We start from the raw sequence: 56413 nt of genomic DNA, 5'->3' as shown, positions 1-56413 counted from the left end.
AAACTAGCTCCCACAGATTCAACTTTTTCGGCAATTTCTAAACTCGATAAACCATCACATCCCTTTGTCATCACCGCTGACAACAAATGAGCTAACCCTGCTTTTTCTCGCTGTTCATGACAACTACCAGCGCGAATAAAAATCCGTCCCGCAATAATATCAGCAGCTTGATTTTCTGATACTAACAAAACAATGCCATTACTTAATACGGTGCGATGAATCAGAGAGCGACTATTAATAGTTTGCATTTTCAGTTAATAATTAACAAGGTTTGAGCATGGTGACCGCATAATTAGCTGATGAAAGATACTGTTGAGCTAATTTTTGCAGTTCTTGAGGATTGAAAGACTGGATTTCTTGAGGATAGGTAACAGCTAATTCAGCGTTAGCAATAGTATGATAATAACCATAAAAATTAGTTAGCTGATTTGGTGTTTCCGTAGAAAAGGCATAATCATTACATAAAAACCTTTGAATACGATTTAGTTCTGACGTGCTAATTTCTTGATCTTGTAATTCTTGTAAATGATCACAAATCAAATCCTCAACTCGTTCTAGATATTCTGATTCTAACCAAGCCGTAATTGTCAATAAACTTGATTCTTGTTGGAGAGAAAAATTACAGCAAATCTCTTGAACAAGTTGCTTTTCTTCCCGCAAATCAGATACTAACCGAGAAATTCTCCCTTCTCCTAGCAGGACTGATAATAATTCTAAACCATGAACAGCCCGAATTTCTTCTACTCCCGGTACTTTCCAAGCCATCATTAACCGCGCTTGTTCTAGTCTGGGTAAGATTAACTCATGACGACGAATTCCGTTAATTAGCGGTGCTGGAACTTTGGTAAATTGGGGACAATTATCCCGTTGCGGAAAATCTGCAAACGAACGGTTAACCAATTCCCTCGCGGCTTTTTCACCAATTCCTCCCACCACAACCACAGTCATATTTTCTGGTTGATAGTAACTGCGATAAAAGCAGCGCATAGCTTCCGGGGAATGCTGCATTAATTCTTCCTCAGTTCCCAGTACAGAACGTCCATAAGGGTGGCGTTGGTAAACATTTTTCACAAGAGATTGAAAACCAACCCAATCGGGATCATCATTGTAACTACGGATTTCTTCTAACACCACATCCCGTTCTCTGATAAATTCATCGTCAGGAATGGCTGCATTCAGGAGTAATTCCCCTAAATGGGGAAGAGTATGCTCTAGGTGATTAGCAGCGGTTGTAATGGAATAATGGGCGTAATCGTGGCTTGTTGCGGCATTACTCACCCCGCCAATTTTTTCGATGTGATAATCAAATTCTCCAGGAAGCAGGTTTGATGTCCCTTTGAAAATCATGTGTTCTAGAAAATGTGCCATTCCAAACCAAGGTTCTGGTTCTAGGTTAGTTCCCGCACGCACCCAAACGTCAGCTACCACTACGGGTGTAGTGGATATCTCTTGGTGAATGAGTGTTAAACCATTATCTAGTTTGACAACAGAACCGGGAAACACATTGTTAGTTAGTTGTTTTGACAATTTTTATAGTTTCAAGCACAATATAATTTTGTCATTCTAACCTTGTATTTGCTAAAAAATAAAGTTAAGTCATACAGATTTAGTAAATCACCAAGTTTTACGGATAAACAATGCTTACACTCATCCCAGTCTCAAATTGTATGGCTGCAAAAATAACCAATACGTCCAACCAGCCAAATGAATAGCTACAATAATCCAATAAACTGACTGATAGGAAGACTTTTTACTCTTATGGTGAAGTGTATTCTGAGCAATAAAACCACCAATCCATCCACCGATTAACTCCCAGAAATGTAAAGTTTGTTCAGGAGTACGCCAATTTCCATCAGTTGCTTGTTTTTTATCATGTGCATAAAACCAATAAGTAATTAATCCTGTCATTGGATAAATAGCTATCGGTAAAGGATTTCTATAAATCATTGACAGCTTGACTGTTCCCCAAATAGGTAAAATTGATAAAACAAGTAAACCAATCATCCACCCTAGAAATTTCTCCTGAATAGAGGCGTTAATAGCCGTGAGTTTGCCTTTTTCATCAGTTGTTAGTTGGTATTTAATAATATCTCCTTCTTGAGGGCGTTTGCGCTTATTTCTTAAACTGGAGATATGCAAGAAAACTTTCTTTTCTGTATCATCTAATTGAATAAATCCAAATCCGCGATCATCTTTCCAGATCGTTAATTTCCCTTTGTGCATTTAAAAATTTTTGAGGTTATTTAACTTGATTGTGGTTTAATTAATTTTATACATTATTTTTGTGTATAATAAACTAAAAATATTAAATGTTTTTATGAAGACACGCCCAGGAATTTTATTACTTACTTTAGTCATCCCTGGTTTATTGGTAGTATTGATATCCCTTTATTATTTTGGTACTGATTATGACGCACTAATAAAAGCTGAAAATTATTTAGAAAAATTGGTAAAAGAGGAAAAGCCTAATGAAAGAACTTTACAATTTGCATATCATCGAGCTTTAGCCCATCGAATTAATGTTTTTGCTGATGCTACTTGGGGATTATTGGGAGGTGTGATTACAGCAGTGGGAATACATGGTTTAGTGATGTTGAAGGAGAAAGATTAAAACACTTCCTCCTATTAATTTAAACGGCTAAATTTTCCGTTTTCCAAGTTGCCAAATCTGCCAAGGATCTATCCCGATAACGTCCGTATTTTTCCGGTTTACTCTTAATTTTCACACCCAAATCTGGCACAATGCCAAAATTAGGAGCCATCGGTTGAAAATGCTTTGGTGCGGCGGATCTGATAAACTCAAATAAAGCCCCCATCATCGTTGTCACGGGCAAAATTAGGGGTTCTTTTCCTAAAGCTAATCTAGCAGCATTTGTTCCCGCTAACCAACCTCCAGCAGATGCAGCAGTATAACCTTCTGTTCCTATTAATTGTCCCGCAGCCAATAACGTTGGACGTTCTTTAAATTGCAAACTTGCAGACATCAACTGTGGTGCATTTAAAAAAGTATTGCGGTGCATGACTCCTAATCTGACAAACTCGGCTTTTTCTAAACCGGGAATCATTTGAAATACTCTTTTTTGTTCACCCCAACGTAAATTAGTTTGAAAACCTACCATATTCCAAAGTTGACCGGCTTTATCTTCTTGTCGTAATTGAATTACCGCATAATTACGTTCTCCATTGCGAGGATCAGATAAACCCACTGGTTTGAGCGGTCCATAACGCATGGTATCTTCTCCCCGTCTTGCCATTTCTTCAATTGGTAAACAAGCTTCAAAAAATTTCGCTGTTTCTTTTTCAAAGTCTTTTAATTCTGTTTGTTCCGCTTGACAAAGTGCTTCTCGAAATTGTAAATACTGCTCTTTATTCATCGGACAATTTAGATAAGCTGCCTCACCTTTGTCATAGCGAGAAGCCATAAAAGCAATATCTTTATTGATAGAATCTCCCGTAATAATGGGACTCGCAGCATCAAAAAAGTTGAGATATTCCATCCCCGTAAATCGCTGTAAATCTGCGCCTAAATCGGGACTGGTTAAAGGACCAGAAGCTAAAACAACAATACCTTCAGGAATTGCGGTAACTTCCCCGCGACGGAAATCAATTAAAGGGTGATTTGCTAAGGTTTGGGTTAGATCTTCCCCAAATTGTCCTCTGTCTACCGCTAAAGCCCCACCAGCGGGGACTGCGTGTTCATCTGCTTTGGAAATGACAATAGAACCGAGTTGGCGTAATTCTTCGTGTAAGAGACCGGCAGCGCGATCGCTCGCCATAGCCCCGAAAGAGTTACTACAGACCAATTCTGCCAAATTTTCGGTATGATGGGCAGGACTGAAGCGTTTAGGGCGCATCTCGTGGAGAATCACAGGCACGCCAGCTTGGGCTATTTGCCATGCTGCTTCTGTTCCCGCGAGTCCGCCGCCAATTACTTGTATCGGTTCTTGTGTCATAGCCGTTTTTTATACTATCAATCATTAGGAGAATGCCAACCACTTATTACCCACCGTTTACGAGCAAATATAATCACTGGGTTGTTCATGCGTAGCCTAATTATTGTAGCGCGACCTATAGCAGTTATACCTTCCACTCTTGTACCGTCAGGACTCCAGGTAAAATGTTCTGACCATTTCTGTTTGCGAGGGTGAAAAAGTGATTTTGTTTCGCCAGTTAAGTAGGTTAGCATTGAAAATCGTCGTTATGGCAAGGCAAGAGGCACTCATGCAAGAGGCAAGAGTGAAGAGGGTTTGGGCGATTTTACCTTTCTTTACACAGATTGGTTTTATTGTGTTCACCTAAGTAAGTAGGTGAACAGAAAAATTTAAAGGTATATAACGGTATGTAAAGTTGTCTCAATGCGAGATTCTGATTGGGTTTCAGCCATTTTACAAAACGCAATACCCCTCATTTTTATTTTGTTTACCTACTTAGACAAACGTTTAGGTCTTCATTATACTAAAAAAGTTCCCAGTAACCCAAAAGCTAACAGTAAATTTGGCAAAATGCGACATAAATAATCTATTTGTTCACAGGTAAAGGTAAATCCCTTGATTGTTTCCTGACTATAAATTTGATCTATTAATGCTCCTGTGTTTACCTGTTCTAATTGTTTACTAGCTTCTTGAAATCTAGCTTCTAATGTTTGGATAATTTTCCGTTGTCCCCCCGCTGATATTGTTTTGATTAATCTTTGGACTTCGTTAGTCAATTATTAAATGGAGATAAAGAGATATGCGAAGAAAAATAGTAAATAGAGATGGGATAACAACCAGCAAGAGAGTGATGAGAATCAAGTAAAGTGGTATTGGTGGCATAAAGATGACCTTTGGTAGTGCAAGAAGTTTGTGAGAATTGGGTAATTTAACGTAAAACCTGTAGCCCGCCTGGGAATGAATTCCCAGTCTAATAGCAAAAGTCATCTTCAGATGACTAAAAATCCCCAGTTTATACTTGAGAAGGTAATAACTTGCGTTTTTACATCATAGCGAAGCGCTCCGTAGGAATCGCTGTCCTCAATTTCATTCACTTAGCATAGAAGAGCGATCGCTCAACAACTAGCTGTACAAACGGTCTTAGGAACAGCTACACTGTTACAAGAAACAAAAATCCACCCAGCGGAACTCAAGGATAGAGTTACCAGTCCCGGTGGTACAACTATTGCCGGTGTCAGCGCCTTAGAAAAAGCCGGTTTTCGTTCTGCTGTCATTGAAGCCGTCAAAGCCTCAAAAGAACGCGCTCAGGAATTGGGGAAAGGGTGATAAGTGAGGTTGTTGATCCAATCTACCAGTAAAATCATAACTCACATTTACTGTTCATATACTTCGCTGCGATGAGCGATAGCCACAACAAATACCTGCACCACTTCATCCTCTATCGAATAGATTACCCTGTAGTCGCCGATTCGGTAGCGATAGTACCCTGCATAATCTCCCTTGAGGGCTTTGATGTTAGGGTGCGACTGGGGGGTTTGCTCTAACTGCTGTAAACATCGGGCAATTTTCTTTGCTAGGGCTTTATCAGCATTAACATAAACCTTTTGGGCATCGGGATGGAGAACAACTTCATACATCAGAGCGAAGGGTTCTCCAGTTTGTGTAATGGGTTTTAGGAGTTGTTTGATTTTGCTTAACTCGTTCTAGCAATCCAGGAATTGCTAAAAGTTCTTGGGTTGCAGCTTCGCTTTCAGCATTTGCTAAGTAAGCCGCAAAATCAGCAAGCACTTGTAATCTTTCTGGTGATAGTTGTTTGAGTAAGTCATTAAGCTGATTTTGTAACTCTGTCACGGATACTAAAATCTCTGATGATCTATCTGACCCTGGGGAATTATCCATAGTATTCATTTGCTTGCTTCCCAATTTTAAGGCCTAGTGTTTATTATAAGGCAACCAGTCTCATAGGCAAGAGCTTCATGTATATCTGCTTCTTCAAGGTATGGGTAAACCTTGAGGATATCATTTGCACTGTGTCCAGATGCCATTAAGCAAACGATAGTACCAACTGTAACACGCATTCCCCGGATGCAGGGTTTGCCGCCCATTACTTCTGGGTTGCGGGTAATTCTGGTGAGGTTTTGCATAGCTGATTAGATTGGGAAACCAGAAATGGCTGCGTTAATATTTTCCATTATCACTCTTTTTTACTGAATTTCCCAAGGCTGCAATTGAAAGCAAAAAGTTTTTACTAGTTTTTTGGGATTGTTTTTGAGTTGCTTTATAGCGCAGGTAATCAACAAAATTGATGAGTTCAGTGAGTGAATCTTCTGGCAATGTCTTAATTGACTCAATAATCTGCTCTCGGTTTTTGGTTAAAGTATCCATATATTGATTTAAAGGAATGCGGCTTACTTCAAACACACTATTCTATTTTGACTGAAATTGCTAAATTAGCTGTTAGAAAATGTTGTAGTTCTTGGATCTGTTGATCACATTTGTTGATATCAAACTTATAAGGAAAAAGTGTGATCACGAATAATCTTCCTTTTTGCGGTCAATAATATCAATTATCAAAAAACCCTGATCTGTTTTTTTAAATAGTAGCCGTACTGTGGGATCTACTTTGACTACCCACGTATCTGTATCCTCAAGTTTATCAGACTTTAATCGCTGTGATTTATCAACATCTAGCTGCTTTATTACTTTAGAAACCCTATTTTTCTGACTTGATGGCATGGTTTCATAAGCCATCAAAGCTTTTTCTCTAAATTGCACAGTCATATTTATATCTCCATAAACTAGCAGCAGGGGAAGAAATCAAAGGTTTACCCCTATATCATAGCCTTATTTAATCGCTTCATTAACGTACCCTAAAATATAGTGCGATAGCGAAACGCTCCGTAGGAATCGCTATCCTCAATTTCATTAAATTGGTCTGGGAGAACGATCGCTAAACAACTAGCTGTACAGACAATCTTAGTAACATCAACACTATCTATTAGCAAGCCGTCAAATTGTGATTTAATTCACAAGAAGTAACTTATAACTTGGCAGTTCGGTAAACTGATCATAGAACTTGGTCTTTATATCTAAAATTTCTCTTTCCATCTCAAGAAAATATTCTCCATTTTTTTCAGTTTCTAGCATTTCTCTTAAACGTGATCCCAATCTACCTGAGTGAGTAGATGATAAAAGTGATGCTTTCTCCATAGATTCTCTAGCATCGTGACAATAGTGAGGATAGTAAAAGCGTGATTGATTGTCTCCACTAATACTCAGTTGCTTAGACATTCTTTTCCAAAATTCACCATACTCAACTGAGATCAAAATCTCACCCCAAAATCTCAATACAGTTAATAACTTGATGTCGCATAGTTCTGCTCCAGCAACACTGATAAGCGATTCAATCTCCTCAATTGTACGAGTTGTTGTAACTGTTTGACGAGAACCTGAAATCTCGGACTGCGTAGCTCCAAGAGAAATTAAGTCATGAACTAATTCTTCCCTGTGTGATGGCGTATTTCCATTGATATCAGGGTACTCTTCCCGTAAAATCTTTCGAGCTATCTTGGTAGCTTCTATATCTGTAAGACCATCAATCGCCATATCATAAACTTTAGTAAATTCGAGCGAAAGGAATCTTCGCTGAAGAAGTATTTGAAGAAAATCCTTTTGAGATATAAACTCAATTCCTTGAAAAACTTTGTGACTTCTAAATAAAGCAATCAGTTTCTCTTCTTCGTTGTCAAGATTGGTAATCATTAGTGTTCTCTATTAAACGTTAAAGGATTATAATTAGAATTTGTCAGCCATAATACTGATTTCCGTTCGCCAATTTCTCACATCAGAAAATTCCTGTCCAATACTCCATAACATTGCTACTTCCCTAGAGACTGATTTTCCCAGAATAGAAGTTTCACTCTGTACTTCGATTTGAGGGGCTTTTATAGCAAGTTGTCCATGAAAGAACAGGCTTACAAAAAAGTGTTCATCAACATTATATACAGAAATTGAAGGCATTGCATTATAAAGCTTAATCTGCAAATATTTTCTGTTTTCCTCGTCTACTCTCTCAGCAATGTCACTTAATACATCAAGACAATGTTCTACACCTGATCTAACTTGGTTTTCTTGAAATTTAGAAGTACCAAACCTGTGTAATGCTTCACTACGTAATGTTGCAATACCCGAATTAGGGTACAGCATCAGAATCTGCACAGTGTTTTTTTTACTTAAAGCATCTACTAAGGCATCAGCTAAAAAATCAAGATTTGGAATCCATGTATTCAAAATAGTAACTTTTTTTGATCTACCAATGAGCTTCTCAAAATCTTTATCATATAAGCTTTGATGAACAGCTACTATTCCAGCATAATGAGCTTCTTTCAGCAACTGAGACATAGTTTCTATATCAAATTTGGATAGAATTTCTTCAATCTTGAGCAAATGCCCAATTTTAGTAGTTGGTTCACGTAACTTCTTAACTACATCCTCAACCAATAATTCAGATAACTTTTCAGTATCATTTTTATGACGAATAGATTGAATACGTCGATATATAACAAATGACAATATGAAAAGAAAGGGAACTGGTATCAAATTTGTAAGTATACTTTTTAGAAACTCCAATATCCCTGGAGGAATATTTTGTATTGAAGAAACTACGAAGTAGGTAGCTACTAATGTTATCAATGCGACTATAGCTACGATAAATATTAATCTTTCAACTTCTGCCAAAAGTTCGGTTTGTCTTTTCATGTTTTTTATTGGCACTTAATTTTTATGTATCAAAAAATTTATCTTTTGTATAAATTTTTCTATACCCAGACTATAATATCACACTACTGGTGCGTTTTGCGGGTCAAGGGTGTTGGTATCCAAAATGTACATCTAAAGGCTCTCTCTCATAACCTCATAACTTGTGCTTTTGCTCTCAATGTAGTAAATCACTAATCAAGTTATGATGGTAAATAGTCTGCTTGTAAATTATGAAGGTTAAAGAAGTTCTCAAAATCCTGGAAGCAGATGGTTGGTATATAGATCGCATCAGAGGTAGTCATCGTATCCTCAAACATCCAAGCAAATCAGGTATCGTAGTTGTACCCGGAAAACCAAGTGATGATATTCCAGTCGGTACACTCTCATCAATTTGGAAGCAAGCAAAATTATGAACGAAAAAATGATTGAGTACACAGTCATCTACGAACGTGGCCAGACAAACTGGGGCGCTTATGTTCCCGACTTACCCGGTTGTGTCAGTATTGGCGATACCTTAGCAGAAGTACAGGAAAATATTAAAGAAGCGATCGCATTATACCTAGAAGTATTAAAAGAAGATGGACAACCTATACCCGAACCATCCACGCAAGTTGGTAAAGTAGCAGTAACGATATAAACACAGCTACCGGAAACAATTCACCATGCAAGGACTAGCCGTTAAGCTTATTGATTAGTAATCAATACCAGTCAACAATTGTGAGTCCCGAAACCCTGGAAAACTCCTTGATATTGTGAGTAACTAAAGTTGCTTGCAATGCTATGGCTGTACCAGCAATCAAAACATCCATTTGACCGATTGGAGTTCCTTGCTGCTCCAACTCAGCACGAATTTTAGCAGCAGCAAGAGCAGCTTCTCTATCAAACAAAACCAGGTTAACCCGACTCATAAGTTCTTGAAGTTGTTGAGTGCGTTTTGCGGGTGAAGTGGACTTAGCAATACCAACTTGTAATTCAAAAAAAACAATCGTAGGAATACTAATTTCTTGAGCAGAGACATTAGCAAAATTTTCAGCAACTTGTCCTTGACCTTTGAAATAATAAATCAGTGTGTTGGTGTCCAAAACGTACATTTAAAGGCTCTCCCGCAGAATGTCTTGTCCTGATTCAGCGCGAATTTCTTCTAAAGTGGGAAAGTCATCTGTCCAAGTTCCAGCAAGTGAATAAACAAATTCTGACCAAGGTAACTCGTCAATATTTTTAACAGTTTGGTTAGTATTTAGATGTTTAGCACGGATAAATTCAGCAAAAGTCAGAATCGCATCAGCTTGATCTTGGGGAAGAGTTTTAGCGATCGCATAAATCTGTTCAGCAATAGTCATAATAGAGTTTTAGATAAAATCAGGTCGGTGAAATTATTTTATCGTAGATGCAACTACTGAGACAAAAATCCACTATGCAAACACTAGCCGTTACTGAAACTATCACCACCATCGCTGAAGCAGAAAAACGATTTGGCTTGAGTCGCAGTGAATCAGAGGATTTTTTTACAGAATGGCATGATCAATTACCTGAAATTAATCCCAATGACCACACCAACCTAGAAATTCTCTGGAAACGTTATCTTTATCACCGTTCAGGTGGGCATTTATTAGAAAGTACAGTAATGCTATTACTCGTTTCTCCATTACTTACCGTTGCAGGTTTATATGATCCACCTTTTCGCATCAAAGCAGAAGAATCTGTACAAATAACAATAGCTGATAGCGAAGAAACTCTCCAGGGTGGAATAGATTTACTGGTATTACAAGACCGCCTATGGGTAATTGTTTTAGAATCAAAAAAAATCATGTTATCAGTTTGGTCAGCATTGCCACAAACCCTGACTTACTTAATGGCTAGTCCCAACACTAATCTACCTAACTTTGGAATGTTAACCAATGGCGACGATATTGTGTTTGTCAAACTAGAAAATCAACACTATGCCATATCACGAGTATTTGCCCCACTGTCTACCCAAAACGAATTAGAATCTGCCTGTCGAGTTCTGTACAAAATTGCCGAAATAGTAAAATGATAAAAAAGTGTAAAATTAGGGAAAGAGGAAAAATACTATGCTAACCCAAACAGATTACGCCCTCTGGATTGAAGAGACAATTAATCTATTGAAAGAGCAAAATTATCATAGTGTTGACTGGGAAGACTTAATTGAGGAGATTGAAAGTTTGGGAAGGAGTCAAAAGCGAGAATTGCGAAATCGGCTCATCACAATGCTAGAACATTGTCTTAAACTTTGTTATTCAGACTACGTTCAAGACTATCGTGGTTGGACAGAAACAATTAAGCGTAGTCAGCGAGAATTGAAAGGCTTATTGGAAGACTCTCCCAGCTTAAGACCGTATTGGGATGAAATATTTATAGAATGTTATATCAGCGCATTAACGACTCTGCGAGAGAACTCTGATTATCAATCTTTTTCTTTTCCTGATGATTGTCCTTTTCCTCAAGAAATAGATCAAATTTTGCAACAAACTTCTTGGCGGAAGTAGTCAGTGTAATTGCTTGGCGAGGTCTCCGCAAAATTGCCGAAATAGTAAAGTAATTAAAAAAAGCTCAGTCATACCTTCACAACTTGGGCTTTTCATATCAACGTAGGAAACCACGAATCACGTTATGATAGTAGACAGTCTGCTTGTAAATTATGATTGAGTGAATTATTCTGCCTCTGCTAATGAAATTGACATTGAGTCAATATTCCCCTTTGAATTAGATCAATTCCAGAAAGAAGCGATCGCCTCCCTCAATGCTGACCGTTCAGTAGTTGTCTGTGCGCCCACAGGTTCAGGAAAGACCCTCATCGGGGAATATGCCATCTATCGCGCCTTATCTCGCGGGAAACGGGTATTTTACACCACTCCCTTGAAGGCGTTATCTAATCAAAAACTCCGAGACTTCCGCGAAAAATTTGGCTTTGATCAAGTTGGACTCCTCACCGGAGACGCTTCCATTCATAGGGATGCACCAATTTTGGTCATGACCACAGAAATTTTCCGCAATATGCTCTATGGCACGCCCATAGGTCAAATTGGCATCTCCTTAGCCGACGTTGAGGCTGTAGTGCTAGATGAGTGCCACTACATGAACGATCGCCAACGGGGTACAGTCTGGGAAGAATCCATCATCTACTGTCCCCGCAGCGTCCAACTTGTAGCCCTTTCTGCCACCGTTGCCAACAGTGATCAACTTACCAGTTGGTTAAATCATGTTCATGGTCCCACAGACCTGATTTACTCCGATTTTCGCCCCGTTCCCTTAGAATTTAACTTTTGTAATCCCAAAGGATTGTTTCCGTTATTAAATGAAACTAATACCAAAATTAATCCCCGCTTAGTCAAAAAGGCTAAAAAAGGATATTGGGAAAAAGGCAAAGCTGGTAGACCAGAACCGCCCGGTATTATTTATACCCTGAGCCAACTCCAAGAACGGGATATGCTTCCCGCCATTTACTTTATCTTCAGTCGTCGGGGCTGTGATAAAGCCGTTGAAGAAGTTGGTGATTTATGGTTAGTTAATAATGATGAGTCCCAAATCCTCCGCCAACAAATTGACGAATTTTTACGCCGTAACCCCGATGCTGGCAGGGCTGGACAAGTTGCCCCACTGTATCGAGGTATAGCTGCCCATCATGCCGGCATCTTACCAGCTTGGAAAGGATTCGTCGAAGAACTGTTTCAGCAGGGATTAATTAAAGTAGTATTCGCCACAGAAACCTTAGCAGCGGGAATTAATATGCCCGCCCGGACAACAGTTATTTCTACTTTGTCTAAACGCACTGATAACGGACACCGCTTACTCAATGCTTCGGAATTCTTGCAAATGGCAGGGCGGGCTGGTCGTCGCGGGATGGATATGCAAGGTTATGTAGTAACATTACAAACCCCCTTTGAAGGCGCAAAAGAAGCATCCTATTTAGCTACATCCAAAGCTGATCCCTTAGTTAGTCAGTTTACACCCAGTTACGGTATGGTTTTGAACCTGCTGCAAACCCACACCATAGAAAAAGCCAGAGAACTGATAGAACGCAGTTTTGGACAATATATGTCCAATTTGCACCTCCAACCAGATTTTGAAGAACTGGGACAATTTCAAAGCGAATTATCGCAAATTCAATCACAACTGGCGGCAATTGATGAAAGTGAATTGATGCAATATGAAAAACTGCGTCAACGCTTGAAAGTAGAACGCCAAATTTTCAAAACCCTGCAAGAACAGGCACAGGAAGATAGACAGGCACAACTGGCAATGATGCTAGATTTTGCCATATCTGGAACTATGTTGAGTCTCAACGACAGAAACGCCATGTCACCCCTACCAATAACAGTAGTGCTGGTTGACAAAGCCGTGAGTGTGGGTGAGACATCTTACTTTGTTTGCTTGGGGCAAAATAACCGTTGGTATGTGGCAACTTCAGCAGATATATTAGATATGTATGCAGAAATGCCACGAGTAGAAGTTCCATCTGAGCTAATACCACCTTCAGAATTGAGCTTGAAACGAGGACAATCAATTCGTGGTGATGAAAGCACCATTGCGATCGCTCAAAGCATACCCAATCCTGAAGAATTTAACCATCTACCCACAGAAGTAAGAGAACAACTCAGTCGCCTAACTGCTGTCCAAGAACAGTTAGAAAACCATCCCATTTATAAATCGGGTAACATTGCCAAAATATTCAAAAATCGAGCGCGTTGTGTCGAATTAGAAGCAGAAATTGAACACCTACAAGAACAGGTATCACTACAGTCTCAAAGATATTGGGAAGAGTTTCTCTGTTTAATTGAAATTTTGCAATTCTTTGAATGTTTGGATAACTTAGTTCCCACAAAATTAGGAGAAATTGCGGCAGCCATTCGCGGTGAAAATGAATTGTGGTTAGGTTTAGTTTTAGCCAGTGGAGAATTAGATAATATTGGTCCCCATAACCTAGCAGCAGTAATAGCCGCCTTGGTGACAGAAAGCCCCCGCCCAGATACTAAGGTTGATTTCAACCTGTCTACAGAAGCAGATGCAGCCTGGTTAACATTACAACCTATTCGCCGTTCTGTGTTAAAGGTACAGTATCGTCATGGGGTAGCCTTACCTGTAGGTTTAGAAACTCGTTTTATCAGCTTGATTTCCTTGGTGGAACAATGGGCGCTAGGGGTAGAGTGGAAAGCATTATGTGAGAAAACCACTTTAGATGAAGGGGACGTAGTGCGAATTTTACGCCGCACTCTAGATTTATTATCCCAGATTCCTCATGTTCCTAATTTACCAGATGTATTGCGACGCAATGCTCAACGAGCGATGCAATTAATTGATAGATTCCCTGTGAATGAAGCAATGGAATAATTAGGGTTTATATAACTTATATTTGCAGTCAGATCCCCGACTTCTCTAAGAAGTCGGGGACCTCAAACCCTTACGGTTTAAAAATCAAAGATGAAACTTTTACCTTTTCTAATTGCTTGTAAGGCTTTGATCTGATGGGAATAAAGTTGGGTTATTCCTAATGATTGTAGGGCTTTGATTAGTTGTTTTGGTAGGTCTTTGGGGATGGTTTTGAGGTTGGGTTCGGTGGCGGGAATTGTTTGTTGATAGAGTATTTCTTCTGCTAGAAATTCGGTGATTTCTGTTGGTTCTGGGGGATGATTATTTGAGGGGGAATTTTCGGGAATGGGTGTGGTAGGTGGTGTCCACAGGCTTTGTAGTAATAAGCTGTAATTGGGCGTGTTCATGGTGGTGTTTTTTGAACTTTGCCCTCATAAATCCCCCATTGGGGGAAGATATTAAGTTGACAGAAGTAAACTCTGAATTTACAAAGTTATTTTTGATAAATGCTATAGTAATTTACTAGAAAATTATCATCTGGCAAAGATTTTCCTCTCTGAAGGATGTTTGTAATGGGGTTGATTAATTGTTGGACATAAATAGTCAAAGGAATTATCAGTATGTTCTAGTTGCATATTCCGGGGTGCATTTAAAGCAATGACAGCATCTCCAATTTTTTCACAACGGTTGCAGTCACAGGCTGTTGCTCCTTGAGCTAATATTTCTTTTAAATTATTGGCAATATTAATAAATCCTCTAGTATTTGAGTTTTTGGGTAGTTGAGCAGCAATTTGAATTAATTGCTCAATTTCTGCACGGTATTGTACTAAAAGAACTTGGTCAATCTGACAGTTGCTGCGACATTTTTTTACATCTCCAAATTCATCAGCAAACTGTTTTAAGCCAGCAGCCAGATTTTGTAAGTCAAGGGTAAGCGGTACAAGGGCGCGGGTACAGGTGGTAGAATCTGTATTGGTATTATTAAACTTTTTTCTGAGTAGAAGTTCAAAACGTTTGATATAAATTCCTAAAATAGAGATAGCTTTTTCTTTATCTTGGGGACTACTAAAGTTGAGTTGGTGGGTGCTAAAAAGTTGGGGAATAAGTTGTAAAATAGCTTTAAGTTCGCTGGTTTTAAATCTATTACTCCACAGTGCGATCGCATCGCCAATATTATTTATAGTTTCTAGGCGCAGCACAAAGTAGAAGGAAATAAGATTAATCAGATAACTGCGCCTCATCTCCATCTGCACGTAATTAGAAATATAAAGCGTTTGGTCAGTAAGTTGAGATTCAAAATACTGCTTATAGACTTGCGTACCTAGTAGCAAAGAACGTAAAACTGAGGTATCTAGAAAGTGTTGAGGAATAGATTTATCATCCATTTGCTATTATTCCTCGTCTTCATGTATATCCAGGCTTTCATCAAGTTTGACTCCAAATGGTATGGTATCAAAGCCTAAGTTTTCTAGGGTTAAAATTGCTGCTTCAACTGATGAATTGTTGATTGTTTCTTGATTGACTAGGGATGTAAGTAATTCACAAACTCCTTGATATTGACTGGCATTATAGTCAATCCAACGATTAGAATATGCAAGTGCATCATGTAATGCCATTACCACTTCTGTATAGGGGTCAAAAGGTAATTTATCGCGCATAATACGCATGGTACGCAGTAAGTTATCTGCATAGACAGATGCTATTGGTTCTCCAGAGCAAGAGGCGAGCTTTTGTAAATCTACTAAGATAGTCTTGGTAAGTTCTAATCCTGAAACTTCTAAGACATTCTGCTTAATGTTCATTGTTTTTGTTTAATAATTTTTGAGGGTTTAAGTTAGCTATTGGCTTCTATTTTAATACATATTTATTCCTATTGATAATTATTGGTGGATAGAGTATTTCTTCTCCTATAAATTCGGCGATTTCTGTTGGTTCTGGGGGATGATTATTTGAGTGGGAATTTTCGGGAATGGGTGTGGTAGGTGGTGTCCAAAAGCTTTGCAGTAATAAGCTGTAATTGGGCGTGTTCATGGTGCTGTTTTTTGAACTTTGCTCTCATAAATCCCCCATTGGGGGAAGATATTAAGTTGATAGAAGTAAACTTTGAATTTGGTGTTATTCGTCAGTAAGTGTGAATTGGTGTTTGGCTTTTTTGGGCTTCTAATCGCTCACGAAGACTCGCAGCGCGATCACGTACAGCTATTATTTCAGTACCAGCTACAAGTTCTGCTTCACTAGCTAAATTTATAGCTTCATCTTTATTACCTTCTATCTCAGCTAATTCAGCCATTAATAACAATACACCAGCAATTGTATCAGGACGATTAATCTCTTTGCTGAGTTCAAGACTTTCTTGATAATATTCTCTTGCTTGTGTATAATTTTGCTGAAATAAGTGCCATTTACCCAAATTTAACAATGGGTCAGGTAAAAAATAACGATTTTTTTCTCTTAGTTCAGGATATTTTTCTAGCAAAAACTGGTAATTTTTTACCGATAGGTTAAGTTGGTGATAACTTTCATCAAAATTTTGTAACTCTAAATGAATACATCCAATAACATTGGGTAATTCAGCTTTTTGAAAATCCCATTTATCATCATACTGATGTATTTTATGATTAGCTTCTACAATATTCCACGTTTGATTGTAATAATTTAGAGCAACATTTAGTAAATTCTGGCGATGTGACAATACTCCTAAATATCTCAATAAGCGACATTCTCCCTTAATATCTTTAATTAACCGATATTTATTTAATGAATCATTAAAATATTTTTCGGCAGTTATAAAATCCTCCCATTCCATACAAATCCAACCTATTTCGCTTAGTAATTGTCCTTCTATTTGTATAGAATTAAGGGATTTAGCAACTCGAAGCACAATATTCCCACAACGAAAATAGTCATTCCAGTAACAGAAGGAAAACAAGTCACCACTAGCTTTTTCCCAAATTTGATATAGCGAGTTAAATGATCTTTCGCTTTCACTATTTAATGGCAAACACTTCTGTTCAAATCTTAGTAATAAACTAAATAAATTTTTTCTTTCTTCAACGATTGTTAAATCTACTGTAGTCATACTTGATCTACCTATGATTTTTATATATCAATACCAAACTTTGATTTAGCAATTTGTTCTAAATCTTGAAGTGAGGGTTGCCAATTATCAACCAAGCCATTACGTACACTACTTCTAATCCAAGGATGTAAATCATATCTCAGATTGCTTTTTTCCAGAAATGTTGAATAGCGTAATAAAACTTTACATATTGAAATAAACTTAGCCTATAAGTGCTATTTTTCATCTTATCCAAATAAGTTTTCTAAACCAATGAACATAACTTATTTCCTGACACATATAGGACTGAAGATAACGGAGTTTATCTAATAAAGTTTTGCCAAATTCTTGCGGTATTTCTATTAGTTGCAATATCAAATAAGCGATTAAACAGCACATTATCTGAATTCTAATTCCATTCTCATTCTTTGTCATAAGTCTGTCTAACTTGAGGTGCATTTTTAAGAATTTCCATAACAATTCAATTTGCCATCTTTGTATGTAAATTTCCATAATCTCTTGATTACTAACTTGCTCTTCTCCTTCATTTAATAAGTTTGTTGCTAAACGAAATTCACTCTTAGTTTCTATATCACAAAATGCTACTACTCTAATTTCCACTTCTCTTTCATCTTTGCCAACTTTACAATTACCATTTTCTAGCATTTCTAAAGTGACATTATTTTTAATTCTTAAGACAAAAGCTTTATTTTTTTGTTGTTTTAATTCAGATATTCTTTCGGAGGATGCAAATCCTCTATCCATTATCCCTACTCCTTTTGACGGAATTGCTTCTACTGTTTCTTGTCCATATTTATGGTCATGTCCTTGCCCAAAATGAATCACCATTCCACCAACTTCTGATGTCAAACTATCTAACCCACAAAATAGTTTTACTTGATGATATCCTTGACTCCATAATAATTTACTTGTTAATGTAATAATTGTTGAATCTATAGGAAATAATGCTTGGGTTTCTTCCTTTCCTTTTTTCTTTCTCAGTTGATTGTTTAATTCAGTTATTATCTCCAAAAATACTTGAGTATCTCTCTTTTTACTTGCCTTGGAAAAATTTGATATTTTTAAATCTATCCCTTGATTATTTAGTCTTTGAAATAAATCTCTCATACTCACTATACTTTTATCCATGACATACTGTAACCACACTGATACAAATGAAAATGTGTCCAGAACTGGATAATCTTTTTTGGGCAATGGTTTCAATATTGTTTTGACCACTTCTGGGAAATTCTTTAAGCGCATAATTTGATAATTCTTTATCTAGATTTTTTTAGATTGTATCAAATTATGGTACTTTTTTTTAATCTTTTCCTAACATTCAACACTTCTGGCTTTTTTCATCTGTTTTGTCTTCTACTAAATACCAACGTCTCAATTCAGATAGTGCTGTATTTAACTGCAAATTCGATAATCCTCGAAAACTAGATAACTCTAGTTGAGTAACACCTGCATCATTCTGACCCATATAACGCAGTACATCCTGTGATATATTGTTGATGCGTTGCCATGCTGTTTCTAAAGTAAACTTATAAAACTGTTCTACTTCTCCCTGAGCTTGTTCTAACCCAGCTAGGACTGGCTCAATTGCATTGTAATGTAAAATACTGCTGACCACAAAATGCAGTGCTAAGGGAGCGCGTGCGATTCGTTGTTAGCTGAATCACGGTATCCAGCCCGTACATAAGCTAACCAACCCCATCCAATCATGGAAAAAGGTTGAACTCTCGGTCTGATATGGGTGCAAGTCCCATCTACCAGACTCAGGTATGACTCCCCATCTGCCCACGATAACCCGACTCGGTTTCGGGAGGTCGAAGCTGGGAACAGGGCATAATCAGACATCCGTTGTGGGGTGACACTGGTGCTAAAGGGGAGTTCCCACGGTGAAACAGAGCCTTAAAAAGCGACCTACTTAGAGGCAGGGCGCAACATCAAAAACCCTGACCACACTGGAGTTAATTCCCGCCGCATCCTGCGCTTGATAGCGGTAAGAGTCCAGGGAATCCAGCGGTTGAAGTGGCTACACCTAACGGAACTAACAATCATCCGAGGGAACGAATAAAAACGGATTGAAGGTCTAGGGGCGGTCGAACCCCATAAGTAGGCTGGACGAGCAGCGGAATCCCTTCAATCCGGGTAGGACAGACCGTAATTGGTCTGAGGTGTTCAGAATACACAGATTGGAGCAGAGCATGATTGGACACAGAGACAACTCTAGTGAATCTTGGAAGAAGTTACCTTGGAAGAAATTCCGCCGTAACCTATTCCGCCTACAAAAACGAGTGTACAAAGCGGTTCAAGTTGGAGACAAGCGTAAAGCTAAGTCCCTACAAAAGCTGATTCTGAAATCCTCCGCAGCGAGATTACTGGCTATCCGTCAAGTATCACAGCTAAACGCTGGGAAAAAGACCGCAGGAATTGACGGCAAAAAGTCCCTTACCTTTAAGGAACGCTTTGAGCTTAATGAACTGCTAAAAGCATCCGCCAACAACTGGAAACACCAGGGGCTAAGAGAAATACCCATCCCCAAAAAGGACGGTACTACCAGGATGCTGAAAATCCCTACTATTGCAGATAGGGCGTATCAATGCCTTGTCAAATACGCATTAGAACCAGCACACGAAGCAACCTTCCACGCCAGGAGCTACGGGTTTAGGACAGGACGCTCGGCACATGATGCCCAGAAATACCTGTACAACAACCTATGTTCTACACGAAATGGAATAGATAAACGAGTTATAGAACTCGATATTGAAAAATGCTTTGACAGGATAAACCACACCGCCATCATGGACAGACTCATCGCTCCTTACAGCATAAGACAAGGAATCTTCCTTTGTCTCAAAGCCGGAGTTAATCCAGAGTTCCCCGAACAAGGAACACCTCAAGGTGGCGTGGTAAGTCCACTATTAGCTAACATCGCCTTAAATGGAATTGAAAGTATTCATAGACACCACACGGTTTCTAAAAATCGAATCACAGACAAGACCCCAAAGGAACATATTATCGAACCTTCAATCCGTTATGCGGACGACATGGTGATAATACTCCGACCCCAAGACGATGCCACAGAAATACTTGAAAAAATCAGTCAGTTTTTAGCAGTGCGGGGAATGAAAGTCAGTGAGAAAAAGACGAAGCTAACCGCCGCGACAGATGGGTTCGATTTCCTAGGCTGGCACTTTAAAGTTCAGAAAAACGGGAAGTTTAGATGCGTTCCATCAGCGGACAACTTTAAATCTTTTCGCAAGAAAGTAAAACATATCGTCAACAACTCGAATTATGGTTCTACCACAAAGGCTGAGAAATTAGCCCCTGTAGTTAGAGGTTGGAGGAATTACCACCGCTTCTGCAAGATGGACGGGTCAAGAAACTCGTTATTCCATATCCAAAACAGAGCATTTAGGGTATTCAACAAGGAAACTAAGCTAAACCGCTACTCTAGCAAGAAATTACTAGATAAGGCGTTCCCAGCAGTTCCTTACTCCGAACACAAACATATCATGGTCAAAGGAGAGAAATCACCTTACGACGGAGATTTAAGTTATTGGAGCGAACGTAATAGCAAGCTCTATAACAACAATACCTCTAAAGCCCTCAAACGGCAAAGCCATAAATGTGGTCATTGTGGTCTTAAAATGCTCAGTGATGAGAAGGTACATCTACATCATGTTGATGCCAATCATAACAATTGGAAACCAAAAAACCTTCTAGCAATTCATGAAAGCTGCCACGATTATATTCACATGAGCAAAAGCGAAAGCTAAGAACATCGGAAGCTGGGTGCAGTGAAAGCTGCACGCCCAGATTTAACAGAGAGGGGCGCGGGATAATACCCGCCCTCGACTCTACCCACAAGAAAGTTTATGTATTCTCTCAATTTGTTCATTACTTATATTTTCTAGTATAGGTATCTCATTGTATTTTGCTTCATCCTTTAATAATTCACCAGATGATGTTATATCTAGTCCTTCAATTGGAATCAGCCCTACGTAGGGAGGCTTGGTTTTCACACGACTAGTTAAAAGCGCCCGACTCGGACTAAGTATGCGGTTAAGTTTTGAAAGAATACTTTCTAAATCTGCTGTTTCAGCGTTGTCTAATACAACAAGTAATTTTTCTTCTTTAAGACGTTGGTGAACTCCTTCTACCGGACACTTAAGTTGTTGATCAGCTATTTCATGAAGAAACCTATTCCAATTTAGCACTTCATACTGATTTTCTTCGCTAATACGACCATCAACTAATTCTGTTTGTCTAGCTGTCACCCACAGAACATCTGCAAAAGTATTATTTTTCAGAGCAGTTTTAGCAATTTGTGTAGCAGCCTCTGTTTTTCCATACCCTGCACTACCACTAAGAGCAAGAATAGATGGTTCTTGTGGATCAGATAAGCGGGATAAAACTTTTTCAACTAGATCCTTGCGCCCCCATAAACGACGACAGCGAGTATTTGGGATATATAACCCACGTTGGGTATTTACTCCACCTTCTCCACCGTCTATTTCTGACTCTAGGTCGGCAATCTCTCTCCATTCTAACCCTAATTCATCACATATACTTAGGAAAAATCGCCTGTCTATAGCTACTCCAGCAAAAAATTTGCTTACAGTCTGCCGAGTACAATTTGCAGCCCCTGCTAAGTAATCTTGCGTGCAATCTTTACCATTGAATTTTTTTTCAGCCTTTTTCAAGCCTGATTTTGATGCTCGAATTGACCGTACCATTACTCACCCCAAATAAGTTTTACATCTTATACAAGTTTTACATAACTTTGACATTGAAATCAAACCTAGTTTCCAAAAATTCAGGTTGAAATAGATTTATTGGCACAAGCAACCATTTCTACTCGGTTGCTAATAACACTTTTTCACAGCATCTAACTACTAGCTAACAGGGAAATTGTATGAATCACTTGTTGAAAGTTGCAACTGGAGCATTATTTATTGCTGGCATTTCTCTTGGTAATGCAAATTTAGCTCAAGGAGCAGTAACCATTGAACGTATAAAGAATAATGACGGAAGCGGTTACGCATTGAATTTATACAACTTGAATTCAAGAGTCAATTTGTACGACTTAAAAAATCCAGACAGTTTAGAAAAGTGGGATTTTGATGTTTTAGGTTCTGGGGATCGCCAAACAGGCTTTGCGACCGCAGAAGTAAGAATAAAAAGTAACTACAATTCTAACTACTGTATGACAGCAAGCTCTGCTAATAATAATGCTTCAATCTATGTACGCCCTTGTGGACAAGCAGCAAACCAGAATTTCATTAAAGAAGACATATACAATGGATCATTTACTGATGTTCGATTCAGACTTAAAGGCACAAACTCTTGCATTAATGCTCCAAATGTAAATCTATGGAACGGAGGATATGTCTTTATGTATGCTTGTAATGCAACACTAACTGGAGATCCTGAACAAACCTTCCGAATTCGCTCTCGATAAAGAATGTAGAGAAGTTCAATAAAATCTATTCTAAGGAAGTTGAGCTTTTTTAGGTGCATTTATAGAACATTCTTCACTAGGGTCTATATGACCCTAGTTTTTTATCACTCTAGCTTTTTAACAAAAAAATCATGAGTAAATTGTATCTTTTTTCTATTGTTATAGTATTTTTAATTACATACTCATTAGATGCTTTAGCGGCTGGAGGAGGCGATCCAACAGCAGATCAAGTTGTAACAACTGGAACGAATACTACTTCTGCTCCCAATACTGGAACTGCATCTGATTTAAATACAAACAGTATTAATCAGGGTTTTTTACCTTATCCCGGTTTTTCTAGCTCTAGCTATAGTGGTTATAGTAGTACATTTACTACTCAATGTGGGTTTTCAATTTCCACGGCGTATGGAAACAATGGTAATCCTTTGAGTAATAATGGTTGGCAAATTGTTTCCACATTTAACACAAATCCCTGTGTCAATCAAAGTAATGTGGAAAAATTCAGACAGGAGAATGAAAATAAACGTGAGACAATAAGAGCAAATGCTCAAATTATTAATACTTGTATTAATGGACGAGTACAAGCTGTCCAAAAAGGTATTAATCCTGATATTGTTTGCAAATTTGAGTATTTCCAAATACCAAAGAATCCTTAATACTAAGTTTGAAATAAATGAAATCCCCCTTTGACTACAATTTTTATTTATCAATTCCACATTAGTGAATTTGGATTTTAGACCGACATCAAACATCCAATCCAAAATCCAAAATTATCCCTTAACTTCCTCCTAATTAAACCACCTGAAACAACATACAAACACCAAGAATCACCAACAACAAATCCCTACCATCAGCACCCCTCTTCATTTTGTAGACCTTTAGTTGCTTATCTACATTAGTAGCCACAAACACCAAAGGACAAGGTATTGTTGATGAAAGCGATTTTAATTTGTGTTGAGGGCAGATGAGGTAATAAAAAATGATTGCTGTAAAAGATAAGTTTCCTAAATTAACACCCGAAGAATATTTTGTCTGGGAAGAACAACAACTGCTTCGCCATGAGTATCTTAATGGTGAAATTTACGCTATGAGTGGGGGGACTCAAAATCATGGACGGATTGCTAGTAATATTATTTTCATTGTTAAAGGTCATTTACGGGGCGGTGGTTGTCAGGTTGGTAATTCCGATTGTCGTGTAAATATTGTGGAAACGAAAGATTATGTTTATCCTGATGTGAGCGTTACTTGCGACGAGAGAGATAGGACTGCAATCCAAGCCATTCAATATCCCTGTCTAATTGTTGAGGTTTTATCTCCCAGTACAGCCAGTTATGACCGAGGAGATAAATTTAGATTGTATCGTCGCAATCCTAGTTTGCAAGATTATGTTCTGGTTGATGCTGAGAAAATAGCGATTGATTTATACCGCAAAAATGATCGCGGTAATTGGGAGATTTTTAATTATCAGGTGGGGGATAATATCGAGCTAAGAAGTATTGATTTAAGTTTTCCCATTGAGTCGGTTTATGAGGATATTGTTTTTGAGGAATTAGGATAAATTGTTTTGAGACTCGTTCCTGACTGGGCGCAGGCCCTGCGCCCCTACATCCTGAATCTATGACTTTTATCTCACAGAAAATGCCTCGCTAAAACGTCGAGTAATGGGTTCAATAATGAATGTTAAAACTGACTTTTTGCGAGTGACTATTTCGGCATTAGCCGCCATTCCTGGATTGAATTCTACGTCTTGTCCGCGGACATTTAAAGAATGTTTACTTAATTTAATTCTGGTGGGAAAAACCAAACCTAAGTCTTTATCAATTATGGCATTGGGACTGATTTGTAATACTTCACCATCAACTACACCAAATTCTTGAAACGGGAAAGTGGCGATTTTGACCTTTGCTTTCATTCCCTGATTAATAAAACCAATATCACGGTTAATAACTTTTACTTCTAAGAGCATTTCTTCCCCTTCTGGTAAAATTGATAGTAGTTCTTCTCCAGATTGGACTGGACCTTTGGTAGCTTTAATTTTGTAAATTGTGCCAGCAACGGGGGCTTTAATAGTTTCTCCGTCTTTTTGTTGTTTGGCTTGTTCTAATTGACCGGCAACGGTAGCTAATTCTTCTTTGCGTTTATTAATTTGGGTGAGAATTTCACTTTGACGTTCTGAGGTTAACCGGATGTTTTGATTTCGGGCTGTTTGATAAGCCTGTTCTGCTTGATTTATTTCTTGAAATTGGGCAGCAACGTCTTTTTCTAAAGAGGCAATTTTATCTTTTGCTTCCGTTAAATTATTTTGGTTTTTGGTAACTTCATCAGCATTTCTGATAATATCTGCATTGGCACGATTTAATCTTTCTTTAGCATCTAAATAATCAACTCTGGTTAAAGCACCTGGTTCAACTAAGGTACGAAGATTTTCTTCCCGTTGTTTAGCAATAGATAAATTATTATCTAACATAGAACGTAAACTTTTGACATTTTCTAAGTTTTTTTGCACATTGGTAAAACTGACTTTAGCATTGGCTAAATTTTCTTGTAAGCGACTCAAACGGACTTTGGCTTGATTGAGAATTGATTGTTGACGTTTGGCTTCTGCTGCTGCTGCTGCTTGTTTGGCTTTATAGTCTAATAACCGCGAGTTTAAAAGTTCATCTTGGAGGATTGTTCCCGCAGTTTTGCCTCCAGAACGTTCAGCTTGTAATCGTTGTAAATCATCTTCAATTAATTTACTAGATTTGGCTAGACGGTTGACATCTGTTTGCTGAAAATTGGGATCACGTTGAATGAGAATTTGATCTTTGGTGACGCGATCGCCTTCTTTCACCTTGACTGCTAAAATAGAACCATTACCCAAAGCTGTCACCGGTCTAACTTGGGTAGAAGAAATTAATTCTCCTGTTGCTGTGGCGACTTCATCAATTTCTGAAAAATGCGCCCAGGAAATTGTTCCAAAGATGATGAAACTAATTGTTCCTGCTAATAATCTTGTATAAAGCGGTGGTAATTCCTGGACAGCTTTCCCCAATTCATAGGATAATTGTTCTTCTGGTTTCGCAAATCTTTCTTTTGTTTGACGCGCTTGCACAGCATTTGCAGCTAGGGAAAATTTCATAATTTGTCAGTTTTGTTAGTTGTTTTTTTATTGATTGATGCCAATTTCATCTCAGCCTTATCAAACTAACTTCTTCAGGGGAAAAGGCTTAATGTGGTAATTTTGTGAAGCTGCATTAAGAATTGGTGTGGGCAATAACTAAATGTTTAATAGTAATCTATGCCAATATAAAATATTGTTATGTAAGTCACTGAACATATCCAGATCCCCGACTTCTTAAAGAAGTCGGGGATCTATATTAATTATTCTGGTTATTTTGATAACATGATTGTTTTTAGGAAAATTATCTGTATTTATTCCTACAGTTAGAAGCACTTTTCTCTACAATATACGTTAATAAGCTAGTAGCTTACTAGATAGGAACGTAAAAAATTAACTCTATGATTTACCATAGCAATGCGATCGCATCTCGTAAAGAGGGAAAATTTTCAGGTGTGTGTGGGCTTGATTTGTATTACCAAAGTTGGCATCCTGGCGGTGAAATCAAGGGAATCTTAGTCATAGTCCATGGACTCGGAGGACATAGCGGACTTTACAAGACGATAGTTGACCATTTGTTACCAAAAGAATATGCTATCTATGGCTGTGATTTACGTGGTCACGGGCGTTCATCTGGTCAAAGAGGTTACATTAATACCTGGGCTGAATTTCGTGATGACTTACAAACTTTCCTCAATTTAATTCGACAACAACAACCAGGATGCCCAATTTTTCTATTAGGACATAGCATGGGGGGAGTAATTGCCTTAGATTATACTCTTCGTTATGTGCAAGATAAATCTGCGTTGTCAGGTGTGATTGCTTTTGCACCCAGCATTGGTCAAGTGGGAGTACCCCTGAGTCGCGTCGTTTTAGGTAAATTACTCTCCCAAGTGTGGCCCCGTTTTTCCTTAAATATTGGCTTGGATGTCCGCGCAGGTTCACGAGATCAGAAAATCTTAGATTCCTATACTCAAGATAAATTACGCCATACTCTCGCTACTGCTAGGTTATCTACGGAGTTTTTTGCCACAGTAGATTGGATTCATAATCATGCGAAAAAATGGCAAGTACCATTGTTAATTTTACATGGTGGTGCGGATAGAATTGCCTTGCCAGCAGGAAGTGAAATATTTTATCAAAATGTTATCTATCCAGATAAATTAAGAATTGAATATCCTGGAGGTTATCATGATTTACACTACGATATTAATTATCTTCAAGTAATCACTGATTTACTTAATTGGATGGATCAACATTTACCTGCTACGGTAGTTCCATTAGAATCAACGATCAGTAATGAATAATCAATAATAATACAGTAGAATTCAGGAGTCAGGAGTCAGGAGTAAAACTGGTTTACAAGCATATTATAGCCCCCTCCTCGCTTGCGGGGAGGGGTTGGGGGTGGGGTTAAAAAATGCCCTATACATATACATTTGCATTTAGTGTATATTGACAGTTAATTAATCCGAAATAGATAAAAGCCAATAAGTACCAAAATAAAAATCATAGTTGTAGAATAGACAATTACATCTTTCACTAAAAAGGAAATCCAATCTTTTCTCAACTCCTGTTTAAACTTGAGTTCTCGTAATTTACGCTCAAGTTCTATATCTTCTTGATCAGGTAATCTAGTGTAAGGAATAATTTGGATATCATTAATAACTTCCTCTGTCGTGTCTGGATTTTGCCAATTATCCAATCCATGATTAGATTCAGTAGAAATAATTGGTAAATTATCTAAATTGCCATTTTTAAGTTCTTTTTTAATGACCTTCTTCGCAATTTTGACGATTAGATCTTCTAAATTTTTATCCACCATATCTGGTAAAGTTACATCTTTTGAGCAGGGGGACTAAAAATATTGACTAAAACTTGGACAAGGTTGTTTCTTTGACGACGGGTAAGTTTACTAATTGCCATGCGATCGCCAACTAAAGGATTTTGTGTTAAAATGTCATTGCCTGGATAACTATCAACATATATAGTCTCATTCGCATCCAAATAATCAGCCAAAGTCAGTTTCCAATCCAGGCGATAAATTGGGGATCTACCCTTATTATAAATATGATAGCGAATTAGGCGACTAGCCAAAGTATCTGTAGCTACAATTTTTCCAGTTACTTTACTAACATATTGGTTTTCTTGGGGAAAATCAGGAATTTGTTGATATACTTTTTGCCAGACATCGCTAGGAGTAAATATTTGCGCGGCTGCGGGTGCAATATGCAATAAATTAGTATTTCCTATTCCCAAAACAACTATTATCACCGACATTAAAGTAATGATAAATGGTGAAAAAAATTGCCCTATCAAAAGTTTTTGCTGTTTCATTTACATTACCCAAAATACCGCCAAACTTAGAAGTAGGGCGACTATAAGTCGCGTCTACACAGATAAAACCCACTTTCGTGGGTTAAATTTCTATGAGTCCACGAAGGTGGACTTTGCTTGTGTAGCTGCGAATTTTATTCGCCAGGATTTTTTTAAATTACAATTCACCGATAATTTCTGGCTGATTTAATTCATCAGACATTTCAATAATTGCTCTGAGTACAGGCTTCATGATAGAATCTTCGTTATTTTCAAAATCTTCATAACGTCGCCGTTTAGCACGATTTGCCACCTGTACGGTAATGCGATAGCGGTTTGACGCAGCACTAATTAATTCTTCAGAACGGTGCATGATTTGAGACTGAGTTGTCTCGAACTTGGAACGCTTAAGCATAATTGATGACTCTGGAGATTCTATCCTAGTTTACTCGGATTTTTCAAATTTAGATATGGAAACGGGAACGATCCTTGAGAAATTTGCCTAAGTAGGACAATGAGACTGAGAATTTGCCGGAATTGTTGGATTTTTTGTTTAAAAAGTTGGTTCTCTAAATGGAGATTTGCAATCTTTTTTTTAGCTAAATAAATATTATCTGGCAACCTATGTAAAGCTGCATAACTAGCACATTCATATTGATTAAATATATCCGTTATCAAGGCTAGAGTATTTTTGGCTTTTCGTAATTGTTGAGCTAAATAAAAGAGCATAATAGAAATAAAGATGTTAATCAGGACAACGATAGTTACCATACTTTATATTGCTTGCCACTGATTTAATCGCAATTGTAGCCTTATTATATCAGCATTGTCAGTTTTTAGCCTTTTATCTATAGGAATTAAAAAATCAGGCGTTACTGATAGCCTGCGTGGCGATAGCCATATGGAAAGATGAAATTGGTAAATTTAACCTTTGCAACCTTAATTCTTTGCGCCTTTGCGCCTTGGCGTGAGACATATTCATATATTTTAGGACTTACGCACGCTCACTAACTTACCATCATATGAATGAACGAAATTGCGTCGTTTTCGGCTTTGGGAATAACTTATTGAGTAGGGTGCGTCAGATAGAGGAAATCTGTTTTTTACCAAATTATTGGGTCTGACGCACCCTACAAGAGATAAAATCCACATCACATATTTAGAAAACTTTGTCAATGCGTAAGCCCTATATTTAATCAGCAACACCAAAAATCAAATTAGAATTACTATAGAATTTTGTATATCATCCTTTTCTAGTTTCTGTCATGACCGCAAGCACAAGAGCAATAGTTGTATTTGATATAGACGGGGTTATCCGTGACGTTAGCGGCTCATATCGTCGGGCAATATCTGATACAGTCGAACATTTTACCTGCCAAGCCTATCGTCCCACACCAACAGACATTGACAACCTCAAATCAGAAGGAATTTGGAATAACGATTGGGAAGCCTCCCAAGAATTAATTTACCGCCATTTTGTCAGTCAAGGACAACAGCGAGAACAACTACAATTAGATTATGAAAATATTGTTACTTATTTTCAAAGCCTTTATCGGGGTACAGACTCCGAAAATTGGAACGGCTACATTTGTCATGAACCTTTATTAGCACAGCCTAGTTATTTTCAAGAACTCACGCAATCTGGTATTGCTTGGGGTTTTTTTAGTGGTGCTACTCGCTTGAGTGCTAACTACGTTTTAGAAAAACGCTTAGGTTTACAATCTCCTATCCTAATTGCTATGGAAGACGCACCCGGTAAACCAGATCCTACCGGACTTTTTGCGACTATTAACATCTTAGAAAATGGTAATAATCAAAAACAAACAGTTGTCTATGTAGGTGATACTGTAGCAGATATGCACACTGTAGAAAAAGCCAAAGCCATAGATAATTCTCGGATTTGGTTAGGTGTTGGAGTATTACCTCCCCACGTTCAGGAAACAACAGCAGTTAGTGAAGCTTATACACAAAAGCTGATACAAGCTGGGGCAAAGCTAGTGTTTAATAATGTGCAAGAATTAACAATGAAAACGATTTCTCAATTAGAATCGTGAACTCATACCCGCCGATTTTTCTGAATTATCTAGAACAATAGAGAATTTATCAAAATGTCTAATTTAAAACTACCTAATGGACCGAACACTCACCCTTGGATACAAACATTCCAATGGGTAAAAAACCCTTTGGGATATCTGGAAGAATGCGCCAAAAATTATGGTGATACTTTCACCTTAAGAATCGGTCCACTTTTTAAACCACAAGTATTTATTAGCAATCCCCAAGGGATTCAACAGATTTTTACCACAGACCCCAAACAGCTAGATTCTGGTACGCCCGCAGGATCGGGAGTGCCGCTTTTGGGACCAAATTCTCTCTTATCCTTAGAAGGTAAAACTCACCAAAGGCAGCGAAAATTATTAACTCCTCAATTTCATGGGGAACGGATGCTAAATTATGGTGAATTAATTAATAATATTACTCAGCAAGTAACTAGTAAATGGCAAATTGGGGAAGTTTTTCCAATTTTGTCTTCTATGCAAGAAATTTCTTTTCAGGTAATTTTAAAAGCTGTATTTGGATTGAAAGACGGGGAACGTTACGACAAACTCAAACAGAATCTAATTGCTATTCTCAATCCCAAAAGACCTTTGTTCAGGGTAGCAATGATTATGTTTCCATTCTTGCGACGGGATTTAGGTGCATGGAGTCCTTGGGGACGCTTTTTAAGATTACGTCAAGAGCTAGATGATATCATTTATGCAGAAATTCACGAAAGGCAATTACAACCAGATCCATCTCGGACTGATATTCTATCTTTAATGATGGCTGCTCGTGATGAAGTTGGAGAAGCAATGACAGATATAGAATTACGTGATGAGTTGATGACTTTGTTAGTCGCAGGTCATGAAACTACAGCCAGTTCTTTAGCATTTGCTCTATATTGGATTCATTCTCAATCAGGAGTCCGTGAAAAGCTATTAGCAGAATTGGATAGCTTGGGTGAAACTCCTGATGCAAATGCAATTTTCAAATTGCCTTATTTGAATGCTGTTTGTTCAGAAACACTGCGTTTATATCCAGTAGCAATGTTAGGATTAAATCGCTTGGTGAAATCACCATTAGAAATTGGAGGTGAAAAATTTGAGCCGGGAACTATTGTCGTTCCCTGTATTTATTTAACCCATCATCGCCAAGATTTATATCCTGATTCTCAACAATTTAAACCAGAGCGTTTTTTAGAACGGCAATTTTCTCCTTCTGAATATTTACCTTTTGGTGGTGGTAATCGTCGCTGTATTGGCATGGCTTTTGCATTATTTGAAATGAAAATTGTGTTGGCAAAAGTGCTATCTAATTGGCATCTAAAATTAGCGGAAACCGAACCAGTTAAGCCTGTTCGCAAAGGCTTATTATTAGGTCCTGGTGGTGGTGTCAAGATGATTCTCAAGGAGAAACGTCGGCAAAATCAACCAGTTATCTAAAAAGCGCGTTAGTTAAAGAACCTGCCTCAGAACGAATTTTTGTGGAACATTGAGTGGAACATTTAATTTCTAGCCACAATACCTTCGCGGCAGTCGAGATTATGCCACAATAGCGAAATTAGCTAACAGCATTAGGAGTTTTAGTTGTGGAGTCCCCCCAAAAAACGTTATACCAACCAGCCACAATAGAGGAAAAATGGCAAAAAACATGGTCAGAACTTGGCTTAGATAAAACACCTCAAGATCAAAATAAGCCAAAGTTCTACGCGCTTTCCATGTTCCCTTACCCATCCGGTAGCTTGCACATGGGTCATGTACGAAACTATACAATCACAGATGTGATTGCCCGCCTCAAACGGATGCAAGGGTATCGGGTATTACATCCAATGGGTTGGGATGCTTTCGGACTACCCGCAGAAAACGCCGCCATTGATCGAGGTGTACCCCCTGCCAAATGGACATATCAAAATATTGCCCAAATGCGGCAACAATTACAACGTCTCGGTTTATCCTTAGATTGGGAAACTGAACTTGCTACCTGTTCCCCAGATTATTATAAGTGGACACAGTGGATTTTTCTGCAATTTTTACAAGCAGGTTTAGCTTATCAAAGAGAAGCCGCAGTGAATTGGGACCCCATAGACCAAACTGTATTAGCAAACGAACAAGTTGATAACGAAGGACGTTCTTGGCGCAGTGGGGCAATAGTTGAACGTAAATTACTACGTCAATGGTTTTTTAAGATTACCGACTACGCCGAAGAATTATTAAATGACTTAGATAAACTCACAGGTTGGCCAGAACGAGTTAAATTAATGCAAGCCAACTGGATAGGAAAATCCACAGGTGCTTATTTAGAATTTCCTATTGTCGGCTTAGATGAAAAAATCGGCGTTTATACTACCCGTCCCGACACTGTTTATGGCGTGAGTTACGTCGTTTTAGCCCCAGAACACCCCTTAACTCAGGTTATTACCACATCAGACCAAAAAGCAGCAGTAGCAGCCTTTATCAAGGAAGTCAGCAACCAAAGCGAGTTAGAACGGACTGCGGAAGATAAACCAAAACGGGGTATTCCTACCGGGGGAAAAGTCGTGAATCCCTTCACTGGGGAAGAAGTACCCCTATGGATTGCAGATTATGTTCTCTATGAATATGGTACAGGTGCGGTAATGGGTGTACCTGCCCATGATGTCCGCGATTTTAAATTTGCCAAAGAACAAAATTTAGCTATCAAAGTGGTGATTGTGTCAGAAGAAAAAATCAACACAACATCTATTTTAAAATCATCTTTTAGTGAAAAAGATGTCCAAATACGTGCTTATGAAATTTGGCAAAAAACTGGTAATTCAGATTCACAAACTAACTACTTTCAAGCTAAACGTGAACTTGAAATTGGATTTAATGAAGAAGATATCCAAATACGTGCTTATAAAGTTTGGCAGAAAACTGGTAATTCAGATTCACAAACTAACTACTTTCAAGCTAGACGTGAATTGGAAAAAGAATTTCAACGGAAACAAAAAAGCACTTTCATTTTAGATGCAGCTTATACAGAAGCGGGAATTTTAGTTAATTCTGGTGACTTTAATGGCATGAATTCTGTAGATGCGAAAAAAGCCATTATCGAATTTGCCGAAAAACACAACTTTGGTAAATTAAGAATACAATATCGCCTCCGAGATTGGTTGATTTCTCGACAACGTTATTGGGGCGCACCTATCCCTGTTATTCACTGTCCTGAATGTGGAATTGTGCCTGTCCCTGACAAAGATTTACCTGTACAATTACCGGAAGATATTGAATTAAGTGGTCGTGGTGGTTCACCTTTAGCACAATTGGAAAGTTGGGTAAATGTGCCTTGTCCAACTTGCGGTACTCCTGCGAAACGGGAAACCGATACAATGGATACTTTTATTGATTCTTCCTGGTATTTCTTGCGTTATTCTGATGCCAAGAATGAGGAAAAGATTTTTGATTCTGGTAAAGTAAATGATTGGATGCCCGTAGATCAATATGTGGGGGGAATTGAACACGCAATTTTACATTTATTGTATTCGCGTTTCTTCACCAAAGTATTAAGAGATAGAGGTTTATTTAACTTTGATGAACCATTTCAAAAGCTGTTAACTCAGGGAATGGTACAGGGTTTAACTTACATGAACCCAAATAAAGGTGGTAAGGATAAATGGATTCCTTCCAATTTAGTTGATGCTAATAATCCTGTAGATCCACAAACTGGAGAACCTTTACAACGTCTCTATGCTACCATGTCTAAATCAAAAGGAAATGGTGTTGCACCGGAAGATGTAATTAATAAATATGGCATTGATACGGCGCGAATGTTCATTTTATTTAAAGCACCTCCTGAAAAAGATTTAGAATGGGATGAGGCTGATGTTGAGGGACAATTCCGCTTTTTAAATCGCGTTTGGCGGTTGGTGACAGATTATGCTGCTGCGGGAGTTTGTCAGCAAAAAGCGGAAGTTGATAAGTTAAATAAAGCCGAAAAAGATTTGCGTCGCGCCATTCATATTGCGATTCAAGCAATTACGGAAGATGTGGTAGATGAATATCAATTTAATACGGCAATTTCGGAATTAATGAAGTTAAGTAATGCCTTAACTGATGCTGATTGTCATAATTCGCCAATTTACGCCGAAGGGATTCTAACTTTGGTGATTATGTTAGCGCCTTTTGCACCGCATATTAGTGATGAATTATGGCAGTTATTGGGGAATAAAAGTTCTGTGCATACCCAAACTTGGCCAAGTTTTGATCCTGCGGCTTTGATAGCTGATGAAATTACTTTGGTAATTCAAATTATGGGTAAAACTCGCGGTGCTATTCAAGTTCCTTCACAATCTGATAAGGCGGAATTGGAAAAATATGCGCGGGAGTCGGAGGTTGGACAACGTTATCTTGAAGGTAAAGAAGTTAAAAAGGCGATCGTTGTTCCTGGTAAGTTGGTGAATTTCGTTTTGGGTTAGGTTTTTTGTAGGTTGGGTTAAATAAAATGCAACCCAACATTTATGGTAACATACTGATGGGTGGTGTTGAGTTTCGCACCTCCACCCAACCTACAACTTAAACTATAGATAGAAAAACATGAATAGCAATTTCCCATATCAATATCTTGAAAAATATAACCCACATTCCGCACCCTTGACTGTCACAAACGGTGATTACGGAGGTAAATTGATGAAAAATGAGTAAAAGAATACATTTATCTATAAAAAAACAAATTTTAGATAGGAAAATTGATTCAGATACATTCTCAATAAGAAGCAATAAAGAATGAGGGTGGTTTCTGGCAGAAAATATAATATAATTTTATTGTTAGTCTATCAAGACTTAATCATAACTTATATCCTTCTAGAAATAAACTTAAAAACAGCATTAAAACTTAAACTCATTAATAAAATCAATGAGTCAAATTGTATAATTAAACTATTAATAATGTTGATAAATCAACTTATATATCTGTAGTAATTACGGCAAGCTTCTGGGAGGAATAGGAGAATGTACTTCATTTCTGATGTCAAATTATAAAATTCTCTTTTTCCTTGAAAAGTCACAAGATGAACTGATTGAAAACATTGAAATATCCACCGCATAGTTGGATTGTTTATGGCCTTTCCTAATTGATTTTTTACAGTATAGTTTAAAGATTTTAAAGCTGCTCTAATTTCTCTTTGTGCTAGAGTATAAACTAGCAAACATAACCCCATTATCATTGCCAATGCTTCTATTCTTTCTGGGCTTTTTAGAAAAATACTATCTGCTAAAAATAAAGGATTTTTGAGAAAACTAAATCCCCTTTCACAGGATTGCTGCGCTTTATATTCAGACAGCATTTTATCTTTACTCAGTTCCTTTTCTGATAAAACATTGGTGGCAATTATAAACCTTCCTGCACTTGACATTTCTTGCTCAATAGTATCTTTATTTTCAACAACTGTTGCTAAGATTTGATAGTATTTTGATTGATTTTCTTCTTTGATTTTAGGACTTTTTTCGATAACTTCAATATTTTCTACTTGATGATATTTAAATTCTTTACTTATTTTTGTTAATTCCTTTCTAGCATCAGCCGCACAAGCAAATTTTTCTTGCGATAGGTTTTTTAACTTACTTTGAGTATTAGTCAAAGCTTTTTCTATTCTCTTTGATAATTTCTTTAAGTCAGATTTTTTTCTATCTTGACTTTGTACGATTAACCATCTTTGCTCTATATCTCCATAAGTTATTTTCTTCTCGGCATAAGAATATCCTGCTTTTTCACTTTTAACAAATTCCGATTCTGCTAAACTCATCACTAAGTTTTTTGCTGATTTTATCGTTAAGGGTACTCTGGTTAACCATTTGAGACTCGACATTAACTTGATATTTGATTCTGTATATAATGCGCTATCTGCTACTATCAAACTATCAACTTGTATTCTTTTCTGATATTCAACTGCGATTTCTCCAAATTTTTTAGAATCAACTTCATTCCCTGATACTGCTTTTATATATATTGGTATATCTCCATCTCCTGAACATACTAATTGTGTAATAAATTGTTTTAAATCTGGACGATGATCTCTAGAATAACCGTAAGTCAGCTTTATCGCTTGAGGTGATTGACTCTCTTCATTTTCTTTTTCTAATGAACCTGATTCTTTTGAATCTTCAAATATTACTGATGGTAAACTATTTTCATATTCTCCATGTACATGAAATGATGTTGAATCCAAGTGTGATGATGAGAGTGATATCTGATATATTTCTACTGCATTTAAACTGACGGCTAAAAATACTGTATCTAGTCCTTTTATAAATAATTTATCTAATACTCTCCCCAGCTTGTCATCATTGAGATATTCTGCTTTTACTCCTACACCAATTAAATGTTCACAAGCAATTAATTCAAAGAATTTTGGAAACATATATAACGGCTGTGACATCATACTTAAGCCGTTCAAAATCATCGCCTTTACCACCTGACCTGCACTGACTTTTTCTCCTGGCTCTGAACCTACTAAATTATTAATTATTTCTACAATCCCTATTGAATCTACTATTCCTGCTACTATCCCTAAATGGTCTATCTTCTTCAATTCCAGGTCTTTTGTACTAAACATGGTAACAGAAACTCCATATAAGTATCTGTTACCATGTTCTCATTTTTCTGTTGATTTAAAACGTTTTTTTAGTTTTTTATAGTCATTGAGGATAAAGCTTTCAATGATTCTGGACTAGGTTTTCCATTACAATCACCTCAGAATCAAAATTTCGTACTTAGTCGTTTTATTGACTATATATCTGCTTTAATAGTAATTATTCCTATTTAGCCTCAATAAATTTTAATCACCCCTCACAGGTATTAGTTCTTATGTACTAAATATATCGGTTTTCTTGGGGTGTGACACTTGGGGGTGCGGAATGTGGGATATAATATCAAGTACCTTTATCATATGACCGCTATTAGCAATCTACCTTCCATATTACAATATGGACTATTATCACATAATGAGGCTCATAAGTTAGGTCTGGTAACAGATATATCTGATCCAACTGTACAGTATCTCAGAAGTAATCGTATAATTAATGATATAGAATTACATAATTATGTACCTTTTTATTTTTCTCCAAGAAATCCCATGCTTTATGTGAGAAGAGAAATACAAAACCAAATAGTTTTTCTTGGTGTAGATCCTTGTTTACTTTTTCAGTCAACAACAATATTTTCCGATGGTAATGCTGCTTCTCTTGATACTAAATTCTATCGAGGTGTATCTTTACTAGATAATCTACCTTGGGATATAATTAATGCAGGATATTGGAATGATATTCCTGATGGTAAAAGAATAAAATGTGCTGAAATTCTGGTATATCCTAAAGTTTATATTAACAAGATTTTGAAGATATTTTGTTGTTTACCAAATCAAGTCGAACAAGTTAGAGCTATTATTGACTCACTTTCAATAGATGTTAATATTGTAGTGGAGATAAATCGAAATCTATATTTTTTCTGAGGATATGTATGTTAAAATACACTGATACTACTGTGTTTAATGTTGGCGCACAAACTATAGTCAATACAGTCAATTGCGTAGGTGTTATGGGAGCAGGATTAGCACTAGAATGTCAATTGCGTTTTCCAGAAATGTTTCAAGATTATGTAGAAAGATGCAAAAGCAAGTCTGTCAAAATTGGTAAACCATATTTATATCGGTCTTATGGTAATCCTTGGATAATGAATTTTCCCACAAAAAATCATTGGAAATATCCTTCAAAAATTGAATGGATAGAACAAGGTTTAGATTATTTTGCCAAAAATTATGAACGAGGATGTATTCAATCAATTGCTTTTCCAAAACTAGGCTGCGATAAAGGAGGATTGAATTGGAGAGATGTTCAAACCATAATGGAGAATTATCTTCAAAACCTTAATATAGATATATATATATGTCTTGACCGTGAATCAGAAGCAACTGGAATTGAAGGTGTGATGACTGAATTATTGAACAATAAACAAAATACTTTCTGGGCTGATAAATTAGGTATAAAAAATGATATATCAAGGAAAATATTAGAATCTTTACCAATAAAAAGATTTAGAGATTTAGGTAAAATTGAAGGAGTTGGTAAGCAAACCTACAGAGACATATTTAAGTTTTTATATTCAGTTGCAGTTCAAGAAGATTCTATCTCCAGTCAAGACCATGAAATAGCAAATGTGAGTCATCTAATATTTCCTGTTAATACTTCAGTAGAAGTAACAGAAATAGGTGATATTGCAGTTACCCAAACAGAAGACAAAAATGCCACTAATGAACCTATCATTATTAAATCTAACAGTGGTTATCAATTAGATACAAAACGGCGTAATTATCTAATATGCGAACTTAAAAATTCAGTAGGTTTAGAGTTTAATGAATTACACAAACTTAAATGGTGTGATTTCATGACTGACGAAGTTACTGGACAAATAGCTGTATTTGGCAAGGTTATTTCATCATCAATATGGCAAGAAATTCAATTAATGAAGAATAATTCAAATTTAGACTCTCATGTATTTTTTAATAGTAAAAATGCAAGTAACTTATCAGTTAAGACTATACAAAAAATTATTCGTGATGCGACGAAAAAGACTGAAGATGTTAACAAGTTAAATTCTCAAATATTACAAGATATTCCAGAGAAGCAACTAGAGTTAAATTTAACTTACTAATACATTGGGTATATCATCTTAATGTTATGTTAAATTGAGTTTGTAGGTTGGGTTAAATGAAATGCAACCCAACTTATGTATTATTGTTGATTAATGTTGGGTTTCCTTGCGTCAACCCAACCTACAAAATATGTGTTTTTAGTATTTAAGGAAGGGATTTTTCAGCTTCTATCAAAAATAAAATTGTACTTGCTGTTAGATGAAGCTGGTAAGCTGCAAAATATTGTGGAACATTAACAGGTTGAGAACCTTGTCCATGTGCTGCTTGTTTATTTCTTATAGTAGGAATACCACCTACAAGACCTTGCCTGAGTGATGAAAATTGATCTTCTAAATAAATTGGAATTAGATGATTTTGAAAGCAAATTTTAATAAGTGTTTTGGCTGTATCTGTAGTAGGTTCAAAATTCCAGCCTTGATTATTACAAATTATCTTCATGGTGCTTTCAAAAGCTTTGAGACATTCGTTGAGACATTCTTTGTAATTCCCATGTCTATAATGTTCATGGGCTTTCAAAAATTCCTCATTTGCTCCCTGAAATCGAGTATCACTTAATAATTGTAAAACTGGCTTGACTGCTTCAGTATGGATAATCTGAGAATCAACTCTTATAATTTCACCTGACTCATACTGATAGCCTATTCCATGTTCCCTAAATCTAAAGTTCAATTCCTTGATTAATTGATCAATTGTATTTGATATATTTTTTATTGTATCACCTTTGTTATATAATTTTTCAAAAAATTTAAAGGTTAATTCAACGCTATCAAGAACCTGTTCTATTTCTTCCGCTTCTATTATAAAATTCAATACTCTTTTAGTATATAGCATATTATTTCGCACATTGAACATGAATGAGATATCTGAACCCAAACTTAATATGCCATGTTCACGACATATTATATTGTGAATATCCAGAAAAACTTGTTCACTTTTATTTGTCTCATAAACACCAATAAGATCCTTTATAATATGAACAATCTGTACACGGAGAGTCCCAGGAATATTATCATACTGATACACATCAGGGACATCTCCCATAAGTTTTTTTGCCGTTTTGAGTAGATATCGAAGACGTTCATGACTAAATAAACTATATAGACGATACATATATGATACAATATTTTCAACTATCTTGTATGTAGCAATTAGTAATTTGTAGGTTAGGTTAAATGCAAACCAACACATTTATTATTGTTAGTTGATGTTTGGTTTCCTTCCGTCAACCCAACCTTGTATCTTATAGGTATGTTAGAGGAAGAAAATAAGTAATATTGCACTGGAAAGGGAGTATAATGGGCATGGTCTACTTGTAAAGTTAAAACACTATATTTATTTATGAACATACAAAGAATCCAAGTACCTGATTTTCGGGCTTTGAAAAATGTAGATATTAATTTTGAGAAGGAATTTACTCCGCGCATTTTTCCCCTTGGTAGTCAAAATGGAGGGGGTAAAAGTACATTGTTACAGTTGATTTTTGTTTTGTTACACTGTTCTCATAATCCTGATAGAGTGGAGTTTATACAAAATTTACTAGATGGTTTTCATGTTAATGATGAATCTGGTAAAAGAAAATTAGCTATCATTGATATTTGGGATGGTAATAAAACTGTAACACTTGATTTTTTTATTTGTAGTGAATCTTATATTGTTAATTTGTTAAATCAAGATGATCTACATAGTGAATCTTATATTGTTAATTCGTTAAATCAAGATGACGAACAAGTTAAATTAACTAGTTTTTATGAAGAAAAATTAGAAAAATATATTAGTTTATTCTTTATTTATAATTTTCAGTCCGCCGAAAATTTTATAGAGAGATTAGTTTGTCAAGTAGATGGAATAGATGATATACATGATGTAAGTAAGTTTGTAATTGAATTATCAAATAAAATATTTCTAACTGCTCATATTTCACAAATATTTTTATTTCTACAACCAGATAACAGAAAGTCACTATTTAAAACTCAAGCAAACAATCAAACTAACTATTATCAACAAATTAAAACAGCTAATTCTAAATTACCTGGATTTTTTACTTATGACTTTCTATCAATAGATATTCTGATTGAAGTCTTTAAAAAAGCACGAAATGATGATTTTGCACAAGCTGTAAAACAAAGAGGAAATTATGGTAATAATTATGTAAAACTATTAGATGAACTCAATAATCTTTTAAGTAACAAGAAAATTAATGTACAACCTGATTTATCTGGAATTAATTTTAAAATTGATGGTGATGAAACAGAACTTTATCCAGAAGATTTAAGTCATGGAGAATTAAAAAGATTATGTATATATATGTGGTTAAAACATAATAAAATAGAAGATGCTATTGTATTAATGGATGAATTAGAAATATCTTTTCACCCAGATTGGCAATATCAAATAGTTAGAGATTTAGAAGAATGGGGTGCGACTAATCAATATATTCTCGCAACTCATTCCTATGAATTATGTAATGCAGTTACACCTGCTCATGTTAAGGAATTAGATCCAAAATTACAAGCAAGAAAAATTAAATAATCAACCTAATTAAGAATATGAGTTTTAATGAGCAGGAACTAAAAGAACATTGTTTAAAGATTATTCGAGATAGCAGAATTAGAAATAAAATTGTCATTCTCTGCGAAGGTCTTATTCCCCCAAAAGTAGAAGGTAGACGCTCACCGCAATTATATAAGCAAATGGAACAAATGCCAGATGCTAATTTTTATAATGCTTGTGTACCAACATGGTGGAAGGAATATAGACCAATTTTTTTTAATTGTGGAGATAGAAATGATGTTTTAAATACATTCTTTGGAATTTTAGATTTACATAATGCTGATAGCCGCCAATCATTTTTAAATCCTGATAAACTTTTTGCGATTGTAGATTTAGATATTCAATTTGCAGATATAAAAGAAGATTACAAGTTTAAAAATACGGATGATATTTTCTATAGCATTTATAATGAAACAAAGATTAATGAAACGCTTCTAAACCATCATCGTATATGGGTTACTGGTTTAATTCATAAGGAAGCTTACTTTTTAAAACCTGATATTCAGGAAGTTTTTGATAACCAATATATTATTTCTCCTTTATATAAAGAAACTCCTGTTAATTTAGAAAATATTTATTTAGATATGGTTAATGATATGACTAATGATGCAGATTTACAAATTCATTGGTCAAGAGTAATTAAGAGAATTAGTCACCTTTCTAATTTTGATGATATGGAAATAGATAAATTTCAATATTTTTGGGAAGAAGAGTATGAAAATAATCAAAGTTTAGATTATAAAAATAAATTAATAAATGCGTTATTAATGCTGGTTAAATCTAAAGAATATTGGAAGCAAATTTTACCAGATGATAATTGGCCGCATTCACCATATAAATTTAGAGAACAATTATCTTTGGAAATTGGTAAATTTTATTCAAAACAAGATTGTATTGTTGAAAATCATATTCCTTTTTTCTTTAAGACGCTATACAAATTAATTGAAGAATAAATAATTTTGTAGGTGACTTTTTTAGAAAAATCTGGTACTATTGAGAATGGGTATATAAATCATTGCAAGTAATGAAAGTGAAGCTTCGCAACAATGCAAATTCTTCTCGTACAGGTGTAAATCGTTCCAGTAAGTACATAGTTGTTTATCACAAAAAGGGAGAAACACTAGGGATGAATAAAATATTTAACCCAATTATGAAAGATATGAAAGATAATTCTATTGTTAAAGCCTTTTTAGATTTTATAGCTAGAAATAGAAAGGCAAATCTTGCTACTGCTGATCAAGTAACCACACAAGAAGCGGCTAAAATTCTCAATGTTTCTCATCCTTATGTGATTCAATTATTAGACTCTGATGAAATTCCTTGTCATAAAGTCGAAAATCGTCGCAGAATATTCTATCAAGATTTGATAGAGTATAAAAATATAATTGATGCTAAACGTAGAGAAACTTTAGCAGAATTAGCAAATCAAGCTCAAGAATTAAATATGGGATATTAAATGCAAGCAAGTGGTTTGATAGTTGTTTATGATGCTTGTGTTTTATATCCTGCACCACTCAGGGATTTTTTGATGTGGTTAGCTTTAACTGATTTATTTCAGGCAAAATGGACTGATAAAATTCATGAAGAATGGATAAATAATGTTTTAAAAAATCGTCCTGATCTGACTTATAAACAGTTAGAAAGAACCAAAAATTTAATGAATCAAAATGTTCGAGATTGTTTAGTAACAGAATATGAACAATTAATTGATGAATTAGAACTTCCAGATGCAGATGATCGCCATGTTTTAGCAGCAGCTATTAAAAGTGATGCTGAAATAATTGTATCGTCGTGCTTCATTGCTTACTGAAGGTATGGAAGTTGATCTTGATGAAGAGTTATCAGAGGATTTCATATTTGAATAAATGTTAATGAGTGGATAGATTCATCCTGTCTTTAGTGAAAAATATAAAAAATTGATGATTATCGCTTCTAAGTATGATATTTTCATTTATTATGGAAAAAACAAATTTGTTAATTAATGTTAAGTCAAGAAAAATTTGAAACCCTTATATTAGATCCTAATAAATTTGTTGAGGGTGACATTATATGGGATAAAAATAAAAGAAACCCTCCTGCTTTTGAATTTCGCGTTAAAATCGTATCAGATGAGTCTTATCCACTTATTATTAAGGGTTGGTATAACTCTTTTGCCAATAAGCTTAGTTACGCAATTATTCATCTTGATTTCGGTAATAGAATATACGGTCTAGATTTAGGTGAAGACCATGAGAATCCTGATCGTGTAAAAATAGGTAGAAAGCATAAGCATCGTTGGGTTAATGACTATTTTAATGATAGATTTATTGGAGATAGAAAAGCTTATGTTCCAGATGATATTACTGCTTTAGCCAATGATCCAATAGGAGTCTGGGAGCAGTTTTGTTTGGAATCGAAAATAACACATAATGGGATCATGCAAAGACCACAAGTATTAGCATTAGATTTATGACACTCAATATTTGTGAAAAAATTAATCAAACTATTGGAGGGCTATTTGCTTGCTCACCTGTAAATGAATTTGTGCAAATATCTACTCCTTTTATTCTTCCTGATGGTAGTGTAATAGATTTATTTTTAAAAGAGAAAGAAGAATCCTATGTATTAACCGACTTAGGTGAAACTTTTGGTTGGCTTTATTTACAAACTGCTGCTTATAGCCTATCAAAAAACCAAGAAATAATTATTAAAGATATAGTTATCACTCATGGAATTGAACAATTTAATGGGATGCTAATTACTCGTTTAAAAAAAGATGATAATTTAGCTGATGCAGTTCTTCGTTTATCTCAAGCAATAATTAGAGTTGCTGATACTAATACGAAACTAAAAGTACCAACTTTTGAGCCTATTACTGAAGAAGTAACAGAGTTTTTAAATAAGAAGAACTTAAATGTTGAAAGAAACAAAAAATTTAGAGGAATGTCTGGAACTGATAGGACTGTAGATTTTTGTGTCTATCGTCCTAATGGTAATACTTTAATTAATACACTTAGTACACCTCTTCGTCGAACGGCGAGAATGAGAGTAGATAAAGTTTTTACTACTTGGTCTGAGATTAGTGATTTAAAGGAAAGTAACTATAACTTTATTTCATTAATTGATGATAGTACAGATTTGTGGAATGAAAATAATATCACTTTGTTAAATCTTGTATCTAATGTAGTGAAGTGGTCTAATAGGGATGAGCTTCAGAAGTTTCTTGAATAAAAATAAAAGTCCTCCAGTCGGCTTAAACCGACTTTTGCTATTAGACTAAAAATTAATTCCCAGACGGTTATTGTAAAATTTGACTACGCTTTTCAAAGCTTTTATTCAGCTAATCAATAAACACTACCAATTAAACAAAATTATGAAATATGTATTGATTATCCATGAAGTTGAAGACTATGAAGCATGGAAAAAGGTTTTCGATGATGCTACCGATATCCGCAAGGAAGCTGGAGAAATAGCATATCAGGTTTTAAAGTACGAAAGTAATCCCAATAAAATAGTGCATTTTTCATCATGGACATCAATAGAAGATGCAAAACGGTTTTTTGAATCTCCCAAACTCGTGAAAATTAGACAAGAAGCTGGAGTTAAGTCTCCTGATTTCATATATTTAGATCAACTAGAATCGGGGACGTTGTAGAGTTATAATCCGTAATCTCACAACCTACCGAAATTTATTTTTATCAAGTACCAAAACTCGACGGGGAAAATTTTTGTCATCATTGACTGGAATCTGCCAAATTTTAATTAAATTATCTTCACCACCACTAACTAGAAACTTCCCGTCAGCACTAAAAGCAAGGGAGGTGACAGCATTACTATGTCCCGTCAATGTTAGTATTTCCTCTCCTGTAGCTACGTTCCAGAGTTTAATGGTGTGATAGATTTGTTCTTCAGAAATATTTCGTCCAGCACTTGCTAAAATTTTACCATCAGGACTAAAAGCAATAGTATTAACACTATTATCTTCTACCATGAGAGTCCGAATTTCTTTGAGGGTTTGCAGATTCCATAATTTAATTGTGCGATACCTTCGGTCAGCGCTTACGCTATCGCGGCTGGAACTTGCTAAAATTTTACCATTAGGACTAAAAGCCACAGCTATAACTGTTTGTGAACTGGTAGCTAAATTCAGAATTGGTGCTTCTTGATTAAGATTCCATAATTTAATCGTTTTATCAAAACTACCACTTGCTAAGGTAACACCGTCAGGACTAATATCTACAGAACGCACCCAATATTTATGACCAATTAAAGTGCGAATTAGCTTACCTGTGATTAAATTCCAAACTTTGATAGTTTTATCATCACTAGCACTAACTAGAATTTTACCATTACTACTAATAGCTAAACTATGAATCGCATCTGTATGACTCTTTAAGGTGTGAATTAATTGATTTGTTTGTAAATTCCAAATCTTAATAGTTTTATCATCACTAGCACTAACTAAAGCTTTACCATTAGGAGTGATAGCTACTGCATTGACATTTTGGGAATGTCCCTGAAGACTAGCAATTTCTTTACCTGTAATGATATCCCATAATTTAATATTATGACATAGACTGTTATTACTTTTTTCGCAATCCCCAGCACTGATAATTAATTTGTCATTTGGACTCATAACTACTGACAAAACTTTGCTTTTATGTCCAGAGAAAGTATTGACTAAAGACAAATTTTTTTCTGATGTTGCAAATGTGGGTGGACTATTGCGAGGTTGACTCCAACTAAATGAAAAGTTAGTTTTTAATTTGCGAAATTCTCGATAACCGGATTCTACTAATGCGAAAGAGACAACTATCACAAAAATGAAAATTAAATTTCTAACCCAAGTATATTTTGATGAGTGTGGTTGAGAATTTTTTCTAGGTGATTTTATGATTTTATGCTTCGCTGCTGGCAGAATATGATTATGTTTTTTCATCAAATCTCTAATTACTTCATCAGCAGATTGATAACGACTATCTATTTCTTTTTGAAGCAATTTATCTATAATTTCTGATAAGTCTGAACTCAAAGGAAAGCGTAAATACTGCTGCCAATTTTCTACCCAAGCATAACCATATTCCATCCATAATTGAAAAGGAGAAATTCCTGTTAATAGATGAAAACAAGTAGCGCCTAAACTAAATAAATCACTTGCGGGATAGGCTTTTCCATCTCTAATTTGTTCGATGGGAGAATAACCATGTGAACCGATAGAAGTACCATTTTTTCGCTGTACCTGTGCAGTTAACTGTTTGGAAGAACCAAAATCAATGAGTGTTAATCTCCCATCAGTTTTTCGACGAATAATATTTTCTGGTTTAATATCACGATGAATTACTCCATGTTGATGCACAAATTTGATAATTGGTAATAAATCTAATAAAATAGATTGAATATCCCAATCTTTATAAATTCTTCGAGATTTCAATTCATTAAATAAATTTTGACCATCAATAAATTGTTGTACTAAATACAGACAATTATCTTGCTGAAAATAAGCTATAAGTGTGGGAATTTGGGGATGTTCTCCTAATTCTTGCAGTCGTCTGGCTTCTTCGGAAAATAGTTGAGTTGCTTTTTTTTGTGACCAAGTACCTTGAAATTTTGGTGCTAGTTGTTTAACTACACATAATTCATTTAATTTATCAATATCTTCGGATATATAAGTTCTGCCAAATCCGCCTTCATCAGAAAGAACACGGAGGACACGAAACCGATTTCTCAAAAGTGGCACTAACGGAGTGTGACAAGTTTGACAAAGTTGATGATGATCTGGATTTTGAGGATTTGAACAATCGGGATTTAGACAGCAGATCATGATCTATATGGTGCATCTGCATGATAAAATATATAGATAAACCTAGATTTGACTATGGCAATTAGTAATTATATTTAACCTGGAAATACAAAAGTTACTTTTCTTAAATATGGAAAAGCTGAAAATATCTATTACTGCCAATTTTCTCAATTATAGTTTATCTGAAATTGAAGATAAAGGCATTTTGCCATTATTATGTTCTCTGTGTATTTTGATTAAAAATTACATTTATTTTTTAAGTAAAAACAATTGTTTCTTATGTATATTCTCCCATAAAAATCATTTATTAATCTGTATTTTTATTTACAGATATGTAAAATTGTGATAAAAATTAAAAATATTTTATTGACATTTTGTTTGTAATTATTCAGAGGTGACAAAATCTAATATCTATTCTATTACAGGTGATTAACAAAATTCTCATACCTTTAGTTAGATAGCAGTTATACAGATAAAAACCACTTACCCTGATTATCGTTTCGGATATTGCGTTTAGTGAAAATAAAAGATATTATCTAAATACAATAATATATCACAAATCTAACCATTATGAAGAATATCATGCCTGTCCAAAACCAGCCTGTAGAGGCAATTAAGTCTCATTTTCATGTAGTAGAGGAACAGTTATCAATCAAACACCTGGAAAATTTACTCAAAGCTCAACCTTCTCAACCAAAATTAGTAGCAGCAGACGGTCAAGAAATTATTATTCCCGACTCAGTGTATAAGATATTACTTCAAGCTGTTCATGCAATGGCTTTAGGTAAGGTCATTTCTATAGTCCCCCAAGAGCAAAAATTGACAACACAAGAAGCAGCAGACCTTCTTAAAGTTTCCCGTCCTTACCTGATTAAGTTATTAGATCAAGGTGAAATTCCTTGTATTAGGGTAGGAACACATCGCCGTGTCCGTTTTGATGATTTGATGAAATATAAGGAAGAACGAGATACTAAGCGTAGGGAAGGAATTAAGCAATTTACTCAGTTTTTGGAAGCTGAAGGGTTCTATGATGATGAGAGTAGCGAATTAGATCAGTAAAATGGTACTCTCTGTAATTTTAGATTCCTGTGTTATCTACCCTATGCCTTTGTGTGATACTTTGATGCGTGCTGCTGAGGCAGAATTATACGAACTTCATCTTTCACAAGAAATTCTGGATGGTGCTACTCGCAACCTAATAAAAAATGGAAGAATAACTGATGCTCAAGCAGCATACTTTCAAGAACAAATCAAGACAAACTTTCCTGATGCGATGGTGGAAGTACCTTCACAGTTAATAGCAGCAATGACCAACAATCCAAGGGATCATCATGTTATTGCTGCTGCTATAGTTGCTAAGGCCAAAGTTATTGTTACTGTTGACATGGATGGTTTTCCCACACAAGCTTTAACTCCTTGGGGTATTGAAGCTTGGCACGCAGATGATTTTTTGGTGTACCTTGATGAGCAAAATCCAGGAACAATGATTAAAATTATTTGGGAACAGTCTAATGAGCTTAAAGATCCAAAAAGTGTTCCTGAGATTATTGACAAGTTAGAAACAACTAATTTAAATAGAAAGAATAGAGTACCAAAATTTACTCGTACTATTCGCTGCCAATTCTATGGTGACGAAATTGTGCAAAGTGCCAAAAAAACATTAGATAAACTAGGTAAAGTAGCACCAGATGGTGGGCGGTACTATGAAGGTAAGCGATATAGTCTTTGGCAAAAAGGGGAAATTTTAACAATTACTGCTAAAGACAATCGTGATGAGATTCTCAGACTTGAAAATGGCGAAATCGGGGGATATCTTTCATCAGCAGATGTTGAAGCATTCCAAATTTTTGAACAAAGCTTAGAAACACAATTAGAAAAAGCTAAAAGACAGAAAGATAAAACTCCATAACTTAACCTCACCCACAAAATGTTAAATCTAGTAACGTTGAATAGTGGAAAACCAACGTGAAAGCACAAGTATTTAGAGGCGTAAATCAATTATCCTACGAAGAAGTCCCAGTTCCTACCCTAGACGCAGATGAAGTGCTAGTACAGGTGAGGGTTGTGGGTTTGTGTCAGTCAGATATTAAAAAGATTCGTTATCCTTTGTATGAACCGCCCCGCATATTTGGACATGAAACCGCTGGAACTATTGCGGCTGTTGGTTCACAGGTAAAAGGGTGGCAAGTAGGACAACGGGTAGCGGTGATGCACCATATACCATGTATGCGTTGCGCCTATTGCTTAAATGATAATTTTTCCATGTGCGATGTTTATAAAAATATCTCGACTACCGCAGGTTTTAACGCCAGTGGTGGCGGTTTTGCGGAGTATGTGAAAGTTCCAGCCCACATTGTCGAAAATGGTGGCTTAATTCCCATCCCTGATGATATCAGTTTTGAAGAGGCGAGTTTTGTTGAACCCACTAATTGCTGTTTAAAAGCGGTGAAAAAAGCTGAAATTGCACCTGGACAAACTGTATTAGTAACTGGTGCAGGTCCCATTGGGTTAATGTTTATGATGTTGGTGAAGTATTTTGGAGCGAAAGCGATCGCTACTGACCTCTTGCCATCTAGAATTGAAAAAGCTCTAGAAGTAGGCGCAGAAGCGGCTTTTGATGCCCGTGACGCTGATTTATCTACCAAAATTCAAGCTTTAACTGGGGGAATGGGTGTTGATGTCACCTTGTTAGCTGTTCCCAGTGACAAAGCATTTTTCCAAGCTTTAGACTGCACTCGCAAAGGTGGAAAAATTCTCTTCTTTGCGGAGTTCCCAGACGAGTTAACCATCCCCATTAACCCCAATACTCTCTACCGTCGGGAAATAGACTTAATGGGCAGTTATAGCTCATCCTACCGCCTGCAAAGCCTATCTGCGGACATCGTATTTAATCGCCGCATTGATGTGAAAGCCTTAATTAGCGATCGCTATCCCCTCCAAAATTTATCACAAGCCGTAGACCAAGCGATCGCCCCCACGGCGGAAACTTATAAGATTTTGATTTATCCATAGTGGAGGAGTAGGGGAGTAGGGGGAGTAGGGGAGTAGGGGGAGTAGGGGGAGTAGGGGAGTAGGGGAGTAGGGGGAGTAGGGGAGTAGGGGAGTAGGGGGAGTAGGGGAGAGAAATATTCTTTTGCAACTGACAACTGACCAATTTCATGAAGTTTTATAACAAAAATATCATTTTGTAGTTTACGCTACAGAATTTTATGTTCTCATCGAAAATGCAAGCAGGATAGAGGAGATATAATCATATCAATCCTATTCATTTAAGATTCTGTTAAGATTCTGTTAAGATTCTGTAGTTTACGCTACAGATTTTTGTGTTATCATCAGATTGCAGGGAATAGTAAATTATTCCTTAGTAAATAAATACAGGGAGGTAGGTAGTGTTATGTCTATTCAAGAAAAAGCCCGTCAATCAATTGTACGTCAACATCAGCAAGCTAAGAATCGTCAACAATCCATGTTGATGCGGGCTGCACAGGAACTTAATTTGCATGAAGGAATATCTCACTACTGGAATCCCATTCAAGGTAAAATGGATGCAGCTACTCAGACGCTTTATGGACGTAGCCAAGCGACTATGAGTTAAGTGAAAAAGAAAGCCACCCCAGAGGGTGGCTAAAAAATTCACTAGTTGTACGTTAGTAATTGTTGTAATTAGCAATCGTAATACAAGAAGAATTCATAAGGATGTGGACGCAATTGCATTTGCTTAACTTCGTTAGCAACCTTGTAATCAATCCAATTTTGAATGAAATCTTCAGAGAAAACGCCAGTTTCAGTTAAGAAAGCGTGGTCATTTTCCAAAGCTTCCAAAGCCAATTCTAAAGAACCTGGAGTAGAAGGAATCTTAGACAATTCTTCTGGTGAAAGTTCATAGATATTTTTATCTAAGGGTTCACCAGGATGAATTTTGTTTTTGATACCATCAATCCCAGCACAAAGCATAGCCGCAAAAGCCAAGTAAGGGTTAGAAGTAGCGTCTGGACAACGGAATTCTAAACGCTTGGCTTTGGGGTTGTCTCCAGAAAGAGGAATCCGCACAGAAGCAGAACGATTACCTTGGGAATAAGCCAAGTTTACAGGTGCTTCATAACCAGGTACAAGGCGTTTGTAGGAGTTGGTGGTGGGGTTGGTGATTGCCAACAATGCTGGAGCGTGTTTGAGAATACCACCAATGTAGTAAAGTCCCATTTCACTCATACCAGCGTACTTGTCACCCGCAAATAGAGGTTGACCATTTTTCCAAATGGATTGGTGACAGTGCATACCAGAACCATTATCACCAAAAATGGGTTTGGGCATAAAGGTGACGGTTTTGCCATATTTTCTGGCAACATTCTTGATGACATACTTGTAAGTCATCAACCAATCAGCAGCTTCAATTAACTTACCAAATTTGAACCCAAGTTCGCACTGACCACCTGTTGCAACTTCATGGTGTTGCTTTTCAATGGGTACGCCACAATCTTTCATGGTTAGCAGCATTTCTGTCCGCATATCTTGAAAGCTGTCAGTGGGAGGAACTGGGAAATAACCTTCTTTGACGCGGGTTTTGTAACCCAGGTTAGGTCCTTCTTCTCTACCAGTGTTCCAACGACCTTCTACAGAATCAACGTAGTAGTAACCGGAGTTGGTGGTTTGGTCGTAGCGGACATCATCAAAAATGAAAAATTCAGCTTCAGGACCAAAGAAAGCTGTGTCACCAAGTCCGGTGGAAGCTAGATAATCTATCGCTTTTTGGGCAATAACGCGAGGACAACGGTTGTACCATTGGCCTGTGCGGGGTTCTTTAATACTACAAATGATACTGAGAGTTGGCTCTTTCATGAATGGGTCAATCCAAGCGGTGTTAGGATCAAGCACCATGGTCATGTCAGATTCTTCGATACCTTTCCAACCCCGAATACTAGAACCGTCGAAAGGTACACCGTCAGAGAATGAACTTTCATCAATCTGGTCTTGGTACATGGTCAAATGTTGCCAAGTTCCCAGTGTATCAATGAATTTCAGATCAATCATCTGAATTTTTTCGTCTTGAATCTTCTTCAAGATTTCTTTTGGGGTTGTCATTTTTACTTTACTCCTGATGTAGCCAATTACCTAATATAAACCCAGAGTCTGCTCAAGCATCCTCATCTTGTTACGCTAACCCAAGTTGTCATACACTACCTGGAATATCGTAAATAGTTAACTTGACATGATTTTGTCATGTTTGTTACAGATTGTCTGGATTACAGGTTATGTTAACCTTTCTTTCTTAATCTGTACAAAACTAGAAAATTCATGATCAGGGGTCAACTTTGGCATAAAATCCTTAGATAGCAGATGGATAGTTTTTGTGCCAGTGTCTATTTTATGTGAATTGGCACAGAATCTTGTTGGTGCTTCATGGCAACCAAATTAATATCAAATCATAGATAGCTAATGATTGGGAGAAAAAAGAATGCGTGATGCCGTTACAACTTTAATTAAGAATTATGACGTAACCGGGCGTTATTTTGACCGGAATGCCATTGATAGTCTCAAATCATACTTTGATAGTGGAACAGCTAGAGTCCAAGCCGCAGCAGCGATTAATTCCAATGCTGCCGCAATTGTTAAACAAGCTGGGGCAAAGTTATTTGAAGAACTACCAGAATTGATTCGTCCTGGTGGCAATGCTTATACAACCCGTCGTTTTGCCGCTTGTTTGCGGGATATGGACTATTACCTCCGCTACGCTACCTATGCGCTAGTAGCTGGTAATATGAATGTTCTGGATGAGCGTGTATTACAAGGACTCAGAGAAACTTACAATTCCTTGGGTGTACCCATTGGTTCAACTGTTCAGGGTATCCAGATAATGAAGGGTATTGTTAAGGAACAAGTAGCGGCTGCTGGTATTGCTAATACTGCTTTTGTGGATGAGCCTTTTGATCATATCACTCGTGAATTGAGTGAGATTGATGTTTAATATCTAATTTTTGGCGATTAGAAAGATGCCTCCGGCACGCTTCGCGAACGCGGCTACACAATCAAAGTCCGCCTTTGCGGACTAAATACATATCGCACTTTGGCTTTTTTGGCAAGGTGCGTTTATTTTTTTTAATAATTGTCAGAATCAGGATTTACAGGATGTTTGTTTGAGTAATGTATTGTATATTACTGGATAGTAGATAAATTTGGTTGTTACATCTACCAATGCTGAGGAGAACATATACTAATGGTGTTTCAGAAAAGGTCTTGGCTGCTGATTTTATTATTGCTGGCATTGGTAGGTGCGATCGCTTTTCATATAGTCCAAATATCTAAAACTGAAAAATCATATCCCATGAGTATGTTGCAAAAGGGATATGAAACCAAGACTGAAAACTTATACCCCATCAATTTTAGCGGTAAGGGATATGGATATGTCAACCAGGCTGCACAGTTGGTTATTGAACCTCAGTTTGATAAAGTAGGAAAATTTTCTGAAGGATTTGCACCTGTAATAGTCAAAAACAAATGGGGCTTTGTCAACCTTAAAGGGAACACAAGTATTACCTTACAGAATAATATTGCTGATGAGTCAAATGATAGCAAGCGTGATGATCACAATAAATCTTCAACTGATTTGTCCGAGAATATCTTGCCAGGATTTCTAGATAAAAAACTCACAGACAAGTATCGTGATGAGGATGATATGCTATCAAGTTCTTTTTCAGAAGGTTTGGCAGCTATCAAACTCAATGGCAAATGGGGATTTATCAATCAGAATGGAAAATTAGTAATTCCATATCAATTTGACGAAATTCAAAAGTTTTCTGGTGGGCCAATGACTACAGATAATAATATCAATATCCAAACTTTTATTATCTGCTGTTGGTATTCCTTGACTACGAGCAGAAGCCCAAAGTGTAGATGCTTCTTTTAATAATTCCCAGTCTATAGGTAAAAACGAGATTATTTCTTGGAGTTTATCTAAATTCTGAATACTATTTAAGTGAGGTTTTTTCTGATACAGAAATGTTGAATAGCGTAATAAAACTTTACATATTGAAATAAACTTAGCCTATAAGTGCTATTTTTCATCTTATCCAAATAAGTTTTCTAAACCAATGAACATAACTTATTTCCTGACACATATAGGACTGAAGATAACGGAGTTTATCTAATAAAGTTTTGCCAAATTCTTGCGGTATTTCTATTAGTTGCAATATCAAATAAGCGATTAAACAGCACATTATCTGAATTCTAATTCCATTCTCATTCTTTGTCATAAGTCTGTCTAACTTGAGGTGCATTTTTAAGAATTTCCATAACAATTCAATTTGCCATCTTTGTATGTAAATTTCCATAATCTCTTGATTACTAACTTGCTCTTCTCCTTCATTTAATAAGTTTGTTGCTAAACGAAATTCACTCTTAGTTTCTATATCACAAAATGCTACTACTCTAATTTCCACTTCTCTTTCATCTTTGCCAACTTTACAATTACCATTTTCTAGCATTTCTAAAGTGACATTATTTTTAATTCTTAAGACAAAAGCTTTATTTTTTTGTTGTTTTAATTCAGATATTCTTTCGGAGGATGCAAATCCTCTATCCATTATCCCTACTCCTTTTGACGGAATTGCTTCTACTGTTTCTTGTCCATATTTATGGTCATGTCCTTGCCCAAAATGAATCACCATTCCACCAACTTCTGATGTCAAACTATCTAACCCACAAAATAGTTTTACTTGATGATATCCTTGACTCCATAATAATTTACTTGTTAATGTAATAATTGTTGAATCTATAGGAAATAATGCTTGGGTTTCTTCCTTTCCTTTTTTCTTTCTCAGTTGATTGTTTAATTCAGTTATTATCTCCAAAAATACTTGAGTATCTCTCTTTTTACTTGCCTTGGAAAAATTTGATATTTTTAAATCTATCCCTTGATTATTTAGTCTTTGAAATAAATCTCTCATACTCACTATACTTTTATCCATGACATACTGTAACCACACTGATACAAATGAAAATGTGTCCAGAACTGGATAATCTTTTTTGGGCAATGGTTTCAATATTGTTTTGACCACTTCTGGAAAATTCTTTAAGCGCATAATTTGATAATTCTTTATCTAGATTTTTTTAGATTGTATCAAATTATGGTACTTTTTTTTAATCTTTTCCTAACATTCAACACTTCTGTTTCTGATATTCTAGAATTAGATTTCTTCTAATCTCAAAATCACAAATTTCAGAGGAGCAGATATACACACCTTGTGAAAGCAATTTGTAAAGCCATTCTCTACATTTATTTGGTTCACCGATTTTATTAGGATTGGCAATAATTCCCAATACACTAGAGTCAATAAATACTATCATACTTCTGAATATAATTTTTGTCCTTGTGGTCTTTCAGCATCCATTCTTTTTTTGAGGTTTTCAAAGATTTCTTCTCTTTCCCTAGATTCTTCATCAGAAATATTTTGATATTCCTGTATTTGTTGTGCTAAAATTGCCATTGCCTTTTGATTTTTTTGAAGTTGTTCTTGTTGATTCCATGTTGATTTATGGGTGCTAACTGGGGTATTTTGATCTAGTTTTGATTGCAAAATTATTTTCAGATTTTGAGCATCTGATGATTCTAAATTGATGGGATGAGGATATCCTTCTAAAATGAGTTGATAATCACTATCAATATTATTGTTATTGGGAATTAGGGCAATAAATCGGGTGATGTTGAGGATTTTACCGCTAGGAAGTTCTATGGAGGTGTTCATGGTATTCTCCTTTGTTTCACTAATTATTAAACAGTTCTTTAATTTTATCATGGATATTTTCCAAATTTGATCAAAATAGCCTGTTGCTTTGCCAGGGTTATTCGCGTTAGTGTGGCGTTAGCCATAACTCAACAAATGCGTTGCCAGGACGGGCAAGATGCCCATCCCACAAGATTGGATTATCTTTTTTGTGAAGTTCTCTAATTAAATTCGGTGATTAAAGTAGGTAACTATATGGTTCTTCCAGTGATTGTACGGTACTGGATTTGATGGCATCTAAATAACGCAGTAATAACTGGACTTGTTGAAGATTGGGACGATAGGAAAGATTGCCTTGTTTTTCAAATAGTGGTGGAGAGTTTATGCCTGTTTTCAGGGACTCAATCGCTTTATAATCGAGGTTTTCCTGAGAGTGATGGGTAAGCCAAAGGTGATCTGAAGTCCCAGGAATTAAGCCCGGTGGTAGTTCACCTTCTAAGAAAGCTAATAATCGCTGTTGACAGATGCGGGTATTAATACCACGACTTTCAAATAAGTGTAAGACTTCACCAAAGGATAAAGAACGATTGGGTAGTAGTTTTAGCAGTTCAGAAAACAGGAAATAATCTGTGTATTGTTGTTTGGGTATGTCTAAAACTTGGGGATGCAAAGGTAACATAGTTAAACCTAATGCCACGCG

65 protein-coding genes and 1 pseudogene (2 of these 66 cut by a window edge) are annotated in these 56413 nt (G+C 36.3%); 30 read left to right on the top strand and 36 right to left on the bottom strand.

The genetic code is table 11. The features are described 5' to 3' along the window. The 3 genes from AA650_RS19900 to AA650_RS19890 form a co-directional block, all read right to left on the bottom strand. Positions 1 to 248, bottom strand: partial view of a M16 family metallopeptidase gene (locus tag AA650_RS19900; RefSeq protein WP_053540361.1) — the beginning only. It extends 1024 nt beyond the left edge of the window; only the first 248 of its 1272 coding nucleotides appear in the window; the start codon lies at positions 246 to 248; the stop codon falls past the left edge of the window. A gap of 13 nt (positions 249 to 261) precedes the next feature. Continuing rightward, the gene (locus AA650_RS19895; protein WP_053540360.1) at positions 262 to 1503 is read right to left on the bottom strand and encodes a M16 family metallopeptidase; all 1242 of its coding nucleotides are present in this window, start codon (positions 1501 to 1503) and stop codon (positions 262 to 264) included. 144 nt (positions 1504 to 1647) lie between these two features. Next, the gene (locus tag AA650_RS19890) at positions 1648 to 2223 is read right to left on the bottom strand and encodes a DUF1294 domain-containing protein (protein ID WP_053540359.1); all 576 of its coding nucleotides are present in this window, start codon (positions 2221 to 2223) and stop codon (positions 1648 to 1650) included. A gap of 94 nt (positions 2224 to 2317) precedes the next feature. On the opposite strand from AA650_RS19890, the gene AA650_RS19885 reads away from it, so the two are divergent. After that, complete coding sequence (locus tag AA650_RS19885) at positions 2318 to 2611, top strand: hypothetical protein (protein ID WP_053540358.1); 294 nt, start codon at positions 2318 to 2320, stop codon at positions 2609 to 2611. A gap of 19 nt (positions 2612 to 2630) precedes the next feature. On the opposite strand, the gene trmFO is transcribed toward AA650_RS19885, so the two are convergent. From trmFO to AA650_RS19875, 3 genes are all read right to left on the bottom strand, one after another. Beyond that, the gene (gene trmFO, locus AA650_RS19880) at positions 2631 to 3953 is read right to left on the bottom strand and encodes an FADH(2)-oxidizing methylenetetrahydrofolate--tRNA-(uracil(54)-C(5))-methyltransferase TrmFO (RefSeq protein ID WP_027404427.1); all 1323 of its coding nucleotides are present in this window, start codon (positions 3951 to 3953) and stop codon (positions 2631 to 2633) included. Positions 3954 to 3970: 17 nt separating this feature from the next. After that, entirely contained in the window at positions 3971 to 4186 is a 216-nt protein-coding gene (locus AA650_RS26900) for a hypothetical protein (RefSeq protein ID WP_081424281.1), read from the bottom strand. 264 nt (positions 4187 to 4450) lie between these two features. Continuing rightward, positions 4451 to 4708, bottom strand: a complete 258-nt coding sequence (locus AA650_RS19875; RefSeq protein ID WP_053540357.1) for a hypothetical protein — start codon at positions 4706 to 4708, stop codon at positions 4451 to 4453. Between the two features lie 328 nt (positions 4709 to 5036). Between AA650_RS19875 and AA650_RS26895 the strand changes: the two are divergent. Next, positions 5037 to 5258: pseudogene (locus AA650_RS26895) on the top strand (pyrroline-5-carboxylate reductase family protein); the annotation flags it as partial. Between the two features lie 47 nt (positions 5259 to 5305). Here the strand turns inward: AA650_RS26895 and AA650_RS19870 are convergent. The 8 genes from AA650_RS19870 to AA650_RS19845 all read right to left on the bottom strand — a co-directional run bounded on the left by AA650_RS19870 (position 5306) and on the right by AA650_RS19845 (position 8690). Then, positions 5306 to 5569: a type II toxin-antitoxin system RelE family toxin gene (locus AA650_RS19870; protein WP_053540356.1), complete on the bottom strand. Its 264-nt coding sequence runs from the start codon at positions 5567 to 5569 to the stop codon at positions 5306 to 5308. Continuing rightward, positions 5562 to 5831, bottom strand: a complete 270-nt coding sequence (locus AA650_RS19865; RefSeq protein WP_234413229.1) for a hypothetical protein — start codon at positions 5829 to 5831, stop codon at positions 5562 to 5564. The genes AA650_RS19870 and AA650_RS19865 overlap by 8 nt, the downstream gene beginning before the upstream one ends. 26 nt (positions 5832 to 5857) lie before the next feature. Then, complete coding sequence (locus AA650_RS26890) at positions 5858 to 6076, bottom strand: DUF433 domain-containing protein (RefSeq protein WP_081424280.1); 219 nt, start codon at positions 6074 to 6076, stop codon at positions 5858 to 5860. Between the two features lie 34 nt (positions 6077 to 6110). Beyond that, positions 6111 to 6353, bottom strand: coding sequence for a DUF2281 domain-containing protein (locus AA650_RS19860; protein ID WP_234413228.1), 243 nt, complete (start codon positions 6351 to 6353; stop codon positions 6111 to 6113). Between the two features lie 108 nt (positions 6354 to 6461). After that, the gene (locus AA650_RS19855) at positions 6462 to 6713 is read right to left on the bottom strand and encodes a hypothetical protein (protein WP_053540354.1); all 252 of its coding nucleotides are present in this window, start codon (positions 6711 to 6713) and stop codon (positions 6462 to 6464) included. Between the two features lie 89 nt (positions 6714 to 6802). After that, positions 6803 to 6937: a hypothetical protein gene (locus AA650_RS29155; protein WP_256369542.1), complete on the bottom strand. Its 135-nt coding sequence runs from the start codon at positions 6935 to 6937 to the stop codon at positions 6803 to 6805. A 16-nt stretch (positions 6938 to 6953) separates the two neighbouring features. Next, a complete protein-coding gene (locus tag AA650_RS19850) occupies positions 6954 to 7694 on the bottom strand; it encodes a hypothetical protein (RefSeq protein ID WP_053540353.1) in 741 nt (246 codons plus the stop codon). A gap of 33 nt (positions 7695 to 7727) precedes the next feature. After that, a complete protein-coding gene (locus AA650_RS19845) occupies positions 7728 to 8690 on the bottom strand; it encodes a hypothetical protein (RefSeq protein WP_053540352.1) in 963 nt (320 codons plus the stop codon). A 230-nt stretch (positions 8691 to 8920) separates the two neighbouring features. Between AA650_RS19845 and AA650_RS19840 the strand changes: the two genes are divergently transcribed. Further along, positions 8921 to 9103 carry a type II toxin-antitoxin system HicA family toxin gene (locus AA650_RS19840; protein WP_053540351.1) on the top strand — a complete coding sequence of 61 codons (183 nt, stop codon included), beginning with the start codon at positions 8921 to 8923 and terminating at the stop codon, positions 9101 to 9103. Continuing rightward, the gene (locus AA650_RS19835) at positions 9100 to 9327 is read left to right on the top strand and encodes a type II toxin-antitoxin system HicB family antitoxin (protein WP_199924304.1); all 228 of its coding nucleotides are present in this window, start codon (positions 9100 to 9102) and stop codon (positions 9325 to 9327) included. The genes AA650_RS19840 and AA650_RS19835 overlap by 4 nt, the downstream gene beginning before the upstream one ends. A 61-nt stretch (positions 9328 to 9388) precedes the next feature. Here AA650_RS19835 and AA650_RS19830 read toward each other — a convergent pair whose 3' ends face one another. Then, positions 9389 to 9781, bottom strand: coding sequence for a type II toxin-antitoxin system VapC family toxin (locus AA650_RS19830; RefSeq protein ID WP_053540350.1), 393 nt, complete (start codon positions 9779 to 9781; stop codon positions 9389 to 9391). Continuing rightward, positions 9782 to 10030, bottom strand: coding sequence for a hypothetical protein (locus AA650_RS19825; RefSeq protein WP_053540349.1), 249 nt, complete (start codon positions 10028 to 10030; stop codon positions 9782 to 9784). Between the two features lie 74 nt (positions 10031 to 10104). Here AA650_RS19825 and AA650_RS19820 point away from each other — a divergent pair, with 74 nt between their 5' ends. The 3 genes from AA650_RS19820 to AA650_RS19810 all read left to right on the top strand — a co-directional run bounded on the left by AA650_RS19820 (position 10105) and on the right by AA650_RS19810 (position 14039). Next, positions 10105 to 10725, top strand: a complete 621-nt coding sequence (locus AA650_RS19820) for a hypothetical protein (RefSeq protein WP_053541349.1) — start codon at positions 10105 to 10107, stop codon at positions 10723 to 10725. Positions 10726 to 10762: 37 nt separating this feature from the next. Further along, positions 10763 to 11197: a DUF29 domain-containing protein gene (locus tag AA650_RS19815; RefSeq protein ID WP_015078603.1), complete on the top strand. Its 435-nt coding sequence runs from the start codon at positions 10763 to 10765 to the stop codon at positions 11195 to 11197. Between the two features lie 160 nt (positions 11198 to 11357). Further along, complete coding sequence (locus tag AA650_RS19810) at positions 11358 to 14039, top strand: DEAD/DEAH box helicase (RefSeq protein WP_053540348.1); 2682 nt, start codon at positions 11358 to 11360, stop codon at positions 14037 to 14039. Positions 14040 to 14116: 77 nt separating this feature from the next. On the opposite strand, the gene AA650_RS19805 is transcribed toward AA650_RS19810, so the two are convergent. The 7 genes from AA650_RS19805 to AA650_RS19775 form a co-directional block, all read right to left on the bottom strand. Next, a complete protein-coding gene (locus AA650_RS19805; RefSeq protein WP_053540347.1) occupies positions 14117 to 14425 on the bottom strand; it encodes a hypothetical protein in 309 nt (102 codons plus the stop codon). Positions 14426 to 14551: 126 nt separating this feature from the next. Continuing rightward, the gene (locus tag AA650_RS19800; protein ID WP_053540346.1) at positions 14552 to 15403 is read right to left on the bottom strand and encodes a hypothetical protein; all 852 of its coding nucleotides are present in this window, start codon (positions 15401 to 15403) and stop codon (positions 14552 to 14554) included. A 6-nt stretch (positions 15404 to 15409) separates the two neighbouring features. After that, entirely contained in the window at positions 15410 to 15820 is a 411-nt protein-coding gene (locus AA650_RS19795) for a hypothetical protein (protein ID WP_053540345.1), read from the bottom strand. A gap of 46 nt (positions 15821 to 15866) precedes the next feature. After that, positions 15867 to 16049, bottom strand: coding sequence for a hypothetical protein (locus tag AA650_RS19790; RefSeq protein ID WP_053540344.1), 183 nt, complete (start codon positions 16047 to 16049; stop codon positions 15867 to 15869). Positions 16050 to 16140: 91 nt separating this feature from the next. Continuing rightward, complete coding sequence (locus AA650_RS19785) at positions 16141 to 17097, bottom strand: tetratricopeptide repeat protein (RefSeq protein ID WP_053540343.1); 957 nt, start codon at positions 17095 to 17097, stop codon at positions 16141 to 16143. A 222-nt stretch (positions 17098 to 17319) separates the two neighbouring features. Further along, positions 17320 to 18339 carry a transposase gene (locus AA650_RS19780; protein ID WP_053537527.1) on the bottom strand — a complete coding sequence of 340 codons (1020 nt, stop codon included), beginning with the start codon at positions 18337 to 18339 and terminating at the stop codon, positions 17320 to 17322. A gap of 76 nt (positions 18340 to 18415) precedes the next feature. After that, on the bottom strand, positions 18416 to 18712 hold the full coding sequence (locus AA650_RS19775; RefSeq protein WP_053540342.1) for a hypothetical protein: 297 nt from the start codon (positions 18710 to 18712) through the stop codon (positions 18416 to 18418). A 577-nt stretch (positions 18713 to 19289) separates the two neighbouring features. Here AA650_RS19775 and AA650_RS19770 point away from each other — a divergent pair. Further along, a complete protein-coding gene (locus AA650_RS19770) occupies positions 19290 to 20864 on the top strand; it encodes a group II intron reverse transcriptase/maturase (protein ID WP_053540341.1) in 1575 nt (524 codons plus the stop codon). 81 nt (positions 20865 to 20945) lie between these two features. Here AA650_RS19770 and AA650_RS19765 read toward each other — a convergent pair whose 3' ends face one another. Continuing rightward, a complete protein-coding gene (locus AA650_RS19765) occupies positions 20946 to 21824 on the bottom strand; it encodes an NB-ARC domain-containing protein (RefSeq protein WP_053540340.1) in 879 nt (292 codons plus the stop codon). Between the two features lie 179 nt (positions 21825 to 22003). Between AA650_RS19765 and AA650_RS19760 the strand changes: the two genes are divergently transcribed. From AA650_RS19760 to AA650_RS19750, 3 genes are all read left to right on the top strand, one after another. Continuing rightward, positions 22004 to 22549, top strand: coding sequence for an RICIN domain-containing protein (locus tag AA650_RS19760; protein ID WP_053540339.1), 546 nt, complete (start codon positions 22004 to 22006; stop codon positions 22547 to 22549). A gap of 131 nt (positions 22550 to 22680) precedes the next feature. After that, the gene (locus AA650_RS19755) at positions 22681 to 23205 is read left to right on the top strand and encodes a hypothetical protein (protein ID WP_053540338.1); all 525 of its coding nucleotides are present in this window, start codon (positions 22681 to 22683) and stop codon (positions 23203 to 23205) included. 323 nt (positions 23206 to 23528) lie between these two features. Next, positions 23529 to 24107: a Uma2 family endonuclease gene (locus AA650_RS19750; protein WP_053540337.1), complete on the top strand. Its 579-nt coding sequence runs from the start codon at positions 23529 to 23531 to the stop codon at positions 24105 to 24107. Positions 24108 to 24173: 66 nt separating this feature from the next. Here AA650_RS19750 and AA650_RS19745 read toward each other — a convergent pair whose 3' ends face one another. Further along, entirely contained in the window at positions 24174 to 25670 is a 1497-nt protein-coding gene (locus AA650_RS19745; protein WP_053540336.1) for an HlyD family efflux transporter periplasmic adaptor subunit, read from the bottom strand. Positions 25671 to 26050: 380 nt separating this feature from the next. Here AA650_RS19745 and AA650_RS19740 point away from each other — a divergent pair, with 380 nt between their 5' ends. Then, positions 26051 to 26956 carry an alpha/beta hydrolase gene (locus AA650_RS19740; protein WP_053540335.1) on the top strand — a complete coding sequence of 302 codons (906 nt, stop codon included), beginning with the start codon at positions 26051 to 26053 and terminating at the stop codon, positions 26954 to 26956. Positions 26957 to 27111: 155 nt separating this feature from the next. Here the strand turns inward: AA650_RS19740 and AA650_RS28210 are convergent, their stop codons facing one another. The 4 genes from AA650_RS28210 to AA650_RS19720 form a co-directional block, all read right to left on the bottom strand. Beyond that, positions 27112 to 27474 carry a hypothetical protein gene (locus AA650_RS28210; RefSeq protein WP_027404412.1) on the bottom strand — a complete coding sequence of 121 codons (363 nt, stop codon included), beginning with the start codon at positions 27472 to 27474 and terminating at the stop codon, positions 27112 to 27114. An 11-nt stretch (positions 27475 to 27485) separates the two neighbouring features. After that, the gene (locus AA650_RS19730; protein ID WP_053540334.1) at positions 27486 to 27986 is read right to left on the bottom strand and encodes a hypothetical protein; all 501 of its coding nucleotides are present in this window, start codon (positions 27984 to 27986) and stop codon (positions 27486 to 27488) included. Between the two features lie 157 nt (positions 27987 to 28143). Next, positions 28144 to 28380 carry a DNA-directed RNA polymerase subunit omega gene (locus AA650_RS19725; protein ID WP_027404411.1) on the bottom strand — a complete coding sequence of 79 codons (237 nt, stop codon included), beginning with the start codon at positions 28378 to 28380 and terminating at the stop codon, positions 28144 to 28146. A 20-nt stretch (positions 28381 to 28400) separates the two neighbouring features. Beyond that, a complete protein-coding gene (locus tag AA650_RS19720) occupies positions 28401 to 28736 on the bottom strand; it encodes a hypothetical protein (RefSeq protein ID WP_053540333.1) in 336 nt (111 codons plus the stop codon). 494 nt (positions 28737 to 29230) lie between these two features. Between AA650_RS19720 and AA650_RS19715 the strand changes: the two genes are divergently transcribed. The 3 genes from AA650_RS19715 (at position 29231) to leuS (ending at position 34437) form a co-directional block, all read left to right on the top strand. Next, the gene (locus AA650_RS19715; RefSeq protein WP_053540332.1) at positions 29231 to 30019 is read left to right on the top strand and encodes a TIGR01548 family HAD-type hydrolase; all 789 of its coding nucleotides are present in this window, start codon (positions 29231 to 29233) and stop codon (positions 30017 to 30019) included. Between the two features lie 54 nt (positions 30020 to 30073). After that, positions 30074 to 31447, top strand: coding sequence for a cytochrome P450 (locus AA650_RS19710; protein WP_053540331.1), 1374 nt, complete (start codon positions 30074 to 30076; stop codon positions 31445 to 31447). Between the two features lie 146 nt (positions 31448 to 31593). Next, the gene (leuS, locus tag AA650_RS28800) at positions 31594 to 34437 is read left to right on the top strand and encodes a leucine--tRNA ligase (protein WP_053540330.1); all 2844 of its coding nucleotides are present in this window, start codon (positions 31594 to 31596) and stop codon (positions 34435 to 34437) included. 480 nt (positions 34438 to 34917) lie between these two features. Here leuS and AA650_RS19700 read toward each other — a convergent pair whose 3' ends face one another. Further along, a complete protein-coding gene (locus AA650_RS19700; protein WP_053538824.1) occupies positions 34918 to 36573 on the bottom strand; it encodes an IS1634 family transposase in 1656 nt (551 codons plus the stop codon). A gap of 333 nt (positions 36574 to 36906) precedes the next feature. On the opposite strand from AA650_RS19700, the gene AA650_RS19695 reads away from it, so the two are divergent. Continuing rightward, positions 36907 to 37467, top strand: a complete 561-nt coding sequence (locus AA650_RS19695) for a DUF4433 domain-containing protein (RefSeq protein ID WP_053540329.1) — start codon at positions 36907 to 36909, stop codon at positions 37465 to 37467. Positions 37468 to 37475: 8 nt separating this feature from the next. Then, complete coding sequence (locus AA650_RS26875; RefSeq protein WP_081424279.1) at positions 37476 to 38666, top strand: macro domain-containing protein; 1191 nt, start codon at positions 37476 to 37478, stop codon at positions 38664 to 38666. A 145-nt stretch (positions 38667 to 38811) separates the two neighbouring features. On the opposite strand, the gene AA650_RS19685 is transcribed toward AA650_RS26875, so the two are convergent. Then, positions 38812 to 39708 carry an STM4504/CBY_0614 family protein gene (locus AA650_RS19685; RefSeq protein ID WP_234413227.1) on the bottom strand — a complete coding sequence of 299 codons (897 nt, stop codon included), beginning with the start codon at positions 39706 to 39708 and terminating at the stop codon, positions 38812 to 38814. A gap of 297 nt (positions 39709 to 40005) precedes the next feature. Between AA650_RS19685 and AA650_RS19680 the strand changes: the two genes are divergently transcribed. The 7 genes from AA650_RS19680 (at position 40006) to AA650_RS19650 (ending at position 44851) form a co-directional block, all read left to right on the top strand. Continuing rightward, the gene (locus tag AA650_RS19680; RefSeq protein WP_053540328.1) at positions 40006 to 41196 is read left to right on the top strand and encodes an AAA family ATPase; all 1191 of its coding nucleotides are present in this window, start codon (positions 40006 to 40008) and stop codon (positions 41194 to 41196) included. Positions 41197 to 41213: 17 nt separating this feature from the next. Then, positions 41214 to 42170, top strand: coding sequence for a hypothetical protein (locus AA650_RS19675; protein ID WP_053540327.1), 957 nt, complete (start codon positions 41214 to 41216; stop codon positions 42168 to 42170). 71 nt (positions 42171 to 42241) lie between these two features. Then, positions 42242 to 42673, top strand: coding sequence for a helix-turn-helix domain-containing protein (locus AA650_RS19670; protein WP_053540326.1), 432 nt, complete (start codon positions 42242 to 42244; stop codon positions 42671 to 42673). After that, positions 42674 to 43027, top strand: a complete 354-nt coding sequence (locus AA650_RS19665; protein ID WP_081424278.1) for a PIN domain-containing protein — start codon at positions 42674 to 42676, stop codon at positions 43025 to 43027. Positions 43028 to 43198: 171 nt separating this feature from the next. Beyond that, entirely contained in the window at positions 43199 to 43669 is a 471-nt protein-coding gene (locus AA650_RS19660; RefSeq protein WP_053540325.1) for a DUF6978 family protein, read from the top strand. Further along, the gene (locus AA650_RS19655) at positions 43666 to 44427 is read left to right on the top strand and encodes a DUF1828 domain-containing protein (RefSeq protein WP_053540324.1); all 762 of its coding nucleotides are present in this window, start codon (positions 43666 to 43668) and stop codon (positions 44425 to 44427) included. The genes AA650_RS19660 and AA650_RS19655 overlap by 4 nt, the downstream gene beginning before the upstream one ends. 142 nt (positions 44428 to 44569) lie before the next feature. Beyond that, positions 44570 to 44851 (top strand): putative quinol monooxygenase, encoded by a 282-nt coding sequence (locus AA650_RS19650; RefSeq protein WP_053540323.1) that lies wholly within the window; start codon positions 44570 to 44572, stop codon positions 44849 to 44851. Positions 44852 to 44875: 24 nt separating this feature from the next. On the opposite strand, the gene AA650_RS19645 is transcribed toward AA650_RS19650, so the two are convergent. Next, positions 44876 to 47017 carry a serine/threonine-protein kinase gene (locus tag AA650_RS19645; protein ID WP_053540322.1) on the bottom strand — a complete coding sequence of 714 codons (2142 nt, stop codon included), beginning with the start codon at positions 47015 to 47017 and terminating at the stop codon, positions 44876 to 44878. 549 nt (positions 47018 to 47566) lie between these two features. On the opposite strand from AA650_RS19645, the gene AA650_RS19640 reads away from it, so the two are divergent. From AA650_RS19640 to AA650_RS19625, 4 genes are all read left to right on the top strand, one after another. Then, the gene (locus AA650_RS19640) at positions 47567 to 48055 is read left to right on the top strand and encodes a helix-turn-helix domain-containing protein (RefSeq protein ID WP_081424277.1); all 489 of its coding nucleotides are present in this window, start codon (positions 47567 to 47569) and stop codon (positions 48053 to 48055) included. A gap of 1 nt (position 48056) precedes the next feature. Next, complete coding sequence (locus tag AA650_RS19635) at positions 48057 to 48905, top strand: PIN domain-containing protein (RefSeq protein WP_053540320.1); 849 nt, start codon at positions 48057 to 48059, stop codon at positions 48903 to 48905. 56 nt (positions 48906 to 48961) lie between these two features. After that, positions 48962 to 50008, top strand: a complete 1047-nt coding sequence (locus AA650_RS19630; protein WP_053540319.1) for a zinc-dependent dehydrogenase — start codon at positions 48962 to 48964, stop codon at positions 50006 to 50008. Positions 50009 to 50390: 382 nt separating this feature from the next. Continuing rightward, the gene (locus tag AA650_RS19625; RefSeq protein ID WP_053540318.1) at positions 50391 to 50591 is read left to right on the top strand and encodes a hypothetical protein; all 201 of its coding nucleotides are present in this window, start codon (positions 50391 to 50393) and stop codon (positions 50589 to 50591) included. Between the two features lie 68 nt (positions 50592 to 50659). On the opposite strand, the gene glnA is transcribed toward AA650_RS19625, so the two are convergent. After that, complete coding sequence (gene glnA / locus AA650_RS19620; RefSeq protein ID WP_015080355.1) at positions 50660 to 52075, bottom strand: type I glutamate--ammonia ligase; 1416 nt, start codon at positions 52073 to 52075, stop codon at positions 50660 to 50662. Between the two features lie 373 nt (positions 52076 to 52448). Between glnA and apcB the strand changes: the two genes are divergently transcribed. Beyond that, positions 52449 to 52958: an allophycocyanin subunit beta gene (gene apcB, locus AA650_RS19615; RefSeq protein WP_053540317.1), complete on the top strand. Its 510-nt coding sequence runs from the start codon at positions 52449 to 52451 to the stop codon at positions 52956 to 52958. Between the two features lie 357 nt (positions 52959 to 53315). Then, positions 53316 to 53897, top strand: coding sequence for a WG repeat-containing protein (locus tag AA650_RS19610; RefSeq protein WP_168636637.1), 582 nt, complete (start codon positions 53316 to 53318; stop codon positions 53895 to 53897). A 154-nt stretch (positions 53898 to 54051) separates the two neighbouring features. On the opposite strand, the gene AA650_RS19605 is transcribed toward AA650_RS19610, so the two are convergent. The 3 genes from AA650_RS19605 to AA650_RS19590 form a co-directional block, all read right to left on the bottom strand. Further along, a complete protein-coding gene (locus tag AA650_RS19605; RefSeq protein WP_053537527.1) occupies positions 54052 to 55071 on the bottom strand; it encodes a transposase in 1020 nt (339 codons plus the stop codon). Positions 55072 to 55332: 261 nt separating this feature from the next. Further along, positions 55333 to 55734, bottom strand: a complete 402-nt coding sequence (locus AA650_RS19595; protein ID WP_053540314.1) for a hypothetical protein — start codon at positions 55732 to 55734, stop codon at positions 55333 to 55335. A 217-nt stretch (positions 55735 to 55951) separates the two neighbouring features. Continuing rightward, positions 55952 to 56413, bottom strand: the end of a protein-coding gene (locus tag AA650_RS19590; protein WP_053540313.1) for a hypothetical protein. It continues 3426 nt past the right edge of the window; the window shows 462 of its 3888 coding nt (coding positions 3427-3888); its start codon lies off the right edge, out of view; the stop codon is at positions 55952 to 55954.

It is taken from the genome of Anabaena sp. WA102 (assembly GCF_001277295.1).
Classification (GTDB): domain Bacteria; phylum Cyanobacteriota; class Cyanobacteriia; order Cyanobacteriales; family Nostocaceae; genus Dolichospermum; species Dolichospermum heterosporum.
This window is presented reverse-complemented; position numbering and strand designations above follow the sequence as displayed.

Excerpts from the sequence above, each read along its gene's own strand:
- AA650_RS19815 (WP_015078603.1), top strand. The coding sequence starts at position 10,763 with ATGCTAACCCAAACAGATTACGCCCTCTGGATTGAAGAGACAATTAAT.
- AA650_RS19665 (WP_081424278.1), top strand. The coding sequence starts at position 42,674 with ATGCAAGCAAGTGGTTTGATAGTTGTTTATGATGCTTGTGTTTTATAT.
- AA650_RS19685 (WP_234413227.1), bottom strand. The coding sequence starts at position 39,708 with ATGGGAGATGTCCCTGATGTGTATCAGTATGATAATATTCCTGGGACT.
- AA650_RS26875 (WP_081424279.1), top strand. The coding sequence starts at position 37,476 with ATGTTAAAATACACTGATACTACTGTGTTTAATGTTGGCGCACAAACT.
- AA650_RS19730 (WP_053540334.1), bottom strand. The coding sequence starts at position 27,986 with ATGAAACAGCAAAAACTTTTGATAGGGCAATTTTTTTCACCATTTATC.
- AA650_RS19800 (WP_053540346.1), bottom strand. The coding sequence starts at position 15,403 with ATGGATGATAAATCTATTCCTCAACACTTTCTAGATACCTCAGTTTTA.
- AA650_RS19695 (WP_053540329.1), top strand. The coding sequence starts at position 36,907 with ATGACCGCTATTAGCAATCTACCTTCCATATTACAATATGGACTATTA.
- AA650_RS28210 (WP_027404412.1), bottom strand. The coding sequence starts at position 27,474 with ATGGTGGATAAAAATTTAGAAGATCTAATCGTCAAAATTGCGAAGAAG.
- AA650_RS19830 (WP_053540350.1), bottom strand. The coding sequence starts at position 9,781 with ATGTACGTTTTGGACACCAACACACTGATTTATTATTTCAAAGGTCAA.
- AA650_RS19755 (WP_053540338.1), top strand. The coding sequence starts at position 22,681 with ATGAGTAAATTGTATCTTTTTTCTATTGTTATAGTATTTTTAATTACA.
- AA650_RS19845 (WP_053540352.1), bottom strand. The coding sequence starts at position 8,690 with ATGAAAAGACAAACCGAACTTTTGGCAGAAGTTGAAAGATTAATATTT.
- AA650_RS19710 (WP_053540331.1), top strand. The coding sequence starts at position 30,074 with ATGTCTAATTTAAAACTACCTAATGGACCGAACACTCACCCTTGGATA.
- AA650_RS19805 (WP_053540347.1), bottom strand. The coding sequence starts at position 14,425 with ATGAACACGCCCAATTACAGCTTATTACTACAAAGCCTGTGGACACCA.
- AA650_RS19840 (WP_053540351.1), top strand. The coding sequence starts at position 8,921 with ATGAAGGTTAAAGAAGTTCTCAAAATCCTGGAAGCAGATGGTTGGTAT.
- AA650_RS19885 (WP_053540358.1), top strand. The coding sequence starts at position 2,318 with ATGAAGACACGCCCAGGAATTTTATTACTTACTTTAGTCATCCCTGGT.
- AA650_RS19640 (WP_081424277.1), top strand. The coding sequence starts at position 47,567 with ATGAAGAATATCATGCCTGTCCAAAACCAGCCTGTAGAGGCAATTAAG.
- AA650_RS19760 (WP_053540339.1), top strand. The coding sequence starts at position 22,004 with ATGAATCACTTGTTGAAAGTTGCAACTGGAGCATTATTTATTGCTGGC.
- AA650_RS19780 (WP_053537527.1), bottom strand. The coding sequence starts at position 18,339 with ATGCGCTTAAAGAATTTCCCAGAAGTGGTCAAAACAATATTGAAACCA.
- AA650_RS19865 (WP_234413229.1), bottom strand. The coding sequence starts at position 5,831 with ATGGATAATTCCCCAGGGTCAGATAGATCATCAGAGATTTTAGTATCC.
- glnA (WP_015080355.1), bottom strand. The coding sequence starts at position 52,075 with ATGACAACCCCAAAAGAAATCTTGAAGAAGATTCAAGACGAAAAAATT.
- AA650_RS19610 (WP_168636637.1), top strand. The coding sequence starts at position 53,316 with ATGAGTATGTTGCAAAAGGGATATGAAACCAAGACTGAAAACTTATAC.
- AA650_RS19740 (WP_053540335.1), top strand. The coding sequence starts at position 26,051 with ATGATTTACCATAGCAATGCGATCGCATCTCGTAAAGAGGGAAAATTT.
- apcB (WP_053540317.1), top strand. The coding sequence starts at position 52,449 with ATGCGTGATGCCGTTACAACTTTAATTAAGAATTATGACGTAACCGGG.
- AA650_RS19625 (WP_053540318.1), top strand. The coding sequence starts at position 50,391 with ATGTCTATTCAAGAAAAAGCCCGTCAATCAATTGTACGTCAACATCAG.
- AA650_RS19765 (WP_053540340.1), bottom strand. The coding sequence starts at position 21,824 with ATGGTACGGTCAATTCGAGCATCAAAATCAGGCTTGAAAAAGGCTGAA.
- AA650_RS19670 (WP_053540326.1), top strand. The coding sequence starts at position 42,242 with ATGAAAGTGAAGCTTCGCAACAATGCAAATTCTTCTCGTACAGGTGTA.
- AA650_RS19660 (WP_053540325.1), top strand. The coding sequence starts at position 43,199 with ATGTTAAGTCAAGAAAAATTTGAAACCCTTATATTAGATCCTAATAAA.
- AA650_RS19635 (WP_053540320.1), top strand. The coding sequence starts at position 48,057 with ATGGTACTCTCTGTAATTTTAGATTCCTGTGTTATCTACCCTATGCCT.
- AA650_RS19835 (WP_199924304.1), top strand. The coding sequence starts at position 9,100 with ATGAACGAAAAAATGATTGAGTACACAGTCATCTACGAACGTGGCCAG.
- AA650_RS19870 (WP_053540356.1), bottom strand. The coding sequence starts at position 5,569 with ATGTATGAAGTTGTTCTCCATCCCGATGCCCAAAAGGTTTATGTTAAT.
- AA650_RS19650 (WP_053540323.1), top strand. The coding sequence starts at position 44,570 with ATGAAATATGTATTGATTATCCATGAAGTTGAAGACTATGAAGCATGG.
- AA650_RS19595 (WP_053540314.1), bottom strand. The coding sequence starts at position 55,734 with ATGAACACCTCCATAGAACTTCCTAGCGGTAAAATCCTCAACATCACC.
- trmFO (WP_027404427.1), bottom strand. The coding sequence starts at position 3,953 with ATGACACAAGAACCGATACAAGTAATTGGCGGCGGACTCGCGGGAACA.
- AA650_RS19785 (WP_053540343.1), bottom strand. The coding sequence starts at position 17,097 with ATGACTACAGTAGATTTAACAATCGTTGAAGAAAGAAAAAATTTATTT.
- AA650_RS19715 (WP_053540332.1), top strand. The coding sequence starts at position 29,231 with ATGACCGCAAGCACAAGAGCAATAGTTGTATTTGATATAGACGGGGTT.
- AA650_RS19890 (WP_053540359.1), bottom strand. The coding sequence starts at position 2,223 with ATGCACAAAGGGAAATTAACGATCTGGAAAGATGATCGCGGATTTGGA.
- AA650_RS19855 (WP_053540354.1), bottom strand. The coding sequence starts at position 6,713 with ATGACTGTGCAATTTAGAGAAAAAGCTTTGATGGCTTATGAAACCATG.
- AA650_RS19790 (WP_053540344.1), bottom strand. The coding sequence starts at position 16,049 with ATGAACACGCCCAATTACAGCTTATTACTGCAAAGCTTTTGGACACCA.
- AA650_RS19700 (WP_053538824.1), bottom strand. The coding sequence starts at position 36,573 with ATGTTTAGTACAAAAGACCTGGAATTGAAGAAGATAGACCATTTAGGG.
- AA650_RS19850 (WP_053540353.1), bottom strand. The coding sequence starts at position 7,694 with ATGATTACCAATCTTGACAACGAAGAAGAGAAACTGATTGCTTTATTT.
- AA650_RS19720 (WP_053540333.1), bottom strand. The coding sequence starts at position 28,736 with ATGGTAACTATCGTTGTCCTGATTAACATCTTTATTTCTATTATGCTC.
- AA650_RS19645 (WP_053540322.1), bottom strand. The coding sequence starts at position 47,017 with ATGATCTGCTGTCTAAATCCCGATTGTTCAAATCCTCAAAATCCAGAT.
- AA650_RS19725 (WP_027404411.1), bottom strand. The coding sequence starts at position 28,380 with ATGCTTAAGCGTTCCAAGTTCGAGACAACTCAGTCTCAAATCATGCAC.
- AA650_RS19675 (WP_053540327.1), top strand. The coding sequence starts at position 41,214 with ATGAGTTTTAATGAGCAGGAACTAAAAGAACATTGTTTAAAGATTATT.
- AA650_RS19605 (WP_053537527.1), bottom strand. The coding sequence starts at position 55,071 with ATGCGCTTAAAGAATTTTCCAGAAGTGGTCAAAACAATATTGAAACCA.
- AA650_RS26890 (WP_081424280.1), bottom strand. The coding sequence starts at position 6,076 with ATGCAAAACCTCACCAGAATTACCCGCAACCCAGAAGTAATGGGCGGC.
- AA650_RS19825 (WP_053540349.1), bottom strand. The coding sequence starts at position 10,030 with ATGACTATTGCTGAACAGATTTATGCGATCGCTAAAACTCTTCCCCAA.
- AA650_RS19750 (WP_053540337.1), top strand. The coding sequence starts at position 23,529 with ATGATTGCTGTAAAAGATAAGTTTCCTAAATTAACACCCGAAGAATAT.
- AA650_RS19770 (WP_053540341.1), top strand. The coding sequence starts at position 19,290 with ATGATTGGACACAGAGACAACTCTAGTGAATCTTGGAAGAAGTTACCT.
- AA650_RS19680 (WP_053540328.1), top strand. The coding sequence starts at position 40,006 with ATGAACATACAAAGAATCCAAGTACCTGATTTTCGGGCTTTGAAAAAT.
- AA650_RS19745 (WP_053540336.1), bottom strand. The coding sequence starts at position 25,670 with ATGAAATTTTCCCTAGCTGCAAATGCTGTGCAAGCGCGTCAAACAAAA.
- AA650_RS19820 (WP_053541349.1), top strand. The coding sequence starts at position 10,105 with ATGCAAACACTAGCCGTTACTGAAACTATCACCACCATCGCTGAAGCA.
- AA650_RS19655 (WP_053540324.1), top strand. The coding sequence starts at position 43,666 with ATGACACTCAATATTTGTGAAAAAATTAATCAAACTATTGGAGGGCTA.
- AA650_RS19795 (WP_053540345.1), bottom strand. The coding sequence starts at position 15,820 with ATGAACATTAAGCAGAATGTCTTAGAAGTTTCAGGATTAGAACTTACC.
- AA650_RS26900 (WP_081424281.1), bottom strand. The coding sequence starts at position 4,186 with ATGCTAACCTACTTAACTGGCGAAACAAAATCACTTTTTCACCCTCGC.